The following is a 49,786-nucleotide window of genomic DNA, read 5'->3' on the forward strand; positions in this document are numbered from 1 at the left end:
TCAGAGATGTGTATAAGAGACAGGTGTTGGTCCGTTCCGGTTTCGGTTCCGTTCCTGTCTTCGTCTCCATTCCCACCTCCGTCTTCGCTGCCGTTCCCGCCTGGCTCGTCCGAGCCGTTCTCTGCTGGTGCCCCCGGGTCGGTGTCCAGACAGCCGACAACGGCCCCGAGGCCCGCCGCACTGAGACCGAGCAGGTGGCGTCGATCGAGTTCGTCCATGCAATCACTGACGGAATTCGATGACAAAACAGTGTTCCTAACTGAAATGATCGTTTGACCACCATCTTCGTAGTTGTTGTTCGCTCACTGACGGCCGCTATGCGACTGAACGACGATTGTCGACGGTGACTGTCGATAGTGGCTGACGACGGTGACTGACACGGTGATTGAACGGCTACGTAGACGGCACGGTCCGTCCAACACGCAGTCCCATTGGAAAGTTGAACATTGCGTAGCAGCGGAGACAGGAGTTTATGCTCAGTGACGGTGTCGAATCGCGTAGCATAGCACGTCGTGGTATTCAATCGCGTCACATCCTGAGAGGACCAATCATGTCTAGCCAGACTGCGGCACACGAGACCGAACCCACTGCTGACACAGCCACGATCAGGTTGGACGGCCTCACCAAGCAGTACGGTGACGTCATGGCCAACGACGCAGTCAGCTTCGCCGTCGAACCCGGCGAGATATTCGGCTACCTCGGACCGAACGGCGCAGGGAAGACGACGACGATCCGGCTCCTCCTCGGCCTGCTCAAGCCGACCGCCGGCACCGCAACCGTGCTCGGTGCAGATATTCGCCACCGACGAGCGCTCACTCGAGCGAAAGCCAACGTCGGCTACCTCCCGGACACACTCGGGTTCGAAGAACGGCTAACCGGCCGCGAGGTACTCGAGTACTTCGCCCGACTGCGGGGAGACGAGCGGCGGGATGAACTGCTTGAACTGTTTCGACCGCCGCTCGACAAGCCGGTCGAAACCTACTCACACGGGAATCGCCGGATGCTCGGCATCGTCCAGGCGTTCATGCACGACCCCGATCTCGTGATCATGGACGAACCGACGTCAGGTCTGGACCCGCTCAAGCAGGATCGGTTACACCTCTTTCTCGAGGACGAACGCGACGCTGGAACGACCATCTTCTTCTCCTCACACGTTCTCAGCGAAGTCCAGCGCATCTGTGACCGTGTGGGGATCATCCGCGACGGTGAGCTAGTTGCACTCGAGACCATCGAGGAGTTACTCGAACGAGGCGGGAAGGACGTCCGAGTGCAGCTCGCGGGACCGGTCGATCCGGACCAGTTCGTCACCGCGGAGATGATCGACGTCGAACTCGTCGACCGAACGGCTCGATTTACCTATACGGGTGAGGCGATCGAACTACTCGAGCACCTCGTGCAATACGACGTGACAGACATCGATATCGGCGATCCACAGCTGGACGAGGTGTTCAAACACTACTACGGGACCGACTCCCAGGAGACCGGATGACCGCAATCTTGCGCACCGAGTCGGAGCGGCTGCTGCGCGGGACACTGTTGCTGACCGGCCTACTCGTCGTTCTGTCGGTGTTCTTTCTCGTCGTCTTCCCGAGTATCCAGGACGAAGCAGCGCTGTTCGAGGAGGTGTACCCGGAGTACATACTGGCCCTGCTCGGCGTCGAAGAACTCCACACGATCGAGGGCTTTCTCGGCGGGTACATCTTCCCGTTCGTCTGGGTGCTCCTCGCTGGAATCTACTTCGCCTACGTCAGCGCCGGCATGATCTCGAGAGACGTTCGAACGCGACGCATGGATCTCACCCTCTCGAGTGCCGTCTCTCGTGAATCGGTCGTCCTCCAGAAGATCGCTGCGCTGTGGGTTCCACTGGTCGCGCTGTCGCTCGCCTTGCTCGGCACGCTCCTGCTCGGTGTGTCTCTTCTCGGGGAGTCGGTCAACCTCATCGCGCTCGCGATGGTCCACGTGCTCGGCGTCCCGTACCTGCTCGTCTGTGCCGGAATCGGGATCGTCTTCTCCGTCGTCCTCGATCGGGTCGAAACCGCCCAGGCCGCCGCGCTGGGGCTGGTGTTCGTTCTCTGGCTCGTCGACGGCCTCGCACAGCTGAATCCCGATTTCGAGTGGGTCGGTACCGTGACGCCGAGTCGGTACTACGATCCGACGGCGATCCTCGTCCACGAGGAGTACGCGCTCCTCGACGCCGGACTTCTCCTCGTCGGGTTTCTCGCCCTGTTGAGTCTCGCGACTGCCTATTTCGTCCGGAGGGATCTCTGAGGGGGCGACCATGACGGCCATCCTCCGCATCGAATCCAGAAATCGGGTTCGTGGGTCAGTTATCTTGCTTGCCGTCTTCGCGGTGTTATCGGCGCTCTACTTCTCGATGTTCCCTGGAGTCCAGGAAGAGATGGACGTCTTCGAAGAGGCGTTCCCCGGGTTCATGTTCGAACTGTTTGGGATCGAAGAACTACATACGATCGAGGGCTTCATCGCGGCGGAGATCTACTCGTTCTTCTGGATTCTGCTCGTCGGCATCTACTTCGCGTACGTCAGCGCCGGTCTGATCGCGGGCGATATTCAGGACCGGTCGATGGATCTCATCCTCTCGAATCCGGTCTCGCGCGAATCGGTCGTCCTCCAGAAGCTCGGGGCGCTCTGGGTTCCGCTAGTTGCACTGAACGTCGGGGTCGCACTCATCGTCTACGTCAGCGCACTCGCTATCGGGGAGTCGTTCAATCCTGTCGCACTCGCGATGGTCCATCTCCTCTCCGTTCCGTATCTGCTCGTCTGTGCCGGAATCGGCCTCGTCTTCTCCGTCGGGATCGACCGCGTCCGAAGTGCGCGAGCGGCGGCCCTGGGTGCCGTCATCGTCCTGTGGCTGGTCGAGGGCGTCTCGAGTCTCGATCCGGACTACGAGTGGATCGGTGCCGTCGCACCGTCCCGATACTACGACCAGACGGCAATTCTCGTCCACGAGGAATACGCACTCCTCGACGCCGGCGTTTTACTTGTTGCGTTTCTTGGGCTGGTCGTGCTTGCGGTGGCGCTCTTCGTCCGGCGTGACATCTGACGCTGCACGCCGTCGCGATTCGGACCGACCCTGTTCGCCAGTTTCTGCAATCTCGGCTACTGGCCGCCGCTCGTCAGCTACTGTAATCTCGAGTGCTGTCCGACGCTCGTCAGCTACTGCAATTTCGGCTGCTGGCCGGAGTGACAGTCTGCGCGCGGTGACCGTAGGGTCGTCTTATTTCGAAGCCGGCCGTGTACGTGCGTCCCATGGCCCCGAACCCACCAGATCGGCCGCCCCACTCGAACTGGCGAGACCTGCCGAACTGGCCGACCCGCCGAACCGTACTCGAGTACACCGGTGCAACGGCGACGCTTGCGACCCTTGGGCTCCTCGGTGGGTCAGCTGCTGCACAGGACGATGACGAGGTCGGTGCGGACGACACAGACGAAGACGATGGCGAGACCGCGACCGATGACGGCCCAGCGTACAGCTACTGGCTCCCAGACGACCCACGCGAACTCGAGTTCGTCGCCGTCGACTGGGTGACACTCAACGAGTACGCCAGCGATGAACTCGAGGACGCACAGCCGGACGACGACGTCCCCGCAGAGTTTGAGGCGGACCCGATGATCGCACCGGTCTCGGAGGGGGCGCTGTCGGCGTATCTCTTCGTCGGGCTCGACCTCGCGCAGTTTGGGCTCGGACGACTCCTCGACGACGGCGAGATGTTCGACTCGACAGTCTCGGAACTGCTGCAGACGCCCGATACGTACGTCGTGCTCGGTGATATCGACCCCGCGGAGATCGACGAGCGCCTCACCGCCGAGCCGGCGGCCGAGTTCATCAGACAACTCGAGCAAACCGACGAGATCGACGGCTACGAGGTGTACACACCCGTCGAAGACGCAGCGGGGACGGCGATCGCCGTCGGTGACGATGCGCTCGTCGTCGTCGACGACGAGGCGGTCGATGCGCTGGCCGTACTCGAGTCGATGATCGGCGCTGCAAGAGGGACCGCTGATCGGGCAGTCGATGACTCCGAGTCGTTCGCGTGGGCGCTCGAGACTGCCGGCGGGGGCGATGTCGTCATCGGCCAGTTGGGTGCTCCCGCGGGTTCGGCGGCCGCTGCAGACGACGGTGACCGGCTCGTCGACTTCGCATACCCGGAACTCGAGGGTGCCGAAACCATCGTCTCGTCACTTACTATCGAGGATGAGGAGACATCCACGGGCAACTTCGCAGCGGTTATCGACGATCCAGACGAGACCGCGCTCGCGGACGTGCTCGGTGCCTCCGGGACGGACCAGTCAGTCGACGTCGACGGCAGTCGAGTGACTGCGACAGCAACGTGGGACGAAGAGGATGTCGCTGTTGCGCGCAAAATGTAGAACCGAGAGACGAGAGCAGCGGAGGACAGCGCAGGCCAGGTCAGATCACATTCGATCAGAATACGACAAAAATTCGAATCAGTTCGCCCACCGACTCGAGTGCGATCACCGCTCGTTCGAGTCAGTTACTCGAGTACGACGACTGCCGACTCCGTCTCGATCATTTCACCCGCGCCGGAGTAGGTGCGTTCGCGTTCAATCTCGAACAGGTCGGACTCGAGTTCCTCGTCGGCGACGTGGAGCGCGGTGGCGGTGCCGTCGTCCTCTTCGAGTTCGTACTCGCCGCTTTCGATGCCGGCGTCGATATCGCCGACTTTGGAGCCGAATTTCGGCCCGAGCGTGGAGTAGTCGAGATCAATCGAGGTGATTTCGGTGGTGACCTCTGGCTCCGACTCGAGCACGGTGAGCTCCTGGACGTGCATCACGTTCTGGATGGCGTCCTCGAAGCCCTCGATCGGGCCGTAGACGGCGACCGACTCGAGGTCGGCGTTGAGCGGGAGCTGATTCTCGCTCTTGTAGCGTCGGAGCGCGCCGATGACCTCGAGTGCGGTTTCGCCGGCTGCGAGGTCGGCCTCGTAGCCCTGTGGGGTGGGCCAGTCGCGGGTGTGGATGCTCGCGTCGTTGAGTCCAGCGTTGCTGTCCGCGTACACAGCCTGCCAGATTTCCTCCGTCACGTGCGGGAGGAACGGTGCCCACAACTCGAGGAAGGTCCGGTGAGCCGTCCGCAGTGCGTACTGCGTCGAGGGGTTGTCCTCGCGGCCCTTCGCGATTTCTAAGTAGTCGTCACAGAAGGTGTTCCAGAAGAACGTTCGCAGGCGGTCGCGGGCCTTGGCGAACTCGTACTCCTCGAACTGCGTGGTGAGTTCTGCGACGGCGTCGTCGAGTTCGGCGAGGAGCCAGCGGTCGATGGGCTCGAGTTCGTCCGGTTCCTCGGGGTCTGCGGGAGCGAGGGTGTCGACGAGCTTCGAGGCGTTCCAGAGCTTGCGCAGGAGCTTCTCGCCGGCGCGGAGATCCTTCTCCTGGTACGGGAAGTCGTCGCCGACGGCGGCGCTTGCGGCCCAGAAGCGAACGGCGTCTACTGGGTACTCCGCGAGCACCTCGTCGGGGGCGACGATGTTGCCCTTGGACTTGGACATCTTCTCGCGGTTCTCGTCCAGGACGTGGCCGTTGATCATCGTCGCGTCGAAGGGCACCTCGCCGGTGTGTTCGTAACACTTGACGACGGTGTGGAACAGCCAGAACGAGATGATGTCGTGGCCCTGTGGGCGCAGGTCGAAGGGATACAACTCCGGCTTGTCCATCGCGAACTCCTCGCTCTCTGCATCCCAGTCCCAGCCCGCATTGATGAGGGGCGTCAGCGATGAGGTCGCCCACGTGTCGAAGACGTCCTCTTCGGGCTCGAACTCGTCGTGGCCACACTCTGGACAGGCGTCGACTGGCGGCTCGTCCGAGAGGGGGTCGACCGGCAGGTCCTCTTTCTCGGCCATGATCGGATGGTCACACTCCTCGCAGTACCAGACCGGGAACGGAATCCCCGAGTCGCGCTGGCGCGAGATGAGCCAGTCCCACTCCAGACCCTCGATCCAGTGCTTGTAGCGGGTGAACATCTTTTCGGGGTACCAGTCCATCTCTCGGCCGGCCTCGAGGTACTCCTCCTTGTGATCGAGGATTTCGACGTACCACTGCTTGGAGACGCGGTACTCGACGGGGGTGTCACAGCGTTCGTGGACGCCGACGGCGTGGGTGATCTCCCAGCGGTCCCGGAGGGAGCCCTCGTCGTCCAGATCCTCGACGATAGCCTCGCGGGCCTCCTCGGTGGACATTCCCTCGTAGTCGCCAGCGAGGTCGGTCATCGTCGCGGACTCGTCGATGGCGACGCGAAGTGGCAGATCGTGGGCCTGGTACCATTCGATGTCGTTCTGGTCACCAAAGGTACAGCACATCACGACGCCGCTGCCTTTCTCCATGTCGACGCGCTCGTCGGCGATGATCGGCACCTCGTGGCCGAAGATCGGTATCTTGGCTGTCTCGCCAATCAGATCCTGGTTGGCCTCGTCGTCGGGGTGGACGAAGACGGAGACACAGGCTGGAATGAGTTCGGGTCGGGTCGTGGAGATGACGAACTCCTCGCGGTCCGTGCCGTCCGAGGTCAACTCGAACGCGATATCGTTGAAGTGCGAGCCGCGCTCGTCGTCCTCCATCTCGACCTGCGAGATTGCGGTCTCACACTCTGGGCACCAGATTGCAGGCGCTTTCTTGCGGTACTCACGACCCTTTTCGTAGAGGTCGAGGAAGGAGAGCTGGGAGATGCGCTGGACGCGAGGCTCGATCGTCTTGTAGGTATTATTCCAGTCGACCGAGGTGCCAAGATCCTGCATCTTGTCGGTGAACTCGGCTTCATACTCCGCACAGACCTCGCGGCAGAGCTCCTGAAACTCGCGGCGTTCGTAGTCCTGGTGGCGGATGTCGAGTTCCGTCTCGGTCAGGCGCTCGGAGGCGATCCCGTTGTCGTCGTAGCCAAACGGGAACAACACCTCGCCGTCTGCCATCCGCTGGAAACGCGCAGCGAAGTCCTGTAGCGTCGAGCCGTAGAGGTGGCCCATATGCAGACTGCCCGACACCGTCGGCGGCGGCGTGTCGATGGCGTAGACCGTATTCGGGTCTCGCTTCGGGTCGCTCTCGTAGGCGTAGATCTCCTCGTCGACCCACCGGTCCTGCCAGTGGGACTCGACGGCTTCGGGCTCGTAGTTGCTCTCGAGTGTGGGCTCGTGGTGAGCCGTCTCGTCAGCCTGTGCTGGGTCGTCCATGCTCATGCTCTCACCGCCCGAATCGGGCGTCGTCGATACGTCGTCAGGGTGGTACGGCAGTGACTGTAATCCATCGGTGATACCGGTCGTTGCTCGGTGAATGCTGGTCGCCAACAATACATCCGTCGAAACAGGGTGGGTGATAGGGGGGCTACGGGGCCCCTACAAACACCGTCTCGCGCGGGCCGTTGAACTGACGGGCCACGACTGCGATTGCGACCGCGACGGAATCGGTCATATACAACCCGTTTTGACGGCAGTCTTGTTAGGTGTTTCGCGTCTTGTCCTTCGAACGTCGGTCTTCAGTATGTCGTCTCCAGCTTTCTTCCCATCTCAACGTACTGTCTGCATCATGCGAGGAAACCGACTCGTCTCACATCCAACTAGTTCGGCCGAATTGGTATGCCTGTCCATCTCTGCTAGCGTCGGTATGAGTGTGACGTGTATTTGGACCGCCAGGTTCGACCGCTGGATAGGAGACCGGCCGCAAGTGCGTGACAACACATTGAGACCTACACTGACTCGGAATCGGAGTGTGCACGGACCCACAACTCGCCGATTCTGGAGAGCCGCGTTCGGTAGGACTTGCCGTGTTCCTCGCGCTCGATGTACCCCTTCCCGCCCGGCCCCAGCCGGTCGACGTTGTAGATGACCTTCGAGCGGAAGCTGTCGGTGTACTCTTCGTTCAGTTCGCGGGCGAGTGACTCCGCGAGTTCCGAGACCGAGTCGAACTCGCCGTCCTCACCGAGTTTGTAGAGGATCAGCTCCTCGAACGGCTTGACGTTCGAGAACGAGGTTACAGGAAGCTCGACGATGTGTGCGCCGTCGATTTCCTTCGCGCCGATGGTGGTGCCGCGCTCGTCGAACTCCGAGAGGAGGTTGCGGGCGCTCTCGAGACGGTCGTCGATCTGGTCGTCTTCGATGGAGCCGTTCTTGAGTTCCTCGAGGAGCCGACTCTGCTCGCGGAGTTCCTCCGCTAGTTCGGTCTCTAAGTACTTCTCGGGGGCCGTGTAGTAGGTGTGGATCTGCTCGCGTTCGTCCTCGCGTTCGACCATCAGCGAGTTCGCAGCGGTCGCGAACGCGAAACTCACGGTGCGGGGCATCGCGGCAACGTTGACCCAGACCTCATTGCCGGCGTCGAGTTCGGCGGTGATGAGGTCGTAGGCCTGCTCGAACGCCTCGTCGTAGTCGTAGACGTCTTCGAGAACGAAGCGCTCGGTTTCGGCCCCGAGCAGGCTCCGGAAGTCGGTTTCGAGTTTCTCCGAGAGATGCCGAGAGTACTCGACGTTTGCCTCGCTGCCCACCGCGCCCTCTAGCAGAATGACGCTATCGACGTCGATCTGATCGCGTACGAGCGGGGCGATCAGCCGGTCGTAGTCGAAGCCGACCGGAACGATGTGCGTTTGCATAGCCCCGACTTGGACCGGTCAGCCCCTAACAGTATTGGATCGGGGCGGTCAGGCGTCCGCGTCGCTCGGCCCGTCTGGCGCTGTTGCTTCGTCGGGCACCTCGTCTCCGGGCACGGCGTCAGTCTCGGTTGCATCCGCACCGTCGAGATCAACCGTCTGAATCAGCGTTGTGATCGTCTCGCGGTCGCGCTCCGGGTTCACGTCGAGGACGAGTCCGTCGACAGAATCGTCCGCCCGATCCGCGACAGACTCGAGTGGCAACACGCCACCAGCGACCCCGTAACTCTCGGCGGTCGGCCAGACGGCGACGTTCGCTTCGGCGGCGATTCGGTCGACGTCGTCGGGCGTTCGGTCCGGCTCGACCGCGTAGCTCGTGTCGAGCACGTACCACTTTCCGGCAGCGCCGTTCGGTCCTTCGAACTCGAGTACGTCCCGCGTTTCCTCGACGGTGAGCCCGTCGTCGGCGACGGTGTCGACGAACTGGGACTTGGCCTTCGGCGCGGCCTTCGAGAGGGCGGCATCAGGAGTGATACCGATAGTCGACAGTGATGGTGAGATAGAGAGATCGACAGCAAAGAGCGATCGAACGGGGATGTCGCCCGCGCCGATCGCAGCGGTCGCCGGTTCGTCGACGGGTTCGTACAGCGTCGTCTCGGCGGTGATCGAGGCGACGAGTACGCTCGTACTTCCGGATCGGGTACCGAGTAGCTGCCACTCGTCGGTGAGCGAGGAGGGAAGATCGGTTGGCATTGGGACGTGGTAGAACGAGGGGACCTTTCGGTGTGTCGTTCTGCGAGCTGCTGACCGTCGAGGGCCTCGGGAGAACGCTCGCTGCGTTCGATTCAGACACACATCGACGCTCAACCCGTACAAATCCACGACGCTCAGCACGGCTCAATCCGCGCGCAACCCATCGAAGTACAGCGCTCGCTGCTCGTCCGCAGCCGGCGTCGTCACCAGCGACACCCCGACCGTAACGACGAGTCCGAGCACCATCCCAACCATTCCCGCCGTCCATCCCGCGTAGGCACTCGGCACAACCACCGTGAACAGGCTCGCGAGGTAAAACGCCTGGCTCGCCAGAATCCCAGCCGTCATTCCCGCACGGGTCGTCCGTCGCCAGTAGAGCGCCACGATGACCGGCAGCGCAAGCTGTGCGAACCCGCTGAAGGCCGCCTCACCAAGCTCGAACAACGTCGCCGGATTCACCAGACTCGCCAGGAACGACGCCGTCGCGAAGATAACCACGCCGACTCGCGCGACGAAGTCCTCGCGCTGTGCTGAAATCGACTGGATATCGGACCGGTACTCGAGTACCGGTCGGTAGAGGTCTCGCGTAAAGTACGACGAACCGGAGAGCAGCATCGAGTCTGAGGAGGACATCATTGCGGCCATCGCGCCGGCAATGACGAGTGCGGCGAACCAGACGGGCGTGTACTCGGCGAGGACGACGGGGAGGACGTTCCCGCCCTCTGGAATCGTCACATCGAGGCCGCGTGCCCACGCGCCGATCAGGAACGAGGGAACGAACAGGAGGACACAGAGGATGGGCCAGAGGGCAAACGACCGCTTGAGGACGGTTCGAGAGCCGGCGGCGAAGAAGCGCTGGTTCACCTGTGGGAACATCGCGACGCCGAAGCCGATCGTGATCGCGGTCGAGAGCATCCACTGGGGTGTGTAGTGGTCGCTGCCGAGTGCGAGATGTTGTGCAGCCTCCGCCTCCAGTGCTGCAGTTGCGCTCGTCGGTCCGCCGACGACGGCGAGCAGCCAGAGCATCGCGACCCAGGTCACGACGAGCATGAACGCACCCTGGAGAGTGTCTGTCCAGGCGATACCGCGCATGCCGGCGAGGACGACGTAGAGGATCATAAACGCCGTAATCAGTCCTGCGCCAGCCCAGTAGGGGATTGCACCTTCGGTCAGCGCCGTGAGCGCGGTGCCAGCGCCGACCTGCTGGAGCATCACGTAGGGAAAGAGCCAGACGAGACTGATTCCAGCCACGAGTCCACGGAACCACGTCGCACCGAATCGGTCGCCGAGCATCTCGCCGAGCGTAACGTAGCCGTGGTTCTGGCCCAGCAGCCACTGTTTGTAGCCGATTACGTACCAGAGAATCGCGAAGATGATGCCGTCCATCAGCCCCATGACGAGCACCCATTCGGGGCCTTGCTGGTAGGCCACGTTGGGACCGGCGAAGAAGGTAAACGCCGAGAGCAGTGTCGCGAAGGTGGTAAACAGGAGAACGATCGTGCCAAAGGTCCGACTCGCGAGGTAGAAGTCCTCTGCTGTCCGGTCGGCCAGCCGGTAGGCAACGAGTCCGATTGCAAGTGCCAGAATCAGGTAGCCGACGATGATGCCGAGTTGGAGTGCCAGCGTCACGGCTGGTCACCTCCGGCGTCGGTTTCAGTTTTTGCGGCCATATTGCCGGCCTGTGTCGCTCCGTCAGGTTCAATGCCGAGTCCCCAGGCACGTCGGCTGAAGAGCCAGAAGACGACCGAGGTGAGTCCCATCCAGCCAATGTGCCACCAGAGCCAGAGTGGAATGCCGGCAACCGTCCTCGAATCGCCCCAGAGGAACCACGGAATCGCGAGCGTACAGAGCACGACCGCGACCGCGAGCCAGCCGACGAGTTGCAGGTGACGCATACGCCGTGTTCGGCACGCCCGTGAGTAATAACTTTCCTTCGACATGCGGTATCGAAGACTGTTGTTCTTCAACTGCTAAAGGCGGTGCAGTCGTGCGATTTCCACTAGCTAAAACGGCTCTTTCACGTAGGAAAAGGAGTATATGTGTCGGCCAGAGAATGGATACTATAGCGATATGGCCCGTCTGTTCCCCCGCCGGTCCGAGACCACCGCCCAGGACGGGCAACCACGTGTCGTCGACCTCGAAGGTGAGGACGCCGACGCCGTTTTCAGCGCGCTCTCCTCGACGACAGCCCGACAGATTTACTCCTGTCTCGACGACGATCCCGGTACCCCGAGCGACATCGCGGACGCCATCGATTCCTCGATTCAGAACGTCCGCTACCATCTGGAGAATCTCGAAGAGGCCGGCCTGGTCGAGGTCGTCGACACCTGGTACTCCTCGCGTGGCAACGAGATGAGTGTCTACGCGACGACCGATGGTCCGCTAATCGTAACCAGCGACGAGTCGGCAGGCTCACAGCTCAAAACGGCGCTTTCTCGACTCATCGGTGGCATCGGTGCACTCGCCGGCGGGAGCCTGCTCGTGCAGTACGGACTGACACAGTGGATTGGCCCTGATAGCGCAGAGACCTGGGGTGCCGGAGCGCCAGCAGATGATGGAGACGCACGGACGGACGACGGGACACAGCAGGATGGCACAGCAGCCGACGGAGATGACGGGGGAGAGGGAGACGAAACGACTGCTGATGACGAGAGCGACGATGTAGCGGACGACGGAAACGGAGACGAAGACGAAGACGGGTTCGGAGCTGCCGAAGCAGACGACGAGGCGGATGCAGACGACACAAGCGCTGCTGACGATGTCGACGATGCAGACGATGTAGAAGCCGACGACGCAACCGCCGAAGACGAGGTCGAAACCGCAGCCGACGACATCGGCTCGTTTGATACGGAATACCAGACGGACGGCGGCGACGGCTTCGAAAACGTAACGGACGGCGTTACAGAGGCAGCAGACCCCATCCTCGCGACGGTCCCACCGGGGCTGCTCTTCTTCCTCGGCGGACTGGTCGTCCTCTTCGGCGTCTCGGCCTACTGGTACTGGCGAGCCTACCGGCCGATGCGGTAACGCTCGGCAACTGATTGGGTTTGTCTGCTCTCGGCTCCACTGACAGTGACAGACAGCACCGTGGCCACTCGTTCAGTCTCCGAACCCCACAACGGCCCCGAATGTCAACAGCTATTTGCCGTTCACGACCCAAATCTTCACTAACCCGGTCTCTGCACGCGACTCTCGCGTCACCGCGCCCCGTCTGGGGCAGATCTCCCATGGAAGACACCTCGAAATACCTCATTCACGCGGACGTCACGGCTGACGGGGTCGTCGAGCGCAGCGACGTCGTCGGTGCAATCTTCGGCCAGACCGAAGGCCTCCTCGGCGACGAACTCGATCTGCGCGATCTCCGTCAGTCACAAAAAGTCGGACGCATCGACGTCGAAATCGCAAGCACACAGGGCCAGTCCCACGGCAGCGTCACCATCGCGACCAGCCTGGACAAGGTCGAAACAGCGACGCTCGCCGCCTCCCTCGAGACCATCTCTCGCGTCGGCCCATGTCGCGCGACACTCGAGGTCCGCGAGATCGAAGACGTTCGAGCGGCCAAGCGAAAGGAAGTCGTCGACCGTGCGAAGGAACTCCTGCGGACTGGCTTTGACGATTCCGTCATGTCCTCCGAGGAGATTCTCGCGGAGGTCCGCCAGCACGTCCGCGTCGAGGATATCACGGAGTACGAAGGGTTGCCGGCCGGCCCGCGTGTCACAGACAGCGACGCCATCATCGTCGTCGAGGGGCGTTCAGACGTACTGACGCTGCTCAAGTACGGCGTGAAAAACGCCATCGCCGTCGAGGGGACGAACGTCCCCGACGCCGTCGCCGAACTCACGAACCACCGGACCGTCACGGCCTTTCTCGACGGTGACCGAGGTGGTGATCTCATTCTCGAAGAACTCTCTCAGGTCGGCGATATCGACTACGTCGCGTTCGCTCCGTCCGGAACCTCGGTCGAGGAACTCGACCACCACCAGCTGTTCGCGTCGCTTCGGAACAAGGTCCCCTACGACACTGTCTCCGGGCTGAACGAGCCGCGGGAGGCCGTCGCCGCGACGGACGGTAGCTCGAGTCCGGCACCGTCCCGAACGGACGCCAAGACCGGCCTCGCCCGCAGCGGAACGCAGATCGAATCGGCCGAGTCAGAGTCTGCACAGGCTGCTGGAGCGACCGACCAGACCGAACGTGCGAGTGCAAACGTGAGTTCGACCGATTCTGCGACGGCTACAGCGGAGACCGCGGATGCAACGACACCGAGGGGAGACGCAGATCACTCCGGGGCAGATGGTCAACACCGACAACAAGGACAACGGCAACACCGACAACGGCAACGACAACGAAACCAACAGCCCGAATCAGCGCCGGACGCCGAGTCGGATCCGAACGACCTCGAAACCGTCTACGAGCACGCGACTGCGATCATCCGCGCGGACACAGACCGCGTCCGATTCCTCGACGACGACAACGACGTACTCGAGGAAACGTCGGCGAGTGATGTCTTTGACGAGCTCGAAGCACTCGAGACGACGCCGACGACGATCATCCTCGATGGAATTCTCAGCCAGCAAATTCTCGACCTGGCGGCCGACCGCGGTGTCGAACGAATCATTGCGCGGTCGCTCGGGCAGTTCACCAAGCGACCGTCGGGTGTGCAGATCCACGCGATCGAGGATGTGGCAAGCGAGCCACCGAGCTAAGTTACGTGACCGTCAGCAGACGACGACAGATGTGGCGCGCCCATATGGCGCGCCTGCGGACTGGTCGAACGTATTCTCCGCCGCTATCGGAGCGCCTGCAGCAACTCGTCGCGGTCGGCGTCGATCTCGAACGCACGGGCGTGTGCAGCGACGAGTGCTTCGGTGTCGACAGTGGCTGTTGCCAGGACGAATCGGCCATCTCGGTCGACGCTGACGTCTCGGAGTGCTGGTGTTTCCGTTCCGCTCGATGGATCGTCGACAGACAGCGCTGATTCGACCGTCTCGGTCGACAGCCGCGAGGGTGGTGCGACGACACCGTAGGTCAGCGTCGTCTCCGCCGCAGATCGAACGCGCGCTGCTGCCCCGAGCGCCGCAGCTGCGTCGACGACAGTCGAAACAGCGTCGTCGGCGTCAGCTACCGCACCCGTCAGCAGGGCTCTGGTACTCGAGTCGAGTGCAACAGCGCCGGTTGCATCACCCGGCAGTCTCCTCGCGAGTTTGTGAGCCGCCGTTCTAGCAGGGAGCGTCGCGCCGGCGGGTGAGCGGGTCGACTGCTCGAGTGTCGCGTCGACGTGTGCGAGAGCCGGTGCACTCGCCGGCGAACCGTCCGCATCGACTCGCGAATCGTAGCCGAGAACGATTGCGGACTCCGTGAGTGCGACGGCAACGGCGCGTTCGTCGGCGATGAAGCGCGCAGTCGAGGCTTCCTGTGATTGCCCATCGCGTTGGGACTCGAGTTCGGTAAAGCCGTTCCGAGAGAGGTCACGTCGAAGCGCGCGCGTCGAAACGGACCCTGTGATGGTCGCTGAACCCGCGATCGGGGTGGTTCCTGCGACGGCGGCCGTGCCGGTCGCGGACTCGAGTGCATCGAGCGAGACGCTGTCGAATCGCTGCTCGAACGCGGAGACGAGCGGTGCGAGACCGGCGGGGAGTCTGGCGGCCCGTAGTGCGGTTCGGTTTGCGCTGCCGGTGAGTGTTGTGACGTTCGTGGGGAGGCGGTTGGCGGTTGCTGTTCGTTGGGTGGATGTGTCGGAGGTGGTAGTGGCGTTGGGTGCGGTGGCGGCAGTGGTGGTATCGACATCACCGGCCACTCCGCTGGTTATGGCCGATCCGGTGTCTACAGCGCCGACACTGCCGACCAATGGCAGTCCGCCGACGAGTGCCGCTGCGGTCCGAACGAACGCACGTCTCGATCCCATACTGGCGGTCCACACGCTCGGTACTTGAACTGCGCAGGGTAGCTTCTGAGTGAGAAAATCCGCACTCCGTATTCTGTACTCCGCACTCCGCATCGCGAACTCTACAATCCGACACTCCGCAGACTGCAATCCCGCATCGCGAACTCTACAATCCGACACTCCGCAGACTGCAATCCCGCATTCCGAACTCTACAATCCGGCACTCCGCACACTACAATCCCGCATCCCGCACCCTGCGCTCTACAATCCGACACTCCGCACTGTCACCTGCCGGTTGTACGTAGTCGAACACGGCCTCAGCGACGATCAGCCGAGCACAGCAGTCGAGAATAGCATCAACAACACCGCACAGACGATTGCACCGGAGAGCGTCGCGAGGAAGTTAACACCTTGATTGCCGAGCAGCGTCCCCTCGAGTGTCGCGCCGAGGAGACTGTCGACGGTCATCCCGACGAAGCCGGCCGCGACGATAATCGCTGCGCCGACGGCCCCGACAGCCGGAAAGAGCAGGTAGCTCAGCCCGCCGACGATGGCCGCACCGGTGAGGCCAGCCACCTCACCCTGCCAGGTGATGCCGCCGTCTGTTCCCGGCTCGACCGGCTCCAGCGTGGTGATCAACCGCGGCGTTTCGAAGACGCTTCCGACCTCACTCGAGAGGGTGTCGCTCATCGCGGTCGCGACGGAGCCAGCGAAGGCGAACAGAAAGAGGTCGGCGGTGACCGGCAACAGCCCGGCCAAACTCGCGGCGTAGCCAAGGACGGCCGCGATGGCGACGGCGGCGTTGCCGAGGACGTTGCCGCTGCCGCGAGCACCGTTGTTGTCCTCGGCGACGCCGAGTTCCTCCTTACGGCCGTAGCGGAACTTCGTCGAGAGGCCGCCGATGCCGAAGAAGGCGATGAGGACGGCGAACCAGGCGTAGCCGCCGAGGACGATGGTGAGCAGCCCGAGGAGGACGCCGGTGATCATCCCCGCGATGGAGGCTGTCTCGAGTGCGTACGAAACGTATCCCAGCAAGGCAGTGATCGTGAGTGCGAGTACGATGTCGACGGTTCCGAGGCCGGGATCGAGTTCGGCGAGCAGCCAGAGTAGGAAGCCGGCAGAGAGCATGACGACCGGATCGTCGTAGATCAGGAAGACATCGCGCAAGAGCGCAGCGAGGAGGGCACCGCTGGCTGCGAGAAAGAGTACGCTCGGTAGGACGGCTTCGATGGTTGCAGTGGTCGTGGTGGTCGTAGCGGCCGCAACGCTTCCCGGTTCGCCCGACAGCGCAAGCAGCGTCACGACCTGGCCGAGGACTGCGGCCACGGTTGCGACGAGGCAGAACCCGGCGACTGCGAGCACGTCGTTGTCAGAGCGTGCACGGACGAGGCGTTCTGCGAGGTTGCCGTAGCCGACCAGGAGGACGGTACCGACGAAGATGGCAGTCGACATCGAAGTATTGAACGCCACGAGTCCGAGGGCGACAGCTGCAAGAACGAACGTGATGAGGCCGTATAGACGGCGGTCCTCGTAGTCTCCGGGGTACGCGACCAGCTCGAAGAGCGGGCCGTCCGTGACGAGGAACGCGCCGAGCAAGACCACCGCTGCGATGGCGGTCGCGACCTCGATCCCAGCGAGCGGCACGGCGAGCACCAGCGTACTCAGCGCCGCGAAGACGCTGGCTCGCCGAACGGGTGATGTCACGATATCGGTGTCTTTCTGTGGCGGTTACTTGAAGGTTCCCGAACACGCCGCCACCTCGTTTCACGGGTGACAGGTCCTGTTCACGCCGATCCCTATAGTGCTTCTGTGCAGACGCTGAGAACGACCCGTAACCTGTATACTATCGGACGCGGAAGCCGATTCTGTGGGACTGTACGAACGCTACCTGGCTCGCCGAATCAGCCGGGACGACGCCGCCCTCCCTGAGCACATTGCACTCGTCATCACCGAACGGGACCTGCTTGAACGCGGTGCCTACGAGACACTCATCGAGTTCTTCGACTGGGCGTTCGAATACGCCGAGCGCGTCACCGTCTACGTCAGCGTCCTCGACCTCGCCGCGGTGCCCGCACTCCGACGCGAACTCGAATCGATCAACGCACCCCGTGATGTTGCCGTCCGCGGGCCGGACGATCGGGATCCCGCGGACGCGCCGATCCAGATCGGAATCGGCCTCGGCGGAAAACACGAGTTTACGAGCGCGGTCCGAACACTTGCAGAAAGCGTCGATGAGGGAACACTTGAGCCGGATGCCATCGACGACGACCACGTCGAGGATCATCTGGTCTTCTCCTCGGAGCCCGACCTGGTGATCAAAACCGGCGCGGAGCGCCTCTCGGACTTTATGATCTGGCAGTCCGTCTACTCGGAACTGTACTTTACCGATGTCAACTGGCGCGATTTCCGCAAACGAGACTTCCTCCGTGCTGTCAGAGAGTACTGCAATCGCTCACGCCGATTCGGTCGGTGACGCCGTTTGTGTCGGTAACGCGTGCTCGTCGCGTCCGTTCACACTAACATCTTATCGTCTCTGCTTTCACTCCTCGTTCGCTCTCACTTCTTCACTCGCTCTTCGCTTGCTATCGTCCCATTTTCGTTCACGCTTTGCTTTTGCTTTCGTTTCCGTTTCTGTTCTCGTTTCTGTTCTCGTTCCCACTCTCACAATTCCACCCTGACCTACGCAGTCGACTCGCTTCCGTCTGTAACGGACACCAGCAGTGATTCCGTCTGTGGGTGTTCGAACGCGACCACCGGATCGTCCATCCGGACGATCCCCGATCGCACATCGTACTCGAGTATCCGATGATCGTCGAGTTTCGGAAGAACGTTGTGGATGAGTTCTGTTTTGACCGTCTCGCGGGGGTCGTCATCCCACTGACTAGTGATTTCGGTGAGCCAGTCCACCGAAACGGGTCCTTCACACGCGGAAAGGGCGTGGAGTGTGACGCGCAGCCGGCCGTTCGCGAGAAGCGCGTACGCATCGTCGAGTGAGACGTCCGTCAGCCGTACGAACCGTTCGACGTCGACGGGAGCAGTGTGAGACGACATTCAGCTACTATTGTCATACTAATTAATAAAATACTTCTGGTAATATAGCTAACACGTCTGTGGCGGTAACTGGCCGCATATAGGGCGTGTCGGCCATCCGACGACTGGGAGGAAACAGCTGTCGACTCAGTCGGCCACCCGGCTACTCGAGTCCAGTCCGTCGTCGCTTGTCGTGTTTTCACCGGAGTCAGTAACGGCGGCCGTCTCCCGGTCGATGTCCGCAGGTCGTTCGCCAACCGGGAGTGAATCACGGAAGCGATTGACGATCGCCTGTGCGTCGGTCAGTTCGGGCTCGCTGACCGCCCCGAGCAGGGCAATCGCGCGCCGAGCGCGCGTGCGTCGCCAGGACTCCTTGCGGTGTTCGTAGGTTCGAATCCCGCGCAGGAAGTCGGCTTTCGAGAACTCGGGCCAGTAGGGCGTACAGAAGAACACGGCCGCCTCGTTACCGTTCGCGTGCCAGGGCAAGAAATTCGATGTCCGTTCCTCGCCGCCGGGACGAATAATCAGATCGACATCTCGAACCGGCTGGTCGTATAGCCGTTGTTCGATCGTCTCGACATCGATCTTGTCGGGGTCGATTTCGTCCGCGTCGACATCTCTTGCGACGCCGCGAGCGGCTTCGAGCAGCCGCGACCGACCACCATAGGCGAGTGCGATGTTGAGTACGAACTGATCGTACTCCTGTGTGCGGCGCTCGGCATATGCGACGGCGTCCCGGACGTGTTCAGGGAGCAGGTCGATTTCGCCGATCGCCTGGATACAGACCTCGTTGTCGTGCACCCGGTCGGCGTCGGCGAACTCGGTCAACTTCTCACAGAGCAGTTCGTACAGCGCCTCGCGCTGGTCTTCAGGGCGATTGAAGTTCTCCGTGGAAAAGGTGTACAGCGTCAACTCCTCGACGCCGATATCCTGGCACCACTCGAGTACCCGTTCGGTCGTTTCGGCACCGGCGCGGTGGCCTTCGTGGGGGTCGCCGCCGTGCTGGCGGGCGTACCGGCGGTTGCCGTCCTGAATCACGGCGACGTGGGTGGGTGCTCCGGCGATTTCACGGGAAAGCAACCGCTCGTACGCTGCATCGACGCGTCGACGAAACCACCGCTTCATCAGTCAATGAGACGGCATCGGGGACTATGTGTCTTGTGTGGTATTCTCCGACAGTGAATGTATGCGGTAGTATAACACATTCAGTCAGTGAACGGACGACTCGTTTCGGTTGAGTTCGCCCCGTCGAATCGTGACGGCTATCTGTCCGCACGTTCTCGACTCGCCCAATGAGTAACGCGATCGACGACGATCTGTACCAGCGGACCAGAGCGCTCCTCGAGCCGGGCGAAATCCAACTCAACGGCGCGATTATCCACACCGAGTACGACGGGAGCGAGGATGTCCAGATGATGCAGGCGACGATCGACGCCGGCGACATTATTGCGGGGCACTCGGGGTACGACCCGCAGGATTGCTACGTCTATTCGGGCAACGACGACACGGACTTCTCCTCGAATCAGCACCAGGGGCTCACGCTCGAGGACGAGGAGTTTGTCTGGGAGTGCCAGCAACTGCTTCGAAACGGCAGTTTCGACATCGTCATCTACTACGAGGGAAGCGCCGACCACGAGGCTATCCTTGCGGATATTGAGGAGCTTGGCTTCGACGTGACCGGCGTCAAGGGCGACTAAGTCGCTCGTTTTCGCGTTCGTCACCGAACAGTCTCCGAACCGGTTCACTGGCTACCGGCTTCACCCATATGTTTTTATCCCTACTATTCAATAGGTGATCTATGTCCCACCGGACGCGCACACTCATCGCAGCGGCTGGGGCCGCACTCGTTGGTTTCGTTTCCTCGCTTCTCGAGTTGTCACCAGGGTATGCAGCCATGCAACTCGGCAACGGACACTGGCAGTGGTTTCCCAGTCTAGGGTCGACGGCCGAAACCATCATGCTCTATCACGGGGTCGTTGACGTGAGCGTCTTTCTCCTCGGCATTGGCGGTCTCTTCGCTCTTGGTTACCGATTCGGTGTCCCACTCGAGTCCAGCACACAGTTCGGACGCTTTGGAGTGGCTGTCGGCCTCGGGGCGCTCGTTGGTGCGCTGGTGCCCGTTATTGTCGCCTTTGGTGCCACGCTCTTCGTCGGCGGCTCGTCCATCCTCGCGACGGTCGGTCAGTTGTACACGGTCGATTTCCCGTCGACGTTGCTGGCTGTGGGCCGCCCGTTCGGGTTCGGGATCCAGTCTGCGCTGATCGGCTGCGCTGGCGCGGCGCTCGGGACACTCAGTGATCGTGGTGGTGAGGCGATGCGAACAGGATCGGAGATATAGCGTCGATCTCGTCGCCGACAAACACAGGTCGCACCTGTGCAATCGAGCGCTGTCGATCAACCCAACCCCGAGTCGCTTATGCTCCGCCAGTCGTGACTCTCCAGTATGAACACCGACGTCGACCTCACGGATCGCGAGCGGGCCGTCGTCAACGCCTATCAGGGCGGCTTCCCCGTCGTGGAACGCCCCTTCGAACCCGCTGCAACCGCCATGCGCGATCGCGGGGTCGATATCGATGAGACGGAGCTACTCGAGACAATCCGCGACCTGGACGAGCGCGGTGTCCTCTCCCGGTTTGGGCCGCTGGTCAACGCCCAGGAAATCGGCGGCGCGGCGACGCTCGTCGCGATGCACGCCCCCGAAGACCGGTTCGACGAGGTCGTCGAGCAGGTCAACGCCCACCGTGAGGTCGCGCACAACTACGAGCGCGAGCACCCGCATCTGAACGTCTGGTTCGTCGTGAGCGTGGCAGACGAGCAGCGCGTCTCCGAGGTGCTCGCTGCTATCGAGGACGAAACCGGCCAGGAGACGTACAATTTGCCCAAGCAACAGGAGTTCCGCGTCGAGGCGAAGTTCTACGTGGACGGCCCGCTCGATGGGTCCAGTGAGAACGAGACGGACGCCGGCATCGATCTCACGGAACTGGGGCCTGACGTCCAGCTACGCGATGAATCCACGCTGTCGCCCGCCGAGCGCGACCTCGTCCTGGAGATCCAGGATGGACTGCCACTCACCGAGACGCCCTACGCCGAGGTGGCCGACGCGATCGGGCAGGAACTCGAGTGGATCCTCGAAACGGTCAAGCGATTCGAGCAGGAGGGGAAGATCCGCCGCATCGGCGTCGTGCCGAACCACTATGCACTCGGCTACACGGAGAACGGGATGACGGTCTGGAACGTGCCGGACAACCTCGTGGGCGAGGTCGGCCCCGAAGTCGCCTCGCTGCCGTTCGTCACGCACTGCTACGAGCGCCCGCGCCACGAGGGCGTCTGGCCGTACAACTTCTTCGCGATGACGCACGGCCGCAGCGAGGCAGAGAGCGACCGCCGAATCGAACAGGTCCGTGAGACCATGGCCCGCCACTGGGAGGTCACGGATGAGGACTGGGACTCGCTGTTCTCGACGCAGATTCTGAAGAAGACCGGGATCAGGCTCGACGAGCGAGCAGCCGCAAACACGCGGACTGAGTGACTGACGGGACAACTATTCCATAAAATCCATCGATGATTCCACTCCTCCACGACTTTGCCGACGCGACGGTCCTCATCTTCGGCGGCGGTCCCGTCGGCGCGCGGAAGGCCCGCCGATTCGCTCGAGAGGCCGAGGTGATCGTGGTTAGTCCCGACTTCAGCGAGCGTGATTTCAGCGGCGCAGCACGCTGTCGAGCCGCACCAGAGCCCGACGAAATTCCAAACTGGCTCGAGCGCACGACGCCAGCGCTGGTCGTTGCCGCGACCGACGACGAAGCAGTCAACGACGCAATCGTCACCGCGGCACGCGAGCGGGGGGCCCTCGTCAACCGAGCCGATCGGGCCGGTGACCGTGAGCCGGGCAGCGTCGTTGTCCCCGCCACGGTCCGTGAGGATCCAGTTGTCGTCTCCATCGCAACCGGCGGCACCGCACCCGCGCTGAGCAAGTACCTGCGACAGGAACTCGAGGAGGCTCTCGGGGGCGCGGGGGAAATGGCAACGCTCTGTGGCGAGCTGCGCGCGGAACTCAAGGCACAGGAGGTGCCACCGGCGCGGCGACGCGAGCACGTCACCGATGTCGTCAATTCTCCGGCGGTTTGGACAGCTTTACGTGCTGGAGATCCAAATGTTCGACAAGTGATTGAGGACGTGCTGGGCGAGGACTATCTATCGAGAGGTGAGCAGCGGTGATTCCGGCGGGCGTCGTCACCGCGGGCCGTGTGACTCACGAGAGCGGGACCGTTGACGATCTCGCAGCCGCGAGTCCGGACAGCCAGCAGGCTGCCGTCGCGGACCTCTGTTCGGCACCCGGAATCGATGAAGCCTACGTGCTCTCGACGTGCAACCGCGTCGAGGCATACGTCGTTTCCGCCGACCCGGTCATCGGCCGCACAGCGCTTTCTGAATTCTTCGCTGGTGTCGATGACGATGACGATGACCAGCGTCAGACAAGCGATGAACGGAACGGAACAGCAGCGGACACGAACACGGCCACTGCCCACGACCCACTCGTCATCACCGACCACGACGACAGCCTCACCCACCTGCTTCGCGTTGCAACCGGACTCGAGTCCGTTGTCCTCGGCGAAGACCAAATCATCGGCCAGGTCCGCACAGCATACGAGGACGCTCGCGCTGCTGGCGGTATCGGCACCATGCTCGAGCCGGCCGTCACGAAGGCGATTCACGTCGGCGAGCGGGCTCGAACCGAGACCGAGATCAACGAGGGCGTCGTCTCGCTCGGCTCGGCCGCGATCCGCCTTGCCGGCCAGACAGTATCGCTCGAGGGCGCGAACGCGCTCGTCGTCGGCGCAGGCGAGATGGGGCAACTGGCCGCACGCAGCCTCGCAGACGCCGATGTCGACGAACTCGTTGTCTCGAACCGAACCGTCTCGCGCGCCGACCACCTCATTTCGGAACTCGACCACGACAACGCACGCGCCGTTCCACTTGAGTCCCTCGACATGCTTGCACCGAGAGCGGATGTAATTGTGGCTGCGACTGGCAGCGACGAGCCGGTAATCGGTCGAGCGCACTTCGTCGGGACGGACGGCGAGGACGCGATGGATGGGGAAAACGCGACGATGTCCGAAGACGAACGCGTCGTCGTCGATCTCGGCCAACCGCGCGACGTCGATCCGGCGATCGACGCACTCGACAGCATCACCGTCTACGACTTAGACGACCTCGAGACGATTACCGAGGAGACCCGCGAGCAGCGCGCCGACGCCGCACGCGAGGTTGAGACAATGATCAACCACGAGTTCGACCTGCTCTGCGAGCAGTACAAGCGCGCCCGCGCTGACGAAGTTATCGCCGCGATGTACGAATCCGCGGCCCGGATTAAACAGCGGGAACTCGAGACAGCACTGTCCCAACTCGAGGACGAGTCGTTCACGCCGGCCCAGCGCGAGGTCGTCGAGACGATGGCCGACGCGCTGGTGAGTCAGTTGCTCGCGCCGCCGACACAGAGCTTGCGGGAGGCAGCAGCCGAGGACGACTGGAGTACGATCAACACTGCTCTACAGCTGTTCGACCCCGATTTCGGCGACGAGGATGGACCGTCACTCCTGGAGCGAACGCAGACTGCACAGCGCAGGGAGGCGGCGTTCGAGGCGACTGACGACGACTAGTGTGGGCTGATTTTGAGCCACTTGCTACATCGGACCGACAGCGGCCGAATCCGCGAGGTCGGCGCGACCGCAGTCGAGGCTTCGTGCCGACAAGAAGGACAAAGACGCTGCTACCAGCAGTCGCAGACGCACAGGACGCCCGACTGCAGACCGGCGACACCGAACGAATCTCCGAATCCGACATGGCACAATCGTTATTTGAGTGGGCTTCGTTCGAGAGACTATGGCTGATCTCTTGGCAGACGACGAAATCGAGGCACAGCTTCCGGACGAGTGGGACCGGGACGGCGATGAGATCGTTCGCGTATACGAGTTCGACGACTATCTCCGCGGCGTCAACTTCGCACAGATGGTTGGTGAGATCGCCGAATCGCAGTTCCATCATCCCGAGATCACGATCCGGTACTCGGAAGTCGAGATCCGGCTCACCTCTCATGAGGAAGGGGGCATTACGGATGCAGACACAGAAATGGCAGAGCTGATCGAGTCCGAACGTAACGCGTAACGCGTACCACAGTAGCGCGTACTGCGTACCACACCGCACACCGGTCCGCAGTTTTTTGACCGTATCCTGTGAGTGACCTCACTGCTCACTGCCCACTGCCCACTACTCTCGGTTCGTGTGTTCAGTCGTCAGCCGCGACCGCCACTGACAGCGCCACCAGTGGGTTGCCACCTCCATCATTGAGTAGCTGGAACGCGTCAGCAGACGTACGATGTACGGACAGTACGTCTTCAGGGTTCACGTTCGGCTTCAGCCCGCACAGCCCGGTATCTCGCTCGAGCCCGGAACGGAGACGACCACCGTTACCGTCACCCGCGAGGCATCGGAGCCGGGAACCGGCGGCTGGCGATTCTTCCGCGATACGCTCTGGCGCGGCGAGGTCGCAGACGAGGCCCACGCGCGCCGACTCGCTGAAGACTGGCTTGGTCTTCCCGTTGAGGACGTTTCGTTCAGTGAGTTGCAAGCCGACGAGGCGTACATGAACGCCCTGAAGGAGGAAATCGCAGATGATCTGACGGCGTTCAAGGCCGATACCGTCTCCGAAGTGCTCTCGAAGTACCTCGGCTCGAGTATCCGCGTTGTGGACAACCCAGACAGACCGTCTGAGTGATGGTTCGTTTCGTTGTTCCAGTTGCTTGCGCGCAGCCAGAGCATGTGGCACCACCAGAGCACCGACAGTAGCTAGCACTCACCAAGCTATCACCATTCACATCGTTCAGCGAATCGGTACACATTTACTCGCGAAAACCATACGTTTGTGTCCCGATGGCGACCCAGAACGTGCACGATCGCGACGAGTACGACTTCTGGCTGCTCGACCTCGACGGCACACTCGTCGACGTCGAGTGGTCCTACACCCGTGGCGTCTTTGACCGCGTCGGCGACCGCCTCGGCCGTGAGTTCACAGACCAGGAGGCCGACATCCTCTGGAACGGCCTGACCGGTTCGCGCGACCGACAGCTACTCGAGTGGGACATTAATCCACAGGAGTTCTGGGACGCGTTTCACGCCGAGGAGGATCCGCAGGTGCGGGCCGAGCAAACCTATTTGCACGATGATGCGGCGTTCGTCGCCGAACTCGATGCACCGGTTGGACTGGTCACACACTGCCAGGAGTTCCTCTGCGAGCCGGTGCTCGACAACGTCGGCATCCGTGACTGGTTCGACGCGCGGCTGTGCTGTACGGAGCAGACGGGCTGGAAACCGGACCCACAGCCGGTCCAGCAGGTGATGGACGATCTTGGCGTGTCAGGAAACGGCCACCGTGGCGTGCTTGCGGGCGACGGCGCGAACGACGTGGGTGCGGCCTGGAACGCTGGCCTCGATGCAATCCACGTCGAACGTGTCGGCCACGACCGCCGCGGACAGTGTGTCCTCGGTGATTATCGCGTCGAGACGTTCGACGACCTCTTTTAAGCGCCTTTCTCTCGCCAGATGCCACGTACCTGTACCGCGGACGACAGCGTGTCAACCTCCAGTCCACAGTCAGGACTGCTCAACGTGCTGTAACTCCTCGTTTACCAGCGTCTCGTACGCCCGCCGGAAGCGCTCGGAGAGCGCCTGGTGGGATATCCCCAGCTCGGCCGCCAGTTCCTCCATCGAAATACTCCGTGGGATCTCGAAGTAGCCGTACTCGAGTGCGGCCTCAAGCGCCTCCTGCTGTTCGGGCGTGAGGCGGGTTTCACCGCCATCGGACTGGGCGATATCAGTAATCCGCCGCAAGTCGACGTTGGTTCCCGACTCCGTCAAGCGGTCGTAGGAGTCGGTTAACGTTTCGCGGTCACGGTATCGCACTCTGGCTTGCCACCACCCGTCGGTCCCCCACATCTCGAGCAGTGAGCCGCCGTCGACCAGTAGCGTCTCACAGAGTTCGTCAGTGCCCCTACCGTCGACGAACTCCACGTCGAACAGCAATCTCGAATCTGACTCGACGAGCAGGTCATACTCGAGTACGACGGGGTCGGTGTCGAACGCGCCCATGGCCTGCTGGCGGTCGACGTTTGCGACCCAGAGGCAGGGTCTGGTTTTCGAGACCGACGACTCGAGTTCGAAGGTGATCTCGGGGGTGTGTTCGAACGCGGTCACGAGGGTGTTTTCAGTGGCCGGAAGCCGAAGCTCGGCTATCGTCGACATCACGCTACGTACATCGGCATCCCCTAAAAATAGCTGTTCACGGCGTGCTGACTGTCTTCTGTTAGGATATACACTACGCGGCTAGTTCGTTCTGGCTTGTGTTCGTTGGTGTTCGGTCCGGTCAGTGACCGACTGGCTCGGGAGGGCTCCCCCACGTCGGTTGCAACCTTCCCCACCCACAGCTACAGAGACACGATGCTCACAGCTACAGTCCTACGTCGCCCACAACACCCTCCGCAAGTACAGATTCGAGTTCCCGCACGCTCGCTTTGTCTTCCCGATCCGGGTTCACGAGCACGCGCATGGTCTGGGTTCCCACTGGGACGTACTCGAGTGAGAGCCGCTCCGCAGTGTCGCGCAGGCCGAGTGCGGCATCGGCAGTGCCTGCGATGACGCGTCTGGCGGGGCTCTCGTGGGCGCGCAGGCCGATGTCGAAGCCATTGATTTCGGTTGTGAGATCGTGCTGGTCGGCACCCCGCTCTTCCGCGAGGTCGGCAAGTGCTCGCTCGAGGCTCGTACGGAGTCCAGAGTCGGCGGTCCGGTTGACGAACTGCAGGTCTCGGTCAACCAGATCGTCGAGGCCGTCGATCTCGTCGGGATTGCCCGCGCGGACGATGAGTCCCCAGTCACGCTCCCAGCGACCGAGTTCGGTCGCCTCAAGCCCGTGTTCGCGCCCGATCGGCCCGGCAACAACGGCCACGTCCGGAATTTCTTCCCGGAGTCGCCGGAGGCCGGGCCGGGAGCCGACCGAGAGATATCGAGGGTTGTCGAGGCGGTCGAGCACACGGTTGAGTGTAGGATCGTCCTCGCCGACACCGAGCAGCGTTGGCGGGCGAACGTCGGGTGAGAAGAGCTGTACGTCGACGGGTTCGCCACGCTCGAGGTAGTCCGTCTCCGGGCCGACCTCGACGACGCCGTCGGCTTCGGCGAGGCTGGTCGTCGCGCCGCTGCCCTTGTCGACGGGGTAGACGAGGGTGTCGCCGTCACCAGCACCACCATCGTCACTGTCGGTGACGAGCCCCACCGGCATGAGTCGAAGTCGGCCCTCGCCGTAGCGCTCGTCGCGGGCCATTCGACCAGTAACGGTCGTCGATTCGGGTTCGGAAAGCCCAGCAGCCCGCCGGATCGCCGGCGCGACGAACGTCCGGAAGACCATCATCGCCGAGACGGGGTAGCCCGGTAGCCCGACGTACGCGGAGGAATCCAGTCGGCCGACGAGCATCGGCTTCCCCGGCTTGACACTCACACCGTGAAGCAGCAGTTCACCCTGTTCTTCGATGACGCGGTAGATTACGTCGACCGCGCTCGCGCTGGTCGACCCCGAAGAGAGCACGAGGTCACACTCCGCAGCAGCCTCGCGGAGAATCTGCTCCATCTCGTCCTGTTCGTCGCCCGCGTGCGGGTAGAGGACCGCCTCGCCGCCCGCGTCCTCGACGCCGGCCGCGATCGTGTAGCTGTTCACGTCGTAGATCTCGCCGCGGGCGCTCTCGAGTTCCCCGCCGGGTCGAACCAGTTCGTCGCCCGTCGAGACGATGCCGACGCGCGGTTTGCGCCGGACCGGCACCTCGTCGACCCCGAGGGCAGAGAGGAGGCCAATGTCCCGCGGTGTGATGTGAGTTCCAGGGCCGAGTGCGCGCTCGCCGGCGGCGACATCCGCGCCGGCGAACATGACGTTGTCGCCGGGAGCGACGGATGTGCGGACCAGTACTGTCCCGTTGCTCTCGTGGTCCTCGCCGCTCTCGCCGTTCTCATCAGTTCCACCGTTGACATCGCCACCAACGTCCGTCCGCTCCACCGGCACCATCGCATCCGCCCCATCCGGCATCACCGCTCCCGTCGAAATCTCGGCCGCCTGGCCGGACTCGAGTACAACTTCTGGCTCTTCGCCGGCGTGGACCACGCCGACCACGTCGAGTTCGGCAGGATCGGCCTCGTCCGCGCCGAACGTATCCCGTGCGTTGAGTGCGTAGCCGTCCAGACTGGCCCGATCGAAACCCGGTACGTCGAGTTCGGCGTCGAGCCGTGCAACCAGGACGCGGCCGCAGGCGTTCTCGAGTGGCACGCGTTCGACGCCGCCCTCGATCGACAGTGAGTCGATCGCCTCGCGGGCCTCCGTTGGGGAGGCGAGATCGCGAAACTCCTTGCGGTTCATACGAGCCCTTCGCAGGCGGACGGTAAAAACGTCAGTTGCTCACCGTCGGCCACAGCCGCCGGCGGGCTCCCAGTTTTCCACCAGAACTGTCTCTCCCTCAGGAATCCCCTCCCGATCATCATCGACGACGACCCAGCCGTCTGCGAGCGCGACACTCGAGAGGACTCCCGAGCCGCTGGCCCGGGTTGGTGTTGCGGTGAACGTGGGTCCGTCCGGTGCGTCACCGTTGTCATCGTTGTGCGTCAGCTGTACGCGGGCGAACGTTCGTGTGCCAGGTTCGCTGGGAATCTTGCGATCGAGTTGGGCCTGCGTCGTCGGATGCGGCTCCGGTTCGGTTCCGGTGAGCCAGTGAAGCACCGGCCGGAGGAACTGCACGGCGTTGATGATACAGGCGACCGGATAGCCTGGTAGCGCGAGGACGGGCGTGTCTTCGACGATGCCGAGACAGACCGGATGGCCGGGCTTGAGGCCGACGCCGTGGACGAGCACCTCACCGAGGTCGTCGATCACCTCGGGCAGCAGGTCTCGCTCGCCGACCGAGGAGCCACCGGTCGTCACCACAACGTCTTTCGTCAGGTCGCGCTGGATTGCAACGCGCAGGGATTCGCTATCGTCCGTGACGATGTCACGGTAGGTCGCGCGTCCGCCCCAGCGCTCGACAAGCCGCGAGACGGTGAGGCCGTTGGTCTCGATGACCTCGCCGGGGCCCGGATCATGTTCGACGACTTCCTCGCCGGTCGGAATGATGCCCACCGTCGGCCACGCCGCCACCTCGACCTCGGTGCGCCCAACCGATCGGAGCAGGCCAAGATCCGACGGCCGGAGTCGGTGACCGGCATCGTAGAGGTGCTGTCCTGCGCCGACGTCCTCGCCGACCGGTGCGACGTTTTCCCCCTCCGCGACGGCGTCGGTGATCTCGAGCTCCCCTGTCGACTCGACTGTCTCGACGTGCTCGATCATCACGACCGCGTCGGCCCCCTCGGGGAGTGCGCTGCCAGTGTGGACCCGCGTCGCGGTTTCGGGTGTGACGGGTGCATCGGTTACTGTTTCGTCGCCACGGCCGCCGTTCGACCGAAGTACCGCCGGCGAGCGCTCGCTCGCCCCGAACGTATCCGCAGCGCGAACGGCGTAGCCGTCCATCGCCGCCCGTTCGTAGTGTGGCACATTTCGTCCGGCCGCAACCGGCGCTGCGAGCACGCGACCGTCGGCGGACTTGAGTGGCACGGCGTCCGTGCCGGTCGGTGGCTCCGCGTCCTCGTCCTCGCCCTCGCCCTCGGTCCCCCTTCCGTGGCTATCGGCGATCGCCTCCCTGAGTAGCTGGCGCGCTTCCTTGACCGGGGTTCGGACCTTGAACCCGGCTTCGGTGCGCTCGCGGTCGGCTCCTTTCATATCCTGTAGCGGGTCGCGGGGCGTCAAAAGCGTAGGGGGAGGATCGTCGTCGTGTGTTTTTTCAGCAGGCGGTGGTGCGGGCAGAAGCTGGCTGCGGACGCGATGACCGCGACCGCGGGCTTTTTCGTATCGGCGTTCGAACCTGTATCTATGCCAGCGCTCCGCGACGCCCTGCGGGATCTTACCGAGGACGTCTTCTTCGATCTTCTCGAGAGCAATGACTCGTACCTGCTCGTGCTGGACGTGCCGGGAATTACTGCTGATTCACTCAACTGCGTCGTCGAGGACGGCCAGCTCGTGATCACGGCCCAGCGTGAGAAAGACACTCCTGATGGCTACCAGTATCTCGAGGAAAACCGATCCCTGCTGGTCGATATCGAACTCCCCCTACCAAACGATATCCAGACGACCATGATCGAAACGGACGCCGTCGTCGAGCGTGGAGTACTCGAGATCACGTTGCCAAAGGAAACGACCGAAGAGACGACGATCGACATTGTTGATGAGATCGGTGCCGACGGCGAAACTGATACCGACACCGACACTGACACTGACGCTGATACTAACGCCAAAACAGATACTGGCTCTGATTTTGAGACTGCGCCTGACACCGATACCGACACCAGCACTGACGCCGACGCTGACACCGATGCCGACACCAGTACTGACGCCGACGAACCGAGGTGACCGAGGCTGGGCTCTCTCCGTGCGTACAAACGATTCGTCCTCGTCGCCTGGCAGTTTCTCCCGCTGCTACTCGCGTATGCACGAGACCGCCGTCGCTTCCTGTTATTCGGCCGCTCCCGATCCGTCGACCCCGAAACCCGTCGCCATCGCGCGTCGGTCCTCCTCGAGTCGCTGCTGACGCTCGGCCCGACGTTCATCAAACTCGGCCAACTGCTCTCGACGCGTCCTGACGTGCTCCCACCGGCGTACATCGACGTACTCGCCGCGTTGCAGGACGAGGTGCCACCGGCCGAGTGGGACGAGGCAAGAGCAATCATCGAAGCGGACCTCGGCCCGATCGACGAGCAGTTCGAGTCGTTCGATACCGACGCGATCAGCGGTGCGAGTCTGGGACAGGTCTACCGCGCACAGCTTCATCCCGAATCGATCGACGACCGCGAGAACGGCGTCCACGAGGTCGCCGTCAAGGTCCGCCGCCCGGAAATAGAATCACTGGTCGAAGCGGACCTCCGCGTTATCCGCTGGTCGCTGCCGTTGTTGCTCTTTTTCGTTGATGAATCGCGTGCGTTCTCACTCGAGAATCTTGCCGACGAGTTCGCGAAGACAATCCGCGAGGAGATGGACTACGAGCGCGAAGCGGAGATGCTCGAGACCATCCGCTCGAACTTCGCCGGTGACGACCGCTATCGCACCCCGACCGTCGTCGAGAGCCACTCCGGAGCGCGGATTCTCACGATGGAGTACATTGCGGGGACAAAAATCAACGACGTGGAGGAGCTCGAGGAGCGCGGCATCGACCGCAGCGAGGTTGCGGAGAACCTCCAGTGGGCGTACATGCAGATGATTATGGACGACGGCGTCTTTCACGCCGATCCACACCCAGGCAATCTTGCCGTGACCGGCGAGGGCCGGATCGTCTTCTACGATTTCGGCATGTCCGGCCGGGTCGATGACTTCGTTCAAGAGAAGATCATCGACTTCTACATCGCCGTCGCTAACCAGGACATCGACGGCATTCTGGACGCACTAATCGAGGTGGGGACGCTCTCGCCCGATGCAGACCGCGGCGTGATGGCCGAGGTGATGGAAATCGCCATTCAGGACGCCCGTGGTGAGGATATCGAACAGTACCGGATCAACCAAATTGTTAGCCAGATCGAGGACTCGATCTATGTGTTCCCGTTTCGACTGCCGAAGAACCTCGCGCTCGTCTTGCGAGTCGCGACGGTCGTGGAGGGCGTCTGCGTCACGCTCGACGAAAACTTTGACTTCATCGAGACCGCGACGGCCTACCTGACCGAACAGGGATACCGCGAGGAGACGGCGCGGCAGTACGCCGCTGAGACAGCCCAGCAACTCCGCCGAACCGGCGAGTCGCTGACTAGAATCACGCCGAAAGCAGAGCGAACACTCGACCGACTCGACCGAGACGACCTCTATGTTCGTATCGGCGTCGAAGATCCCGACGGTGTGTTCGACAAACTGGCAAAACGACTCGTCTACGGCATGTTACTCACGATGTCGCTGTTCTCGATGGGCGTTCTCCACGCCCTCAACGCGCCCTGGGCCGCAATCGTCGCGGCCATCTTCTCGTTCTTCGTCGGAATCCAGCTCTATCGGACGTTCCGCGAACCGCGATCGATTCGTGCCCGCCCGCAGTTTACCAGACAAAGCATGCGAAAACGCAAGCGCGAGGAGTAGCCAGGCTTCCTTTCCTCTCTTGCTGTGTCGCTTCCCTGGGCACGCGATCACCGGTAACAACCATAACCGACCGCCTGAGTCATGACCGACACCACCGGTACCACCGTCACCACCAACGTCACAAACGCCACCAACGCCAGCACGCGAGAATTCCTCTAACGTTCTTTCCACTGGCCCCCGAAGGGGTGGTATGGACTCGGACCGGAACGCGGACTCACCACCAGCCCCGTCGTTCGACCCGCTCGCCGACCTGCCGCTCACCATCGAGCGCGTCTCGACAGCACGACTCTCTCGAGACACCTCGAGTGGCTTCACTCGCGTCACCACCGAACTCACGCTCGCCGGCAAGGGCGTCGAGGGCATCGGCGAGGACGTCACCTACGAAACCGACGACCACGACGAACTCGCCGCTTACGGCCTCCCCGACCTCACCGGCGAGTTCACACTCGAGTCCTTCTCGAAACGCGTCGCCGACCACGACCTCTTCCCGACTGCCCCCGACCGGGACGTTTTTCGAAACTACCGCCGCTGGGGCCTCGAGAGTGCCGCGCTCGACCTCGCACTGCGCCAATCCGAGGCGACGCTTGCCGCCGAACTCGGCCGCAAGCGTGACCCCGTCCGCTTTGTCACCAGTACGCGACTCGGTGAGCCACCGACGACGGACCGACTCGAGTCCCTCCGCGCGCAGGTCCCGGACATCGAGTTCAAACTCGACCCGACAACCGACTGGGACGAGTCGCTCATCGAGCGCTTTCAGGACTCCGCAACGGTCGGCACCGAAACGGTTCGGATTCTCGATCTCAAGGGCCAGTACGAGGGTACCGAGGTCGACACCCCCGCCGACCCCGCGCTGTACGAGTTGGTACTCGAGTCCTTCCCCGACGCACTCATCGAGGACCCCGGTCTGACCGACGAAACGGAGTCGCTGTTCGAGGACGAGGCCATCCGCAAGCGCGTCTCCTGGGACGCCCCGATCGAGAGCCTGGCGGACGTCGAGGCGCTGCCCTGGGAGCCCGACTGGCTGAACATCAAACCGTCTCGGTTCGGCTCGATTGCGTCGGTACTCGAGACGATCGCCTACTGCGAGGACCGAGGCATTCAGATGTACGGTGGCGGCCAGTTCGAACTCGGTGTCGGCCGCGGCCACATTCAGCTGCTGGCGTCGCTGTTCTACCCCGACACGCCGAACGACGTTGCGCCGGGGCCGTACAACGATCCCGACGTTGGCGAGGGGCTGCCGCCGAGTCCACTCGAGCCGCCAGCAGCGTCGGCAGGGCTCCGGTGGTGAGCTGTGACGGCTGGCATGCATAGGATGTTCGATACCGGGGACCTGGATGAGGGGGTGACTACCGAAGACAGCGCCCGAACAGTTCGGTCTCACACGTCGTGAGCCCGTACAGCGTGCGGTCAGTGTTCGCGTAGAGCCAGTCGTCTGCGACGGCGACCGAGTTCTCGAGTGAGTCCTCGGTGTCGTAGTGCGTGTGGACCGAGCCGGTCTCGCGGTCGACGATGGCTACGAAGTCAGCACGTTCTGAGCAGCACGTTAGTCGGTCGATTACCGGGGGTTGTATAGCGAGACTCAACACGGCTCCCACAGAACTGACGGCACTCCGCCTCCTCCAGCATCAGACTCCAGTTCCCGTTGTAACTCGTGGACACCATATCGCGACTCCGAACACAGCTGCTCGGCACACGTCACCGGCACCACGATGCGACGGCACTCACCCGACACGAGCAGGCCACTCGGCCCGAACGTTACCTCGAACTCATAATAGCGTACGCGTACGTCTCGCTCGCCCTCATCAAACGCACACTCGTCCCCCTCGAGTACCGGGTGGACTGTCTCGAGTGCAGCCGCGACGTACTCGAGTACCAGCCCCAGCCCAGGGGTGTCGGCTGTCCCGAGATCGATGCGGATGACTGGAATGATGGGAGTGGGCGTCCCCGCAACAGGAGCAGCGGGGTCGTCGTCGACGCGCTCGAGTCGTCGAACGGTCGGCGGCGTCTCGAGGTGTGAGCCGGTGCCGGGACCGAGTGCTGCGGCGAGGTGGTCGTCGAGGTCGGCAGCCAGCGACGAGAGCGGTGGTGACTCGCGGCGCTGGTGGTAGCGTTGCCAGAGCCAGCGTGTGATTCCGGAGACGATGGCGACGACGGCGATGGAGATGACGGCGACAGCGACAGTAGCGATGCCAACCGTCTCCAGTTCCAGCGTGAGTGTGTTCGACGGGATGACTCCCGAGGCGAGCAGGTCTCCAGGCGGAGAGGATATGCCCTGCCACTGGTACTGCCACTGGGCGGTGAACTCGGACCCGAACCCGAACCCGAGTTCGAGTTCGGGCCGAAACCCGTGTCCGTGTCCCAAGTGAGAGACAATACCACCGGTGACGCCGGTCATTGGGTCCCTGTTCGCGGGTTCACTCCGAGATAGTTTCGCTTCCGACAGCCGGTTTGGCTGGCGCGTTCCGGCCCGGTTCACCACGACAAAATTACCGATATCTGGTGGGAGAGTCGGTGTACGAGGTGTATAGGGATATCGGCTGTCGAAGCCGCCATTCCAAACGGTTTATGGCCATCGGTTGATTACCCCGGGACATGGCGAAACAGCAGCAAGAAGTTCGCGATCTCCAGGAAGGTAGCTACGTAGTTATCGACGACGCAGCCTGTAAGATCAACTCCTACTCGACGGCGAAGCCGGGGAAACACGGCAGCGCCAAGGCCCGAATCGAGGCCGTTGGCGTCTTCGACGGCAAGAAGCGCTCGCTCTCCCAGCCAGTCGACGCGAAGATCTGGGTCCCGATCATCGAGCGCAAACAGGGCCAGGTCGTCTCCGTCGACGGCAGCGACATGCAGGTCATGGACCTGGAAACGTACGAGACGATCACGATGCGCATGCCCGAGGATGTCGACGCCTCCCCTGACGAGAACATCGAGTACCTCGAGATGGAAGACCAGCGGAAGATTATATAAGTCGATGTTTCCCGGGGCGACTGACGAACGCGAGGCAGCCGACACGGCGGACACATCCGCCCGTGCGGACGCGAACTTCGTGGTCGTCGGCGCGCCCCTGGACGTGTCGACGACCTTTCAGCCGGGGACCCGATTCGGCCCGCGGCAACTGCGGACGTTTGCGGAGCCGTTCGACGACTACGACCATCGAACGGATCAGTACTTTTCGGACCTCGGCGTTCTCGACCACGGCGACGTTCGTGCGTGGGACGACGTGCCGGCGTATCTCGAGTGGCTCGAGGGAACCCTGCGCGATATCGTCTGGGACGACGCCGTCCCGCTCATGCTCGGCGGCGAGCACACGGTCTCGCTGGCTGGTGCTCGGGCTGTCGAGCCCGAGGTCGTCGTCTCGTTGGACGCCCATCTGGATCTCCGAGCGGACTACGACGGCAACCCGCTCTCACACGCCAGCGTCATGCGCCGGATTCTCGACGACGTCGACTCAGTCGAGGAACTGGTCGTCCTCGGTGCCCGCGCCGGCAGCGAAGCCGAGTGGGAGCGGGCCGCAGCAGACGACGTGACCATCGTTGTACCTGAGGATGTCGCTGACTGGGATGTCACTGAGTGGGTCGACGACCGAGAAGCCTACCTCAGTGTCGACATCGACGCCGCAGATCCCGGTTATGCGCCCGGAACCGGGACCACGGAGCCGTTCGGTCTCGAGCCGCGCGAGTTGCGCAACGTGGTTCGTGCCGTCGCGCCGCAGGCAACCGGCTTCGACGTAGTCGAGGTCAACGACCGCGACGATGGTCAGGCGGCCTCCCTCGGCGCGAAGCTACTGCGGGAGTTCGTCTACGAGCACGCAGCCGAGCGGCTGTAGCAAACTGGACCTCTCAGATCCGGCCCGACTGCACAGAACGCCGGTCAGACTGCACAAAACGCAGACCGACCGTCAGAACGGCGACGACAAATACTCCTTCGGAATCGAATTCCGCACCGTCACCAGCGGGTCAACAACCTGACTGATCTCCAGCCCACCGACCAGACTCGAAAACAGGTAGGCATCGGTCGTACTGATGTCGTGCTCCGCGGACAGCAGTTCGAGTGCATCTCGGTTGGCCAGTTCGCAGGCTTCCTCGAGTGTCTCCGCGTTGGCCAGCGGCTTCCAGGTGTCGGGCGTTTCGATCAGCGGGCGCTCGAGTTCCGTTTCGGGCTCGCTCAGCACCTCGACGGTGATATCGATGTCCGTCCCGATCTCCGCGCCGGTCCCGCACATCTCGCCGTCGGCCATCGCGGCCTTGCAGTCGCCCATTGCGAGCATGGCTCCCTCCTGAAAGACGGGGAGATAGACCGTGTTCCCGGCGGCGAGATCCGTCGTGTCGAGGTTGCCGCCGTGGTTGTGCGGGACGAGCGTCGTGTGTATTTCCGACTCAGTCGCGACCCCGATGGTGCCGATAAGCGGATCGACCGGGATTTCGGTGTCCACACCTTCGAACGAGAGGGTGCTGTCCTCGACGGATGTCATCCGCGTTTTTGGTGCCTCGATCCCCTCGTGACCGGCGAGCAGGCCGAACCCCTCGATGGAAATGACGCGGCCGTGTTCCTCCGTGAGCCGGATGTCCTCGATGTCGACGCGGAGGACGTCACCCGGTTCGGCACCTGCGACTTCGATGGGTCCCGTCGCGGCGTTGACCTCGTCGGGAACGGCTTCGATCACGTCCGAATCGGACTGGACTGCGCCATCGAGGCTGTCTCTGGTATCGATCGTCAGCTTCTCGCCCGATTCAACCGTTGCGATCGGTTCTAGCTCCGGCGTGAACTCGTAGATCGCGCCCTCCTCGTGACTGATCGTTCGTCGCGACATGACCATCGATACGAATGGTGTGGTTGTAAATCGCCCTCTCGCGGAAATTCGTGAGTTGAAGTGCAAGGGTGCCGGTGTGGTCTGCAGCGTGCGAGTGCAGGACCACAGGTATATGTGTCACGCGGGTGGAGGCTACTCGCGGACTGTTTGCGATGCGATTGCGGCGATAGATGCGGTACGGTCGCGGCGGTGACTGCGATACGGTTGCGGACACGATCGCGAAATCGGCCTGTCGGAGGCTGCGGCGCGCATACGTGACTGAGAGTCCGACCGGCGATGCGACCGCGAACGCGGCGATACGAACCTCGATCCATCATGAACGTAACCGACGTCCACGACCGCTGGGAATCGCTCTCGGGAGCTTACTCCCCCGAGTATTACGCCTACTACGGCCCGAATGAGACGAGCAAGGCCATTCGACAGACGCTGTCGGAGCTCGTCGATCCGGACGCGTCCGTCCTCGAGCTCGGCTGCAGTTCCGGTCGCCACCTCGCACACCTCCACGAACACGGCTACGAGAACCTCGCCGGCATCGACATCAACGAAGCCGCCTTCGAGGTGATGGCTCAAAACTCGCCCGACCTGTTCGAGGCGGGCACCTTCTACTGCTGCTCGATCGAAGACCTCGTCGACTCCCTCCCGACGAATCGCTTCGATGTCGTCTACTCGGTCGAGACGATTCAGCACGTCCACCCCGACAACGACTGGGTGTTCGACGACCTCGCTCGCATCGCCAGCACTGCGGTTCTCACGGCAGAGAACGAAGGAGATACTCCGAACGGAGAGGCTGGGTCCGATTCGACAGCGGAATCAGAGACAGAAGCAGAATCAAAACCAGAATCAAAATTAGAATCAGAAGAAGAATCATATCCGCCTTCGGGTCCAGACTCAGATTCCCCGCTGCGCGAAGTCCGCGAGGTCGACGGACTCCCACTGTACATCCGAGATTGGGAGCAGGTCTTCACCGACCGCGGCCTCCAGCCGGTCGACTGCACCGATACCGAAATCGAGCGCCATACGGTGCGTGCCTTCGATTGTCGGTCGTAGCTGCTCCCCTCACGGGACAGTCAGAGACCGTAGGGATACAAGCCCGCCGCGGAACAACGGACGCGTATGAGCATGGAACTCGCCGCCTTCGTCGACCGACTCGACGAGACGCTCGGAACCGCGGACTACGCCGACCTCGACGCTAGCGCGAACGGCCTACAGGTCGGACCAGACGAGGGAACCGTCGAGCATGTCGCGTTCGCCGTCGACGGCGTCCAGGAGACGTTCGAGCAGGCAATCGAGGCCGGCGCGGACGTACTGGTCACCCACCACGGCATCTCCTGGGGCGGCTTCGACCGCGTCACGGGGCGTACCTACGACCGCATCCAACCGCTGATCGAACACGACCTCGCGCTGTACGTCTCACACCTCCCACTCGACGGCCATCAGGAACTCGGCAACGCCGCCGGCGTCGCCGACGTACTCGATCTCGAGAACCGCCAACCGTTCGGTGAACTCGGCCCCGAGTACATCGGCCAGCGCGGCCGTGTTGCCGACTCCTGTTCGCCCACTGAGCTGCGCGACCAACTCGAGTCCGAACTCGAGACCGGCGGCCAGTCGGTACAGGTACTCGAGTTCGGCCCGGATGAAATCGAGGAGGTGGGGATCATCACAGGGAGCGGCACGGACTGGCTCGACGAGGCGGTTGAGGCGGGCGTGGATGCGCTCGTGACGGGAGAGGGCAAACAGAAGGCCTACCACGAGGCCCGGGAGGCGGACATTCACGTCGTGCTGGCGGGTCACTACGCGACGGAGACCTTCGGTGTCCGAGCAGTTCAGGAGCGCGTCGAGTCGTGGGACGGCGACCTCGAGACGAGCTATTTCGAGGTTCCGACCGGGCTGTAGGTGTCGACCGGGCTCTAGATGTAGGCTGTCATTGGCTGTAGTTGGGAGAGCATACGCTCGACTCGTGTGCTAGCGTTACGTCGAAGAGACGGGGACAGTCGCTGAGCCACACGATTCGGTTGGGCCGGAGTATACTGTCTGTAACGACTCGCGTACCGCGAAACTGTTCGACCACCGCTTTCGGTTGGCGCTGTTCGTCGTCGTGAACCGTGTGAACGCCGTCGATAACAATGGGTTATGGGCGCTTTCATTCGTGCGTTCTCGGGGCAGCTCCCGGGAGAATCACATGACTCAGGAGACCCCTTCCAGACGAGCGTGGTTGCGAACGGTCACCGTTACAGGCGCGGTGGTCGGGTCGACGATGGGCTCGCTCGCCGGCGTCGGTGCTGGCGACGACCGTACGTCGACGACCGCAACCCAGTGTACTGCTATTGACGAACCCGAATCAAACGGAGGCGGTGACCGCAAACGCGTCGACGAGACTGACAAGCCAGACGAGCCCAACGAGTGCACCCGGGCCACCCTCCCAATTCGACTCACACCCGCTTGCGTCGACGACACGCACGCGAACGCCGCCGCCATCTTCTGCGTGAGCAACGACCACGAAGACTCCGTGACACTCGAGTGGACCGCCGTCGATCCGCCGGCAAACCGGCTCGAGTTTGTCGACTGCCAGACGGTGCGCGCGGTCGGCGAGTTCACCGATCTTATTGTCACGGCCACGTTTCTCGGGACGGACGGCGCGCTTGGAAACGTTATCGAGCCAGTTGGTGGTGTTGGGGAAGCGGGCACCGATGGCGACCAAACGATCTGTCTCGCGGACCTCGAGCAGTTCCCCGAAGACGCGATCATCGCCAGTGTGGAGGCCTTCCAGAACGATCCCGTCGTCCCCGGTGCAGGTGAATTCACGGTCGCGAACCCGCAGTTCGCCGCTTGTTGGGGAAGTGGGAGGGACGATGACACCGAAGCAGAACCTATCGCACCGACGGGTGGCGGTATGCCACAGGAACAGATGACCGACACCGAGGCCGATACTGAATCCGAGACGGCAGCCAACTCCCGCTCTGGCACCCTTACTATCCCGCCTGGGTCCACCACCTGTTTCCCAGTTGCACTCGAGTCGGCCAGCGATCCAGTCCTGGTTAGGTTGGAACATGATGGCGAGCTCGTCGCCGAGCGTTCGAGTCTGCTCGACGTTTCGTGTCCGTTCCCGCTTTCTCTCCCGGTTGGCCGAACTGAACCGGTGACCGTTTCGACGGATTTGCTCGAACGGTTTCTGCCTTCAGTGGTCGCCGAGACGGATAATGTTGACCGCACTGTCGAGCGTCGGAACTGATCGACTGGCTAACTCACCGGTGAATACTATTTCATTCGCCGGAGGATGTCCCGTATGGAGGGTGTACACGAACTCCCGCCACGACCGTCTGTGCGTGAGGTTGCGATTGCGGTCGGCATGGTCATCGGCGTCAACGTGATTGGCTCGTCGCCATCGTTCGTTTTCGGCTCGGATACGAGCTGGTTCGCCGAGCCGTGGTTCTTTCCACCGGGAATCGTCTTCGGGATCGCGTGGACGACGTTGTTCACGCTGATGGGGCTCGCGCTGTATCTCGTCTGGCGACACGGGACCTCTCAGAGCGATGTTCGCCTCGCAATTGCGATCTTCGCGGTACAACTCGTTGTCAACATCTTGTGGACGCCCGCGTTCTTCGGTCTACAGCGGGCTGATCTCGGCTTGCTCGTCATCGGAGTGCTCTGGGTCGCTGTCGTCGCGACCATCTGGGCGTTTGCCCGCGTCGATCGACTGGCGGCGGCGTTACTGATCCCCTACATCGCCTGGGTCTCGTTCGCTGCCGTGCTCAACTACACGATTTACGCCTAGGGTGTCATAGAACGGTTCGCACACCCGATTCGTCACTACCCTCCGCCAGTCAGTATGGGTGAACGATGTACCACGAGAGGTCGAGAACTATTGGTGATCTGTTAGAACTGGCGTGCTGAATACAGAGTATCGGCCTTGTTTAGACGCTCAAACGTTAGCAGTGTAGAGTCGATCGAACTCGTATCGCCGTGCTAGTAGCTCGGAGAAAATACCAAATCTACTAGGAAGTGAAGCGGGACGGATTCGTTGTGCACACGAAGACCTCCCGCTTCACAGAGAGGGTTGTGTCGCTCGCTCAAAAAGCCGTCGTTGGCCAGCCAGCTCCGGCTTACCGTCCGGGAGAAGAAGGCTACGCTGACTGGGTGATTCTCGCCGTTCAGGGATTGAAGGAGTATTTCGGACATCCTACCGGAAGCTGATGGACGTCCTCCGCGAGATGCCAGGAGTCACGAAATCACTCGGATTGACGCCTGAAACGGTTCCACACTTCTCGACGGTGTGTACGCGAAAGCAGGCAATTCCGATGAAGCGGTGGCGAGCGATCCTTGATCAGTCCGTCGAGCTGTATGATCTCGGTGATGTACAGGCGATCGACGCAACCGGTGTCGATCGCGTCCAGGCCAGCCAGCACTACGCAAAACGGACGGACTATACGTTTGAGGCGGTGAAGACGACGCTGCTCATTGATTGTGAAACCAGTGCGATTCTCGACATACACTGTTCTATGAAACAACCGCANTATACGTTTGAGGCGGTGAAGACGACGCTGCTCATTGATTGTGAAACCAGTGCGATTCTCGACATACACTGTTCTATGAAACAACCGCACGATACACAGGTCGGCTGGCAGGTGCTAGTGCGGAATCTCGACGATTTGGCGACTGTCGCTGCCGATAAGGGCTACGACTGGGAAGAGATTCGCACGAGGTTGCGTGCAGAAAGTATCACGCCGCTGATTCCGCAGCGAGACCCTGGAATGCGGGGGTGGGCGAAAAATTTGCTCATCAAGGATCGGGCGTATCACCAGCGACCGAACGCTGAATCGGTGTTTTTCGGACTCCGACGCAGATACGGTGATACGCTCTGGTCGAGAACCTGGTTCGGTCAATTCCGTGAACTTGTCATGAAATCCGCCGTCCGCAACATCGAACGCGCCATCGAGGACTCACACCCGTAAAATCACGCGTTCAAACAAGGCCCAGAGTATCTGTGCAGTATCACACTGTTGTTTATTTCACTAATCGGTAGTACGCCCCCAAATCTATAACAGAAGTATGCGTAGTATTGTCATGGATTCGTCAGTCGAAGATATCGAATTCATCGCCAGCTCCAAACATCGGGTCGGGGTACTCGATGCACTCGCGGACGGGGGCTGTGACCGGGATGACCTGCGGTCAGCCACCGGAGCTTCGTCTCCAACGATGGGCCGTGTGTTATCCGCGTTCGAAGAACGACGCTGGATCGAACGAAGTGGTCCGACATACGAGTTGACACCGCTGGGCGAATACGTCGCCGACCGGTTCGCACAGCTCCGCGAGGCGATGGACACCGAGCAAAAGCTCCGTGACGTCTGGCGGTGGCTCCCCCGCGAGATGGAAGGGTTCTCCGTGGAGCTCTTCGCGGACGCCGTCGTCGCCTATCCCGGACCGGGTTACCCGTACGAACCCGTCGAACGGGTCATAGACCTTGTCGATGAAAGCGAGTGGATGTGCGGGTTCGGGGCGACAGTGTTCAAGTCGATCGCCAACGAGGCGATCTGTCTGGAGGTCATCGACGGAATGGGGTTCGAGTACGTGTACCCGCCGGAGATTCTGGCAGCGACCGTCGCCTGGGATCCAGACATGGTCGAGAACGCAGCCGCACAAGATCACTGTACGGTCTGGGTTCACGACGACCTCCCCGACAAGAAGCGGTGTGGGTTCGGCATCTTCGAACATCGCGTCGGCATCTGCTGTCATGACGCGGAGTCCAGAGCACTTCAGGCGTGGATCGATACCGACGCACCCGATGCCCGCGAGTGGGCGCTTTCGGTCTTCGAGCGCTATCGTGATGAGGCCCGGCCTGCCGACGAGGACGCTATGACTGCCCCGATTCCCGAGGAAATCACGATCCCGTAAAACGATTCAGTAGCCTCGATTGGAGGCGGAGGAACAGTCACTGATGGGATCCACTGGCCCGACTCGGCCGCCGACTTTCTCGTGGTTGACCCGTCGTTCTGCTGCTTTCACCCCGTGAAATATTTCACTAAGTATTTACATTATCCTCGCACTCGTCGCTCCTCATGGGGGGAGATCACAATGAGCGAACCTGAACTGGAGGATTTCCTGATCCTCCGCGACTTGGACGAACCGCTTTCCGGAGAAACGTTCGAAGCCGCGGCCGAAGGGTCCGTGGACGCCGTCCAGGACCTCAAGGACGAGGGCGTCGGTATCCGGTGGGTGAAATCGGACGTGCGAACCCAACAAGACGGCGCAGTCGTCGGGACGGTCTGTCACTTCCAGGCCGAAGACGAGGACACTCTCTACAAGCACGCCGACCGTGCTGGACTTCCTGTGACCCGAATCGATCGCCACGGAAAGACGCTGGCAAACGAATGAGACGCCACGAAATGGATCGAGAACCGCTTGGAGAACACAGGATCCACCAAACACAGAAGCAGTACAACGAATGACCGACGAAACTCAATCCACTGACTACGCCGAGGTTACCAAACGCCAGCAGGAGACCTGGGCGACTGGCGACTTCAACGAGATCGCCCGGCAGAACGTGGTCATGGCCGAGGCGCTTTGCGAGGCTGTCGATCCCCACCCGGGCCAGCGCGTGCTGGACATCGCGTGTGGCAGCGGGACCGCAGCACTCGTTGCAGGCCGTCGGTACTGCGAGGTTTCCGGCATCGACTACGTCCCCGAATTGATCGACCGTGCGAATGCGCGAGCGCAGGCCAACGGACAGCAGATCGACTTTCGCGTTGGCGATGCACAGGACATGCCGTTCCCTGACGATACCTTCGACGTAGTGCTCTCGGTCTACGGGGTGCAGTTCGCAGCCGACCAGGAGCAGGCGGCACGTGAGCTGCTTCGGGTGTGTAAACCTGGAGGAAAAATCGGTCTGGCGGGACCGACTCCCGAGGGGTGGAGCGGCGACTGGTTCGAAGCGCATGCCCAGTACGTGCCGCCACCACCTGGCGTTGAATCACCGCTTCGCTGGGGGACAGCTGAGGGTATCGAAGAGCTACTTGGAGCAGGTATTCGTTCGATCGAGAATACACGGCGGACGGCACTCCAGTACTACCGGTCGATCGACCATGCGGTGGAGGTGTTCAGCACGTACTTCGGCCCGACGCTCCAAGCGCTCGAGCAGCTCGACCCTGCCGACCAGGAGAACCTCTTGGATGATCTCGGTGACGTCATGGACCGATACAATCGCGCGACGGACGGGACCGCAATCGTCGAGAATCAATACCTCCAGACTATCGCAATCAAAGACTGATTCGAAAAGAAAGATCAGTAACTGGACATCTGTCAGTGCTGCATTCGCGCTGTGAGTTCAGCACGAGCTGTTCAAACTACCCGACTTCTATCAGAAACACTGTGACACACTCAGAGCATGGATGCAGCAAATCGACTTCGGAACGACCTGCGTTGAATCATCCGTTCAGGCTCCAGCATCCTTCGACGGGGTGATGTTCTGGTTGCGGCTGAACACGTTCATCGGGTCGTATTTGTCTTTGAGCGCAACCAACCGCTCGTAGGCAGCGCCGAAGGTCGTCTCCATGGTTTCATCGTTGTCCTCCAGAAAGCCCGGGAAGTTCAGGTAGACCGAACCATCGGAGAACTGTCGCATGTCGTCCAGACAGTCCCGGACCCACGCAATGTTCGCTTCGTCGTTCGAGGGATCCTCCCAGTTCGCCTCAACGCCGAGCAGTACTGGTGCGTGCCGGCCGGCGAAGGCGCTCTCCTCGAAACCGACGTCGGTGATTGCGCCACCCAGTTGCCACACGTCGACCGTCGATAACGGGGAGGGGGCGCAGTCAGCCCAATAGGAGATTCGGTCGATCGCCGATTCGGAGAGGCCATCCAGATACAGTGACTTCCAGTAATACCGCATCCCATCCGGGTAGTCATCGTCGAGTATCTGTTGGAACTCCGTGTAGGCCATTATCCCGCTGAAGTCGGCGATCGGCTCGGCGAGATCTCGAAGGGGCTCCAACACCGCCTCGCCTTCTTCCGCTGGTCCCGCATAACACCCCAGGAAGCCAATCTTGAGATCGTCCAGTACGTCTGCAGAAAATAGGTCCTCGTCGCGCATCACACCGGCAGACGAGAGCGTGCTGGCTTCCTCCGGTGCCGTTGCGATATATTCCCGATAGGCTCGCAGACACTCGGTCAGCCGGTCTCCCGGATAGATGACAAAACACGTCGCCACCTCTGGCCCGACGGGGTGAAGGTCGAACTCGAATCCGGTGACGATACCGAAGTTTCCGCCGCCCCCGCGGAGCCCCCAGAACAGCTCCGGGTTCTCGTCCTCACTAGCGGTCAGGAACTCGCCATCTGCGGTGACAACATCGACTGAAACGAGGTTGTCACAGGTCAGGCCGTACTTACAGCGAAGGTGGCCGATCCCACCACCCAGAGTGAGGCCAGCTACGCCCGTCTTCGAAACGACGCCGCCAGGTGTCGCCAGGCCGAACGCCTGGGTTTCGTGATCGACATCGCCCCACGTGGCACCACCTTGGACCCATGCTCGCTGTGCGGCGGGATCGACCCACACGCCCCGCATCTTCGACAGGTCGATCACGAGGCCGTCGTCACAGACGGCCGTCCCAGCGACATTGTGGCCACCGCCCCGGACAGCCACAGGAAGGGCGGTTTCGTGGGCGAATTCGACAGTCTGGATAACGTCCGCCGCGCCCCGACATTGAGCAATCAGGGCTGGATATTTGTCGATCATCCCGTTCCAGACTGCGCGTACGTCGTCGTAGTCAGCGTCGCCAGGCTGAATGAGGTCGCCGTGCAGCGTTGCCTCGAACTGCTCGATTCGTTCGTCTTTGATAGTCGGTCGTGCCATATACGCTCAGTCGGCTGCAGTGTTGTTAGCCTCATTCACGGAGATACATTCGACGGGATACACAGTGTGTCAGGACGTGAGATGCCTCTCGCGTTGCGAACGATAGAATTACTGTCTGTGCCATACTATACCAAACAGTGAGTTCCATGGAGTTCCACGACGGAAACCATTCGACCGACGACCACCTCCCGCCTGGGTCACCGGTTCTGGAAGCAATCTTGGAGAATGCTCGAAACAAACAGTATCTCGGCCAACGGCTCGACGCCGCCGGCGATCGTGTTGACACGGACCTACTCGGGGATATCGTTCGGCATGGACCCGTTCTAGAAGCGCTTCGTGACGAACCACTCGACCGGCGAGAAATCGAAGAGCGCCTGGACGTCTCGCGGGCAACCAGTCACCGATTCACGCAGTGGCTTGACGAACAGGGCTTCGTCGAAAAGGTAGACGGCCGGTTCCAGCTGACCGGACCCGGTGAGGCCGTCGCCGACGAGGTCCTCCGGTTCGAGGCGAACGTGAGCACAGTCCATCGACTCTCACCGCTGTTGGACGCCGTCTGTGAGGATCACCAGGAGTTCGTTCTCGAACCGTTCGTGGACGCGAATGTCACGCTCGCCGAACCAGACGATCCCTACCGGCCGGTGGAACGGTTTCTCTCGTTGCTCGGGGAGTCCGAATCGTTCCGCGGGTTCAACACGACGCACATGGCACCGCTCGTTCTGGGCGAATTTCATCAACAGATATTCGAGGGTTCCGACAGCGAAATTATCTACCTACCACCCATCGTGGAGAAGCTGTTCGAGACCTATCCCGAGCGTGCCAGAGAGGCAACCGAGAACGGACACTTGGCGTTGCGAACGCGTGACGAGCTGCCGTATGGGCTGGCTATCTTCGACGGTCGTGTCGGTATCGGGGGATACGACGAGGGGACTGGACTCATGCAGGTGTTCGTCGACACGGATACGCAGATTGCGCGCGAATGGGCGGAGCGGGTTTACGCCTCAGTCAGAGCAAGCTCCGAGCCACTTGAGGAGAGCAGTAAAATCGGCTGAAAGTCTCCGAGAATTGTGCGTTTTAATGGGTGTTTGGTCTACAGTCATCAGCCTTGGTGAATAATATATCCAAAACTACAGGTATCGGCTCCGACCGTCCGACGCTCTCGCAGAACAGTTATCATGGACTGTCGATACCTGTAGGCAGGTCGACAACCACTTCCTTCACCGACTCAACCGCACCGACGACACCTCGGCATACAACGAGCAGAAGCTTTTGTCGAGCCTCAAGAAGTGGTGGCACGACCTGAAACACGTTCACTCGAAAGTCCTACAGAAAGTCGTTCAGCGGTTGTACAACAACCTCTCGACGCTTCGCGGTCGCAAAGAGAACGGCTACCGCGTCGGGACGCTCAAGTGGAAAGCACCGGGTGAGTACCGCAGGTTCACCTACAGTCAATCCGGCTTCAAGCTCAAGAACACGGGCGGTCGGACTCGACTGTGGCTCTCGAAACTCGGAGGAATCCCACTCACCTTCCACCGCGACCTCCCCGACGACGCCGAAATCAAGACCGTCACGGTCAAGCAGGAACCCACCGGCAAGTGGTACGCCATCCTCAAGCGCGAGCCGTCAAGCGAGCGGTAGGGTGGGGTAGTTCACGCCGAGTAAGCACCGAAACGCGAGCGCGTCGAGAACAGCCACGTGAACGCCTCAGTCGGTCACAAAACACTCTCAGTACGTCTGTGACGTCGCCGATCCCACATCGATCCGCACCAGCGTGTTATCTGCATAGGCGTCTGCAGGCGCGTCATATTTCGCGTTGATCTGCCGGCGAGCGTTCTCGTTCGCTCTCTCGTCCTCGACGATGGTCGCCGTCCCGAGCAGGCTTACCATCCACTGGGTCTGTCCACCCTCGTCAGCCTGTATCGAGAGAGCAACGCGCGGGTTCTCCCTGATGTTTGCCAGTTTCTTGCCGCTCGTCACGATTTCGACAGTCTCGTCCGACTCATCGTAGGAGTACCAGACCGGCGCGACGTGTGGCCGCTCGTCGACACAGGTGCCGAGATGGGCCATGACCGGTTCGCTCTCGAGTAGCTCGGCAGTCTCGGCTGAGACAGTAGACACAACTCGTTCCCCACGAGAACGGACAAAAGTGGTGTCCCGGCGGAGCCATGCCCGTCTGTCCGTATCCGAACCGCGACTCACGATCACGACCGTGAGGACTGGAGTCGCCCCGCATCCAGCCGTAGATAGTGCCAGAGCGTCCCTGTCAACCCGTCCGCGGCGATTCGACGACCCGAACTCGTGACGAGTATGTCAGGGTGGTAGGCCGTCGGATACTGACGACCGAGCCGGCGACTGAACGCCGTATCCTCGTTTGGCACGTCCGGAAAGCCGCCCACCTCGTCGAACGCCCGATGGTGCACGACGCAGTTGAACCCTGGCAACACCGGGGACGCAAGTCGCGGGAAAAGCTGGTTGATCGTTCCCTCCATCAGCTTCGCGCGCAGCGGACCAGTCATCCGACAGCGCGAACTCGCGGCGGCGAGTCCCTCGCGCTCGACGAACCCCAGCATTTCGGTGAGGTAATCGGCTTGCACGCGGGTGTCGGCATCAATGAACACGAGCCACTCGCCGTCGGCGTGGCTAGCACCGAGGTTGCGAGCCACAGCGATACTCGAGCCGTCCTCCTCGACAACCGTCGCGTTGTACTCGCGAGCAATCGCTCGCGTGTCGTCAGTCGATGCGCCGTCGACGACGATCACCTCGTACTCGTAGTCGGTGTCGAGCGCAGTGATACTCGAGAGCCCGCCGCGCAGGTACGCGGCCTCGTTTCGCGCGGGGATGACGATGCTCACGTCGATTGGTGGGTTTGCTGTCGACGGAGCCTCCTCGACTGCCGACCGAGTCGTGCTCGCAGACATCCTCTCGTCATACTCGCTCACTCGCGGGAGCTTAGTCGTGGTGGTGGTAGTGGTGGTGTACGCCCTGCGTAACTGCAGTCGTCCCCAGATATCGACGGATAGCCGCCGATCCGAACGCTCACGGCAACATACTGTGTCTATCATGAACTTTTATAATGGTTGGCCATGGTGGATTGAGTACAGACAATGTCGGTCGTACACGTACACCTCGGAGCGTAGTTTCGCTCGCACTTCACTCGTCCTCGAATCGCCTCTTGTGACACCCTGCAGCCCGAACATACCCGACCGACATGAGCACACGACACCGACCACAGACCCAGACGCGAACGCAAGCACAGACACAGACACAGACACGAACACAGACAGACACCACTACACACTTCGGCTCCAATACTGGAAGTGACGCAAGGACTGACACCGGAACGACCGGAACCAGTACCACATCGACGGCATCTGTCACCGCCCGCTCCCCAGCGACGTTCTCTCACCGCCACACTGACCGTCTCCAGAACCTCATCGACGAGTGGAACACCGCCTTCGCAAACTCTCGGTCACTGGACAACTCCACCCAGCCGTAGTCAGAGAGCGGTGGGACTCGAGTACATCCACTTACAGCCGCTGATCACTTCAGCTAACGGAGGAGCGTGTCATAGAATCCATCTCATAGCTTCTCACAGCCCGGTTCGTTTCCTCGCTCGTAGTTGGTGATTGCAACAACGAGTCGGA

47 protein-coding genes and 3 pseudogenes are annotated in these 49,786 nt (G+C 61.9%); 31 read left to right on the plus strand and 19 right to left on the minus strand.

The genetic code is table 11. The features are described 5' to 3' along the window. Window positions 1-218: pseudogene (locus tag C482_RS07170) on the minus strand (hypothetical protein); the annotation flags it as partial. A 332-nt stretch (window positions 219-550) separates the two neighbouring features. Here C482_RS07170 and C482_RS07175 point away from each other — a divergent pair. From C482_RS07175 to C482_RS07190, 4 genes are all read left to right on the plus strand, one after another. Beyond that, on the plus strand, window positions 551-1,489 hold the full coding sequence (locus C482_RS07175) for an ABC transporter ATP-binding protein (RefSeq protein ID WP_006166863.1): 939 nt from the start codon (window positions 551-553) through the stop codon (window positions 1,487-1,489). Beyond that, window positions 1,486-2,268 (plus strand): ABC transporter permease subunit, encoded by a 783-nt coding sequence (locus C482_RS07180; protein WP_006166864.1) that lies wholly within the window; start codon window positions 1,486-1,488, stop codon window positions 2,266-2,268. The genes C482_RS07175 and C482_RS07180 overlap by 4 nt, the downstream gene beginning before the upstream one ends. 10 nt (window positions 2,269-2,278) lie before the next feature. Then, complete coding sequence (locus tag C482_RS07185) at window positions 2,279-3,061, plus strand: ABC transporter permease subunit (RefSeq protein WP_006166865.1); 783 nt, start codon at window positions 2,279-2,281, stop codon at window positions 3,059-3,061. Between the two features lie 206 nt (window positions 3,062-3,267). Then, a complete protein-coding gene (locus tag C482_RS07190) occupies window positions 3,268-4,389 on the plus strand; it encodes a hypothetical protein (protein ID WP_006166866.1) in 1,122 nt (373 codons plus the stop codon). A 125-nt stretch (window positions 4,390-4,514) separates the two neighbouring features. On the opposite strand, the gene C482_RS07195 is transcribed toward C482_RS07190, so the two are convergent. From C482_RS07195 to C482_RS07215, 5 genes are all read right to left on the minus strand, one after another. Further along, a complete protein-coding gene (locus C482_RS07195) occupies window positions 4,515-7,313 on the minus strand; it encodes a valine--tRNA ligase (RefSeq protein WP_049896549.1) in 2,799 nt (932 codons plus the stop codon). A 395-nt stretch (window positions 7,314-7,708) separates the two neighbouring features. Further along, window positions 7,709-8,605 (minus strand): HFX_2341 family transcriptional regulator, encoded by an 897-nt coding sequence (locus C482_RS07200; protein WP_006166868.1) that lies wholly within the window; start codon window positions 8,603-8,605, stop codon window positions 7,709-7,711. Window positions 8,606-8,653: 48 nt separating this feature from the next. After that, window positions 8,654-9,355 carry a hypothetical protein gene (locus C482_RS07205; RefSeq protein ID WP_006166869.1) on the minus strand — a complete coding sequence of 234 codons (702 nt, stop codon included), beginning with the start codon at window positions 9,353-9,355 and terminating at the stop codon, window positions 8,654-8,656. Window positions 9,356-9,499: 144 nt separating this feature from the next. Further along, complete coding sequence (locus C482_RS07210; protein WP_006166870.1) at window positions 9,500-10,984, minus strand: sodium:solute symporter family protein; 1,485 nt, start codon at window positions 10,982-10,984, stop codon at window positions 9,500-9,502. Beyond that, window positions 10,981-11,250: a DUF3311 domain-containing protein gene (locus C482_RS07215; RefSeq protein ID WP_006166871.1), complete on the minus strand. Its 270-nt coding sequence runs from the start codon at window positions 11,248-11,250 to the stop codon at window positions 10,981-10,983. Before C482_RS07215 ends, C482_RS07210 begins: the two co-directional genes overlap by 4 nt. A 175-nt stretch (window positions 11,251-11,425) precedes the next feature. Here C482_RS07215 and C482_RS07220 point away from each other — a divergent pair, with 175 nt between their 5' ends. Together C482_RS07220 and dnaG are read left to right on the plus strand one after the other, a co-directional pair. Continuing rightward, window positions 11,426-12,382 (plus strand): ArsR/SmtB family transcription factor, encoded by a 957-nt coding sequence (locus C482_RS07220; protein WP_006166872.1) that lies wholly within the window; start codon window positions 11,426-11,428, stop codon window positions 12,380-12,382. A 200-nt stretch (window positions 12,383-12,582) separates the two neighbouring features. Further along, entirely contained in the window at window positions 12,583-14,058 is a 1,476-nt protein-coding gene (gene dnaG, locus C482_RS07225; protein ID WP_006166873.1) for a DNA primase DnaG, read from the plus strand. Window positions 14,059-14,141: 83 nt separating this feature from the next. Here dnaG and C482_RS07230 read toward each other — a convergent pair whose 3' ends face one another. Both C482_RS07230 and C482_RS07235 read right to left on the minus strand, forming a co-directional pair. Beyond that, complete coding sequence (locus tag C482_RS07230) at window positions 14,142-15,257, minus strand: hypothetical protein (RefSeq protein WP_006166874.1); 1,116 nt, start codon at window positions 15,255-15,257, stop codon at window positions 14,142-14,144. A gap of 306 nt (window positions 15,258-15,563) precedes the next feature. Continuing rightward, the gene (locus tag C482_RS07235) at window positions 15,564-16,940 is read right to left on the minus strand and encodes a DUF92 domain-containing protein (RefSeq protein ID WP_006166875.1); all 1,377 of its coding nucleotides are present in this window, start codon (window positions 16,938-16,940) and stop codon (window positions 15,564-15,566) included. 163 nt (window positions 16,941-17,103) lie between these two features. Here C482_RS07235 and C482_RS07240 point away from each other — a divergent pair, with 163 nt between their 5' ends. Then, on the plus strand, window positions 17,104-17,709 hold the full coding sequence (locus C482_RS07240; RefSeq protein WP_006166876.1) for an undecaprenyl diphosphate synthase family protein: 606 nt from the start codon (window positions 17,104-17,106) through the stop codon (window positions 17,707-17,709). 206 nt (window positions 17,710-17,915) lie between these two features. Here C482_RS07240 and C482_RS07245 read toward each other — a convergent pair whose 3' ends face one another. Together C482_RS07245 and uppS are read right to left on the minus strand one after the other, a co-directional pair. Then, complete coding sequence (locus C482_RS07245; protein ID WP_006166877.1) at window positions 17,916-18,287, minus strand: DUF7344 domain-containing protein; 372 nt, start codon at window positions 18,285-18,287, stop codon at window positions 17,916-17,918. Between the two features lie 126 nt (window positions 18,288-18,413). Continuing rightward, a complete protein-coding gene (gene uppS / locus C482_RS07250) occupies window positions 18,414-19,391 on the minus strand; it encodes a polyprenyl diphosphate synthase (RefSeq protein ID WP_006166878.1) in 978 nt (325 codons plus the stop codon). Window positions 19,392-19,558: 167 nt separating this feature from the next. On the opposite strand from uppS, the gene C482_RS07255 reads away from it, so the two are divergent. The 8 genes from C482_RS07255 to C482_RS07290 all read left to right on the plus strand — a co-directional run bounded on the left by C482_RS07255 (window position 19,559) and on the right by C482_RS07290 (window position 25,847). Further along, window positions 19,559-19,963 carry a DUF5778 family protein gene (locus C482_RS07255; protein ID WP_006166879.1) on the plus strand — a complete coding sequence of 135 codons (405 nt, stop codon included), beginning with the start codon at window positions 19,559-19,561 and terminating at the stop codon, window positions 19,961-19,963. 101 nt (window positions 19,964-20,064) lie between these two features. Beyond that, a complete protein-coding gene (locus C482_RS07260; RefSeq protein ID WP_006166880.1) occupies window positions 20,065-20,604 on the plus strand; it encodes a hypothetical protein in 540 nt (179 codons plus the stop codon). A 105-nt stretch (window positions 20,605-20,709) separates the two neighbouring features. Beyond that, the gene (ahbB, locus tag C482_RS07265; RefSeq protein ID WP_006166881.1) at window positions 20,710-21,795 is read left to right on the plus strand and encodes a siroheme decarboxylase subunit beta; all 1,086 of its coding nucleotides are present in this window, start codon (window positions 20,710-20,712) and stop codon (window positions 21,793-21,795) included. A gap of 32 nt (window positions 21,796-21,827) precedes the next feature. Continuing rightward, window positions 21,828-22,484 carry a precorrin-2 dehydrogenase/sirohydrochlorin ferrochelatase family protein gene (locus C482_RS07270; protein WP_006166882.1) on the plus strand — a complete coding sequence of 219 codons (657 nt, stop codon included), beginning with the start codon at window positions 21,828-21,830 and terminating at the stop codon, window positions 22,482-22,484. Continuing rightward, window positions 22,481-23,926 (plus strand): glutamyl-tRNA reductase, encoded by a 1,446-nt coding sequence (hemA, locus tag C482_RS07275; protein ID WP_006166883.1) that lies wholly within the window; start codon window positions 22,481-22,483, stop codon window positions 23,924-23,926. The genes C482_RS07270 and hemA overlap by 4 nt, the downstream gene beginning before the upstream one ends. A 223-nt stretch (window positions 23,927-24,149) precedes the next feature. Then, a complete protein-coding gene (locus tag C482_RS07280) occupies window positions 24,150-24,431 on the plus strand; it encodes a 4a-hydroxytetrahydrobiopterin dehydratase (RefSeq protein WP_006166884.1) in 282 nt (93 codons plus the stop codon). Between the two features lie 211 nt (window positions 24,432-24,642). Beyond that, on the plus strand, window positions 24,643-25,041 hold the full coding sequence (lwrS, locus tag C482_RS07285; protein ID WP_006166885.1) for an LWR-salt protein: 399 nt from the start codon (window positions 24,643-24,645) through the stop codon (window positions 25,039-25,041). 155 nt (window positions 25,042-25,196) lie between these two features. Further along, window positions 25,197-25,847: an HAD family hydrolase gene (locus C482_RS07290; RefSeq protein ID WP_006166886.1), complete on the plus strand. Its 651-nt coding sequence runs from the start codon at window positions 25,197-25,199 to the stop codon at window positions 25,845-25,847. 69 nt (window positions 25,848-25,916) lie between these two features. On the opposite strand, the gene C482_RS07295 is transcribed toward C482_RS07290, so the two are convergent. The 3 genes from C482_RS07295 to C482_RS07305 form a co-directional block, all read right to left on the minus strand. Continuing rightward, window positions 25,917-26,564: a helix-turn-helix domain-containing protein gene (locus C482_RS07295; protein WP_006166887.1), complete on the minus strand. Its 648-nt coding sequence runs from the start codon at window positions 26,562-26,564 to the stop codon at window positions 25,917-25,919. 205 nt (window positions 26,565-26,769) lie between these two features. Next, window positions 26,770-28,716, minus strand: a complete 1,947-nt coding sequence (locus C482_RS07300) for a molybdopterin biosynthesis protein (RefSeq protein WP_006166888.1) — start codon at window positions 28,714-28,716, stop codon at window positions 26,770-26,772. Between the two features lie 39 nt (window positions 28,717-28,755). Beyond that, window positions 28,756-30,105 carry a molybdopterin molybdotransferase MoeA gene (locus C482_RS07305; RefSeq protein WP_006166889.1) on the minus strand — a complete coding sequence of 450 codons (1,350 nt, stop codon included), beginning with the start codon at window positions 30,103-30,105 and terminating at the stop codon, window positions 28,756-28,758. A 150-nt stretch (window positions 30,106-30,255) separates the two neighbouring features. On the opposite strand from C482_RS07305, the gene C482_RS07310 reads away from it, so the two are divergent. The 3 genes from C482_RS07310 (at window position 30,256) to C482_RS07320 (ending at window position 33,781) form a co-directional block, all read left to right on the plus strand. Beyond that, window positions 30,256-30,792 (plus strand): Hsp20/alpha crystallin family protein, encoded by a 537-nt coding sequence (locus C482_RS07310; RefSeq protein ID WP_006166890.1) that lies wholly within the window; start codon window positions 30,256-30,258, stop codon window positions 30,790-30,792. Window positions 30,793-30,963: 171 nt separating this feature from the next. Next, the gene (locus tag C482_RS07315) at window positions 30,964-32,493 is read left to right on the plus strand and encodes an ABC1 kinase family protein (protein ID WP_338043503.1); all 1,530 of its coding nucleotides are present in this window, start codon (window positions 30,964-30,966) and stop codon (window positions 32,491-32,493) included. Between the two features lie 190 nt (window positions 32,494-32,683). Then, entirely contained in the window at window positions 32,684-33,781 is a 1,098-nt protein-coding gene (locus C482_RS07320) for an enolase-like domain-containing protein (RefSeq protein ID WP_006166892.1), read from the plus strand. 58 nt (window positions 33,782-33,839) lie between these two features. On the opposite strand, the gene C482_RS07325 is transcribed toward C482_RS07320, so the two are convergent. After that, window positions 33,840-34,076 (minus strand): hypothetical protein, encoded by a 237-nt coding sequence (locus C482_RS07325; RefSeq protein ID WP_241431897.1) that lies wholly within the window; start codon window positions 34,074-34,076, stop codon window positions 33,840-33,842. Then, window positions 34,073-34,888 carry a hypothetical protein gene (locus C482_RS07330; protein WP_006166894.1) on the minus strand — a complete coding sequence of 272 codons (816 nt, stop codon included), beginning with the start codon at window positions 34,886-34,888 and terminating at the stop codon, window positions 34,073-34,075. The genes C482_RS07325 and C482_RS07330 overlap by 4 nt, the downstream gene beginning before the upstream one ends. A gap of 197 nt (window positions 34,889-35,085) precedes the next feature. On the opposite strand from C482_RS07330, the gene C482_RS07335 reads away from it, so the two are divergent. Both C482_RS07335 and speB read left to right on the plus strand, forming a co-directional pair. Then, on the plus strand, window positions 35,086-35,460 hold the full coding sequence (locus C482_RS07335; RefSeq protein ID WP_006166895.1) for a translation initiation factor IF-5A: 375 nt from the start codon (window positions 35,086-35,088) through the stop codon (window positions 35,458-35,460). Window positions 35,461-35,464: 4 nt separating this feature from the next. Next, window positions 35,465-36,319 (plus strand): agmatinase, encoded by an 855-nt coding sequence (gene speB / locus C482_RS07340; RefSeq protein WP_006166896.1) that lies wholly within the window; start codon window positions 35,465-35,467, stop codon window positions 36,317-36,319. Between the two features lie 72 nt (window positions 36,320-36,391). On the opposite strand, the gene C482_RS07345 is transcribed toward speB, so the two are convergent. Further along, the gene (locus C482_RS07345) at window positions 36,392-37,303 is read right to left on the minus strand and encodes an acetamidase/formamidase family protein (protein WP_006166897.1); all 912 of its coding nucleotides are present in this window, start codon (window positions 37,301-37,303) and stop codon (window positions 36,392-36,394) included. Between the two features lie 315 nt (window positions 37,304-37,618). On the opposite strand from C482_RS07345, the gene C482_RS07350 reads away from it, so the two are divergent. The 8 genes and pseudogenes from C482_RS07350 to C482_RS07385 all read left to right on the plus strand — a co-directional run bounded on the left by C482_RS07350 (window position 37,619) and on the right by C482_RS07385 (window position 44,564). Then, window positions 37,619-38,350, plus strand: coding sequence for a class I SAM-dependent methyltransferase (locus C482_RS07350; protein WP_006166898.1), 732 nt, complete (start codon window positions 37,619-37,621; stop codon window positions 38,348-38,350). Window positions 38,351-38,422: 72 nt separating this feature from the next. Beyond that, on the plus strand, window positions 38,423-39,196 hold the full coding sequence (locus tag C482_RS07355) for a Nif3-like dinuclear metal center hexameric protein (protein ID WP_006166899.1): 774 nt from the start codon (window positions 38,423-38,425) through the stop codon (window positions 39,194-39,196). Window positions 39,197-39,482: 286 nt separating this feature from the next. Further along, window positions 39,483-40,532: a hypothetical protein gene (locus C482_RS07360; protein WP_083858591.1), complete on the plus strand. Its 1,050-nt coding sequence runs from the start codon at window positions 39,483-39,485 to the stop codon at window positions 40,530-40,532. Between the two features lie 54 nt (window positions 40,533-40,586). Further along, window positions 40,587-41,075, plus strand: coding sequence for a TspO/MBR family protein (locus tag C482_RS07365; RefSeq protein ID WP_006166900.1), 489 nt, complete (start codon window positions 40,587-40,589; stop codon window positions 41,073-41,075). 227 nt (window positions 41,076-41,302) lie between these two features. Then, window positions 41,303-42,252 (plus strand): annotated as a pseudogene (locus C482_RS07370) (transposase). 112 nt (window positions 42,253-42,364) lie between these two features. After that, window positions 42,365-43,192: a helix-turn-helix transcriptional regulator gene (locus C482_RS07375; protein ID WP_006166902.1), complete on the plus strand. Its 828-nt coding sequence runs from the start codon at window positions 42,365-42,367 to the stop codon at window positions 43,190-43,192. A gap of 180 nt (window positions 43,193-43,372) precedes the next feature. After that, window positions 43,373-43,672: a nickel-binding protein gene (locus tag C482_RS07380; protein WP_006166903.1), complete on the plus strand. Its 300-nt coding sequence runs from the start codon at window positions 43,373-43,375 to the stop codon at window positions 43,670-43,672. Window positions 43,673-43,742: 70 nt separating this feature from the next. Continuing rightward, window positions 43,743-44,564 (plus strand): class I SAM-dependent methyltransferase, encoded by an 822-nt coding sequence (locus C482_RS07385; RefSeq protein WP_006166904.1) that lies wholly within the window; start codon window positions 43,743-43,745, stop codon window positions 44,562-44,564. 165 nt (window positions 44,565-44,729) lie between these two features. Here the strand turns inward: C482_RS07385 and C482_RS07390 are convergent, their stop codons facing one another. Further along, window positions 44,730-46,142: an FAD-binding oxidoreductase gene (locus tag C482_RS07390; protein WP_006166905.1), complete on the minus strand. Its 1,413-nt coding sequence runs from the start codon at window positions 46,140-46,142 to the stop codon at window positions 44,730-44,732. A gap of 146 nt (window positions 46,143-46,288) precedes the next feature. On the opposite strand from C482_RS07390, the gene C482_RS07395 reads away from it, so the two are divergent. Both C482_RS07395 and C482_RS07400 read left to right on the plus strand, forming a co-directional pair. Continuing rightward, window positions 46,289-47,194 carry a helix-turn-helix transcriptional regulator gene (locus tag C482_RS07395; RefSeq protein WP_006166906.1) on the plus strand — a complete coding sequence of 302 codons (906 nt, stop codon included), beginning with the start codon at window positions 46,289-46,291 and terminating at the stop codon, window positions 47,192-47,194. A 67-nt stretch (window positions 47,195-47,261) separates the two neighbouring features. Further along, a pseudogene (locus C482_RS07400) lies at window positions 47,262-47,753 on the plus strand (RNA-guided endonuclease InsQ/TnpB family protein); the annotation flags it as partial. Between the two features lie 114 nt (window positions 47,754-47,867). On the opposite strand, the gene C482_RS07405 reads toward C482_RS07400, so the two are convergent. Together C482_RS07405 and C482_RS07410 are read right to left on the minus strand one after the other, a co-directional pair. Next, on the minus strand, window positions 47,868-48,260 hold the full coding sequence (locus tag C482_RS07405; protein WP_006166908.1) for a pyridoxamine 5'-phosphate oxidase family protein: 393 nt from the start codon (window positions 48,258-48,260) through the stop codon (window positions 47,868-47,870). Window positions 48,261-48,343: 83 nt separating this feature from the next. Further along, complete coding sequence (locus C482_RS07410) at window positions 48,344-49,060, minus strand: glycosyltransferase (protein WP_049896553.1); 717 nt, start codon at window positions 49,058-49,060, stop codon at window positions 48,344-48,346. Window positions 49,061-49,350: 290 nt separating this feature from the next. Between C482_RS07410 and C482_RS22720 the strand changes: the two genes are divergently transcribed. Beyond that, window positions 49,351-49,638, plus strand: a complete 288-nt coding sequence (locus C482_RS22720; RefSeq protein WP_006166910.1) for a hypothetical protein — start codon at window positions 49,351-49,353, stop codon at window positions 49,636-49,638. Window positions 49,639-49,786 lie beyond the last annotated feature (148 nt).

Origin of the sequence: Natrialba chahannaoensis JCM 10990 (assembly GCF_000337135.1) — an archaeon.
Taxonomy (GTDB): domain Archaea; phylum Halobacteriota; class Halobacteria; order Halobacteriales; family Natrialbaceae; genus Natrialba; species Natrialba chahannaoensis.

Excerpts from the sequence above, each read along its gene's own strand:
- C482_RS07345 (WP_006166897.1), bottom strand. The coding sequence starts at position 37,303 with ATGTCGCGACGAACGATCAGTCACGAGGAGGGCGCGATCTACGAGTTC.
- lwrS (WP_006166885.1), top strand. The coding sequence starts at position 24,643 with ATGTACGGACAGTACGTCTTCAGGGTTCACGTTCGGCTTCAGCCCGCA.
- C482_RS07330 (WP_006166894.1), bottom strand. The coding sequence starts at position 34,888 with ATGACCGGCGTCACCGGTGGTATTGTCTCTCACTTGGGACACGGACAC.
- C482_RS07295 (WP_006166887.1), bottom strand. The coding sequence starts at position 26,564 with ATGTCGACGATAGCCGAGCTTCGGCTTCCGGCCACTGAAAACACCCTC.
- C482_RS07180 (WP_006166864.1), top strand. The coding sequence starts at position 1,486 with ATGACCGCAATCTTGCGCACCGAGTCGGAGCGGCTGCTGCGCGGGACA.
- ahbB (WP_006166881.1), top strand. The coding sequence starts at position 20,710 with ATGAACACCGACGTCGACCTCACGGATCGCGAGCGGGCCGTCGTCAAC.
- C482_RS07395 (WP_006166906.1), top strand. The coding sequence starts at position 46,289 with ATGGAGTTCCACGACGGAAACCATTCGACCGACGACCACCTCCCGCCT.
- C482_RS07380 (WP_006166903.1), top strand. The coding sequence starts at position 43,373 with ATGAGCGAACCTGAACTGGAGGATTTCCTGATCCTCCGCGACTTGGAC.
- C482_RS07385 (WP_006166904.1), top strand. The coding sequence starts at position 43,743 with ATGACCGACGAAACTCAATCCACTGACTACGCCGAGGTTACCAAACGC.
- C482_RS07280 (WP_006166884.1), top strand. The coding sequence starts at position 24,150 with ATGGCTGATCTCTTGGCAGACGACGAAATCGAGGCACAGCTTCCGGAC.
- C482_RS07245 (WP_006166877.1), bottom strand. The coding sequence starts at position 18,287 with ATGTCGTCTCACACTGCTCCCGTCGACGTCGAACGGTTCGTACGGCTG.
- C482_RS07300 (WP_006166888.1), bottom strand. The coding sequence starts at position 28,716 with ATGAACCGCAAGGAGTTTCGCGATCTCGCCTCCCCAACGGAGGCCCGC.
- C482_RS07270 (WP_006166882.1), top strand. The coding sequence starts at position 21,828 with ATGATTCCACTCCTCCACGACTTTGCCGACGCGACGGTCCTCATCTTC.
- C482_RS07390 (WP_006166905.1), bottom strand. The coding sequence starts at position 46,142 with ATGGCACGACCGACTATCAAAGACGAACGAATCGAGCAGTTCGAGGCA.
- C482_RS07190 (WP_006166866.1), top strand. The coding sequence starts at position 3,268 with ATGGCCCCGAACCCACCAGATCGGCCGCCCCACTCGAACTGGCGAGAC.
- C482_RS07375 (WP_006166902.1), top strand. The coding sequence starts at position 42,365 with ATGGATTCGTCAGTCGAAGATATCGAATTCATCGCCAGCTCCAAACAT.
- C482_RS07290 (WP_006166886.1), top strand. The coding sequence starts at position 25,197 with ATGGCGACCCAGAACGTGCACGATCGCGACGAGTACGACTTCTGGCTG.
- C482_RS07185 (WP_006166865.1), top strand. The coding sequence starts at position 2,279 with ATGACGGCCATCCTCCGCATCGAATCCAGAAATCGGGTTCGTGGGTCA.
- C482_RS07200 (WP_006166868.1), bottom strand. The coding sequence starts at position 8,605 with ATGCAAACGCACATCGTTCCGGTCGGCTTCGACTACGACCGGCTGATC.
- speB (WP_006166896.1), top strand. The coding sequence starts at position 35,465 with ATGTTTCCCGGGGCGACTGACGAACGCGAGGCAGCCGACACGGCGGAC.
- C482_RS07350 (WP_006166898.1), top strand. The coding sequence starts at position 37,619 with ATGAACGTAACCGACGTCCACGACCGCTGGGAATCGCTCTCGGGAGCT.
- C482_RS22720 (WP_006166910.1), top strand. The coding sequence starts at position 49,351 with ATGAGCACACGACACCGACCACAGACCCAGACGCGAACGCAAGCACAG.
- C482_RS07205 (WP_006166869.1), bottom strand. The coding sequence starts at position 9,355 with ATGCCAACCGATCTTCCCTCCTCGCTCACCGACGAGTGGCAGCTACTC.
- C482_RS07255 (WP_006166879.1), top strand. The coding sequence starts at position 19,559 with ATGAGTAACGCGATCGACGACGATCTGTACCAGCGGACCAGAGCGCTC.
- C482_RS07175 (WP_006166863.1), top strand. The coding sequence starts at position 551 with ATGTCTAGCCAGACTGCGGCACACGAGACCGAACCCACTGCTGACACA.
- C482_RS07230 (WP_006166874.1), bottom strand. The coding sequence starts at position 15,257 with ATGGGATCGAGACGTGCGTTCGTTCGGACCGCAGCGGCACTCGTCGGC.
- C482_RS07215 (WP_006166871.1), bottom strand. The coding sequence starts at position 11,250 with ATGCGTCACCTGCAACTCGTCGGCTGGCTCGCGGTCGCGGTCGTGCTC.
- C482_RS07360 (WP_083858591.1), top strand. The coding sequence starts at position 39,483 with ATGACTCAGGAGACCCCTTCCAGACGAGCGTGGTTGCGAACGGTCACC.
- C482_RS07355 (WP_006166899.1), top strand. The coding sequence starts at position 38,423 with ATGGAACTCGCCGCCTTCGTCGACCGACTCGACGAGACGCTCGGAACC.
- uppS (WP_006166878.1), bottom strand. The coding sequence starts at position 19,391 with ATGAAGCGGTGGTTTCGTCGACGCGTCGATGCAGCGTACGAGCGGTTG.
- C482_RS07365 (WP_006166900.1), top strand. The coding sequence starts at position 40,587 with ATGGAGGGTGTACACGAACTCCCGCCACGACCGTCTGTGCGTGAGGTT.
- C482_RS07305 (WP_006166889.1), bottom strand. The coding sequence starts at position 30,105 with ATGAAAGGAGCCGACCGCGAGCGCACCGAAGCCGGGTTCAAGGTCCGA.
- dnaG (WP_006166873.1), top strand. The coding sequence starts at position 12,583 with ATGGAAGACACCTCGAAATACCTCATTCACGCGGACGTCACGGCTGAC.
- C482_RS07220 (WP_006166872.1), top strand. The coding sequence starts at position 11,426 with ATGGCCCGTCTGTTCCCCCGCCGGTCCGAGACCACCGCCCAGGACGGG.
- C482_RS07260 (WP_006166880.1), top strand. The coding sequence starts at position 20,065 with ATGTCCCACCGGACGCGCACACTCATCGCAGCGGCTGGGGCCGCACTC.
- C482_RS07410 (WP_049896553.1), bottom strand. The coding sequence starts at position 49,060 with ATGTCTGCGAGCACGACTCGGTCGGCAGTCGAGGAGGCTCCGTCGACA.
- C482_RS07335 (WP_006166895.1), top strand. The coding sequence starts at position 35,086 with ATGGCGAAACAGCAGCAAGAAGTTCGCGATCTCCAGGAAGGTAGCTAC.
- C482_RS07310 (WP_006166890.1), top strand. The coding sequence starts at position 30,256 with ATGCCAGCGCTCCGCGACGCCCTGCGGGATCTTACCGAGGACGTCTTC.
- C482_RS07320 (WP_006166892.1), top strand. The coding sequence starts at position 32,684 with ATGGACTCGGACCGGAACGCGGACTCACCACCAGCCCCGTCGTTCGAC.